Here is a 57,671-nt window from a genome sequence, read left to right as displayed (position 1 = left end):
ATCTATGCCCGATGGAATAAAGTTGGCGCTAAAGCCGCCACTTACCCCGGCGAAAGCCGCGGCAATACCCGCCAAGGGATGACGCCCCATGGCATAGAAGATCACCCCGGCAAGCGGAATTACCAGCACATACCCGGCATCTGTGGCTGTGTGCGAAACAATACCCACCAAGATCACCATGGGCGTCAGCAGCGCCTTAGGTGTGCGTTTAAGCATCAACTTAATGCCGGTATTGATATAACCGGAATGCTCGGCCACACCCACACCCAGCATGGCCACCAGTACCACGCCTAAGGGTGCAAAACTGGTAAAGGTTGTAACCATGGAAGCCAAAAAGCCCGCCAAGGCCTGGCCAGTAAGCAGATTATTCACCACTATGGGGGCTTTAGTGCGTGGGTCGATAACATCAAAGGTCACGCCCGAGAAGGCCCAGGATAAAACCCAGATAAGTAACATAGCAAAGAGGAAGATCATCGCCGGATCCGGCAGTTTATTCCCCACTCGCTCTATGGTGTTAAGGAAGCGCGCGATTGCGCCGCCTGGTGCAGCTCCTTGCTGGTCACCGTTATTATTATTCATATTGTGACTCCTAATACCAATTCACTTAACAGAATTGGTATAACCTAAAAACAGTCACTCGGGCACTGGGCCCGAGTGAATAACAACAAGCAGCCTACTTGAAAATTAACATAAAGGCTACATGCTAAAGCATTAGAACGAACTAATGCCTGTAAACTAGAAATCCTTGGCTCTTAGCTGGCCAGGGCTTTCACCTGCTCCCAGATCACCACTACATGGTCGCGATCTGTGTCGGTTAATTCGCCATTATGATAGGCCTTAACCAGGCTCTGCTCGATTTGCTCGTTTAGCTCTGCTGGGCTTAGAGCCAGGTTTTCTACTTGGGCATAGCCCACGGCCAAATCAAAGTGACCGCGCAAATAGCCGCCGGCAAAAAGCTGGTCGTCATCGGCATGCTCAACCAGGTCGTCAAAAAAACGCTGTGCCGCGTCTACATAGTTTGAATAAGGCATTACTGCTCCTCATTGTGGCCCACGGCATAGAGCACGTGGTCATTAAAACCTGTGGTTACTTGGATATAACCGGATAATTCGTCGTCCAGGGCACTGTCGCCGGTATCACAAATCAGTGGCCGACCTTCAAGGGCCTGTAGCTTGCTCTTGGTCGCCACCACGATAATATTCTCTTTGCCTATGGCGCGAATAAGCGCCGGGCTCAATTGCTGGTTGCCGCGACCAAATAGGTGACCCTGACCACCTATCAGGGTGATCACCAGCTTAGTCGGCTGGTCTTTACAGGCCTCGAGCAACTGCTGCGCCGTCATATCCCGGCCAATTAATTCCTGGTCTTTTACCAGGTCAACGCCAAGCAGGGTGTTGTCCAGGCCCATTTCTTCCATTACCGCGGCCACGGTTGAGCCAGAGCCAATAATATATTGCCAGTCTTCGTCCATTTCGCTGACCACATAGGCGGCGATATCGGCAAGCACCAGCTCGTCTACTTCTTTACCGGCGCCATTCTTCACCGCCTGCACATAACGTAACTCGCTTGGCACCCGCAGCTCGCCATAGCGCTTGGCGCGTACCGCTCCGGCCCTAAAAGCGTCTTCGTCTATATCCATCACATCGCTTTCACTAAGGGTGACCAGTTCGCCCTTGACCAGCATTTCCACCACACGGCCTGCCGCTTTGGGGGTGATGGCATAGACGCCGGAGTGAATTTTACAACCGGCGGGAATGCCCAAGGCAGGTACTCGCTCACCAATGGCATGACAAAGATTGCGCGCGGTGCCATCACCGCCGGCAAACAAAATAAGGTCAACGCCCTGCTCACAAAGCAACTGCGCCGCATGCTCTGTGTCCTGTGCCGTAGTTGGGCTAGCACTGTGGTACACCACCTCAACATTAAAGCCAAGATCGCGGGCCACCTGCTCCCCCATGCCGCCATTGACGGTATAGATGGTTAAATTCTCTTGATAAGGCACCAGTTGTTCAAGCGCCGCGCGAGCACGCAGATGCGCTTTGGGCTCGGCCCCAAGGGCCATGGCTTTGGCCGCGGTATCGGCGCCATCACTGCCCTTTAGAGCCACCGAACCGCCTAGGCCGGCTACAGGATTGATAATAAAACCCAGCTTAAACTGCATAATCTAGTTCCTTTGGAGGTTGCCATTGTAGCTGCTCTCGGCGCAGCGGATAAGCTTGACCATAATTTTGTGCCAGCGCCTTAAGCAATTGCTCAGTGCGCTCATTAAAGCCCTGCTCTATCAGGGTCTGGAGTTTATCATAGACCCGCTTTTGGAAGGAAAAGCGACAGGTCTGCTCACCGCCTAGATTATCGGCGGAGACGTTAAAGGTAAAACCGGCGGCCAAACACAGCGCCCATTCAATGGCCTGTGGGTGCACTTCGACACTTTCAAACTCATGTTGCTGCGCCTTATCCCGGCCGTCGGGGCAATACCAGTAGCCATAATCTTCCAATTGACGTCGGCGCTCTCCGGCCACCAGCCAATGGGCTATTTCATGCAGGGCACTGGCATAGAAACCGTGGGCGAAAACGATGCGATGAAAGTCGCACTCGTCATCGGCGGGCAGATAAATAGGCTCAATATCGCCTCGTACCAAGCGGGTGTTATGGCTCGCAAAAAATGTGCGCTCAAAGAGCGTGATGAGTTCGTCAACCTGATGCATAACTAAGGGGAAATCTAAAACACAGCGCGATTGTACGGGCTTTGGTCGCTAAAGTAAAAACGCAGCCTAGGGGCTGCGCTTTTTGTTAGGCTCTTTGCCCCGGGATGGGCCCATGCTCAAGTTGCACATCAGGGTTTTGCCCCCGTTGACGCAATAAGTGATCCATCAGGGTGATGGCCATCATGGCCTCGGCAATGGGAATGGCGCGAATGCCGACACAGGGGTCGTGGCGACCCTTGGTGATCATCTCCACCGCTTCATTGCTGGTGTTGATACTCTGCCCCACCACGGTAATGCTGGAGGTTGGCTTAAGGGCAATACTGGCAACAATATCCTGACCGGTGGAAATGCCCGCGAGCACGCCGCCGGCATGGTTAGAGGTAAAACCTTCGGGAGTCAGCTCATCGCGATGCTCAGAGCCCTTTTGTTCGACTACCGCAAAGCCGTCGCCGATTTCCACGCCTTTAACTGCATTGATGCTCATCAGCGAATGAGCCAGCTCCGCATCGAGCCGGTCAAACACAGGCTCACCCAAACCAACGGGAACGCCACTGGCAACCACCTTGACCTTGGCGCCGATAGAGTCGCCTTGTTTTTTCAAATCGCGCATATATTCGTCCAGAGCATCAAGCTTGCTGCTATCTGGGAAGAAAAACGCATTTTGCTCGACCTGTGCCCAGTCATACTGCTCGGCCTTAATGGGGCCAAGCTGTGACAAACAGGCTTTGACTTCTATGCCATGGAATTGCTTAAGGTATTTTTTGGCAATAGCACCGGCGGCCACACGAATCGCGGTTTCCCGTGCCGATGAGCGGCCACCACCACGATAGTCACGAATACCGTATTTGTGCCAATAGGTGTAATCACCATGACCAGGACGAAACACGTCTTTGATCTTGCTGTAGTCTTTGGAGCGCTGATCTGTGTTTTCAATCAACAAACCTATGCTGGTACCCGTGGTTTGTCCTTCAAACACGCCAGAGAGGATCTTCACTTTATCCTCTTCACGACGCGCCGTGGTGTAGCGACTTTGTCCCGGTTTACGGCGGTCTAAATCGCCCTGTAAATCCGCTTCATCAAGCTCTAAACCGGCGGGACAACCATCGACCACCCCACCCAAGGCGGGGCCGTGGCTCTCACCAAATGTGGACACCCGAAACAGCTGCCCGATACTATTACCTGCCATATTTCATCCTCATTCCAAATGGCGCGAAAAGTCAGCGAGTCTTATTGCCCAAAGTAGGCGTCAAGATCCGCTTTCGAAATCATAAATACCCCAAGGCCACCGTGTTCAAATTCTAACCAGGTAAAGGGCGCATCGGGGTAAAGCATATCCATATGTACCATAGAGTTGCCTACTTCAACAAATAACAAACCCTGCTCGGTCAAATGGGCAGAAGCCTTGGCCAGTAACTCACGGGTTACATCCAAGCCGTCTTCACCAGAGGCCAGACCCAGCTCGGGCTCGTGATGAAATTCTTCTGGCAAGTCAGCCATGTCTTCGGCGTCCACATAAGGCGGGTTAGCAACGATAAGATCGTATTTTTCATCGCCGACGCCACTAAAGACATCGGACAGAATCGGCATGACTCTATCCTCTAACTGGTAATCCTGAATATTGATATCGGCCACAGCTAAGGCATCCGGGGAGATATCCACCGCATCCACCAAGGCGTTGTCAAAGGCCTGCGCAAGGGCAATGGCGATACAACCTGAGCCGGTACACATATCCAGTACGCGGGTGATCTGCTCTGGGTGTTGAATCCAAGGAGAGAATTGCTCACTGATCAGCTCGGCAAAAGGCGAACGCGGTACCAACACTCGCTCGTCGACATAAAACGGCATGCCAGCGAAATAGCCTTGATTAGTCAAATAGGCCACTGGCGTACGCTCATTAATGCGTCTGGCGATAAGCGCACTCAAATGTGCTTTTTCGCTGCTGGTCAGGCGACTGCCAAGCAGGTTTTGCGGCGCATCCATAGGCAAGTGCAGTGAAGGTAAAATAAGTGCCACCGCTTCATCCCAGGCGTTGTCTGTACCATGGCCAAAGTAAATACCATGGGCGCTAAATTGACTGGTTGTCCAGCGTAGCCAATCACTAATGCTATGCAATTCCTGCTGAGCTTCTTGCAGTTCAGCGTCGCTAATAAGGTTTTCGTTCATATTCTGTTGCTAGTTCAGCTAATAATGTCGCCATTGTAGCGTGTTTAGCGCTAGGTTTTTACGCTTTTTTTGGCTAAAATCTCGGCCATGAAAAAACACCAATCTCCGAGTTCGGACAACGCCGAACTATCACAAGACGACATCGATTTATTTCGCCAAAGCATAGGCACGACCAAGCGGGTGAAAAACGACACAGTGCGTCTGACAAGCGGGCAAAAAAAGCACATAGGCGAGCGCCAACAGGTGCAGCGCCAAAGCAAAACCGAATTCTACTTTTCCGATGAGTACATTCCCGATATAGATACCCAGGGTACGGTCAGCTATGTCAAAGAAGGTGAAGACAGGTATCTGGCTAAACAGTTACGTCGCGGGGATTATGCACCTGAGCTTATCCTGGATTGCCACGGCATGAGCAAGGAAACGGTGAAGCTGGAACTGGCGGCGCTGATCAGTGCCTGCAAAAAGCAGCATGTGTCCTGCGCCTGTGTGGTACATGGCATTGGCGAGCGCATATTAAAGCACAAGGTACCTCAATATCTTGTGCAGCATCCGGATATTATTGCCATGCACCAGGCGCCGCTGGAATACGGTGGCAAGGGTGCCTTATTAATTTTGATTGACCTACCCGTGGATATCAGTCCACTACTGTAGTGCCCTGCCAATAGCAAAGGGCTCGTAAGAGCCCCTTGAACGCCCTTACTCGGTCGTCGCCTCGCAGCCGGAAATAACTTCTGGCAACTCGGCCACCGCCTGTTCCGACAGCGGCGGGCTAAAGTAATACCCCTGCACCACAAAGCAGTTATTGGCTTTTAAGAATTCCATCTGCTCCTTGGTTTCCACGCCTTCGGCCACCACATTGAGATTCAGCTTTTGCGCCATGGCGATAATAGCCGCGGTGATCGCCATATCGTTCGGATCATCCGGAATATCCTGGACAAAGGAGCGGTCAATCTTAAGCACATCAACAGGGAAGCGTTTTAGGTAGTTAAGCGATGAATAGCCAGTGCCAAAATCATCGATGGAAATCGACACGCCCAGGCGTTTAATATCATGCAGTTGAGAAATGGCGGTACCCACATCCCCCATCAGCATACTTTCTGTGAGCTCCAAATGCAGATTTTTGGGAGCCACCTTGGTCTGCGCAAGAATATTGGCAAGACTAGGGATCAAATTGGCATCTTGGAACTGGCGCACCGATAAGTTCACCGAAACATTTGCTTCAAGCCCAGCTTGGGCGCGGCGTGCGGAGAACCTGCAGGCTTCATGGAGCACCCATTCGCCAAGCTCAACAATCAAGCCCGTGGCCTCGGCGATAGGGATAAACTTCACCGGCGAAATGGCGCCCTGTGTCGGGTGCGTCCAACGGATCAAGGCTTCAAAACCCAGTACCTTGCCGGTGCGACTATCAACCTGAGGCTGATAATTCAGATGGAATTGGCTGTCACGAATACCTTGGCGTAGCTCGTTTTCAATATACAGGCGTTCGTTGGCGGCGGCGTTAAGCTCACTGGAATAGAAGTGATAGGTGTTTTTGCCCTTGGCCTTGGCCTCATACATGGCCAGGTCCGCATGTTTAAGGAGTTGGTCTTCCTCACTGCTGTCATCCGGCGCCATGGTAATGCCGATACTGGCACTGACGATCACCTCGTTATTGCCCAGGGTAATGGGCTGATTCAAGGTGTGCTGTATGGTGTGGGCTACGTTTCTAGCGCGCTCGTGACTTTCAATACCACTGAGCAGCACGGCGAATTCATCGCCACCAAGACGGGCTATGGTGTCTTCGGTACGCAAACGATTTTTCAAACGATTGGCCACCTCGACCAGAAGTTGATCACCGCTGTCATGGCCCAGGGTATCGTTAATGCGCTTAAACTCATCAAGGTCGAAATAAAACAATGCAAAGGCGTAGTGACCACGCTCGGCCAGGGCCATGGACTTGCGCAGCTGCATGCGGAAGAAAGTGCGGTTAGCCAGACCGGTCAGGGTATCAAAATAGGCCAGTTGTTCCATTTTACGCTGGCTTTCTTTCACAAAGGAGATATCCTGCGCCGAAACCACATAGCTGCTTACGCCCCCTTCCTCATCGCGGATAGGTGACACGCTTAGAGACACCCACAGCGCCTTGCCGTCTATTTGCTCCAACATGGTATCGCCACGCCAATAATTGCGGGTGCGCAAATCGTATTCGATGTCGTCGTTAAAGATTGCCATTTCCTTGGCTATCACGTTGAGTAATTTGCCATTGGTAAAATGCTCTTCATTAAAGCCGGTCATTTCCAGCATTTTCGGGTTTACATATTCGATTTGCAGCTGATAGTTGGTGATCAATACCCCGGTGCCAGAATGCGCCACCGCCTTGGACAAACGATTGGCGGCCCGCTCGGCAATGTCTTTTTCTTTAATACGCTGATTAAGGCCGGTGATGGTGTTGGCCAGCTCCACGCTCATGTCTTTAACAGAGCCGTTGAGTACGCCTATTTCGTCCTTGCCCTCGGGAGGAAATTCAGTGTCCATCTTGCCTTTAGCAAAACTGGAGACCGCATCTACAAGCAGATGAATACGGCGCAGCACCAGTTGATATAGAGCCTGATGTAACAACAAGGCGACCAAAATCGGGTAGAGAATAAAAAGTGCTAAGAATTTAATCTGTAACGCCTCAAGTGCTTCCAATGCACTCGATTGCTTACGATACATGCCCACATACCAGTTGAGACCCTCAAGCTTACTCATGGTGCCCAGGTACTGATCCCCTTCATATTCAAACTGCTCGTTCATGGTCGACTGCTCTGAATTCAAGGTCTTGCCGACTAACTCCGCCAGTTGGGGGGTAATAAAGTCGGACAGGCGCAGCACCCGCCCCTCACGGCCGTAACGCTGATATGTTGCCTCATCCAGGCTCGAATGGGCCAACAACTGGCCTTGGCCATCAACCACGAACACTTGCTGTTGCTTATCGTCCATGGGCAAGAAACGCAGCAAACTGCTAAGTTCGATATCGGCGCCGGTTAGGGCTAGATGTTCATTGTTCTGATAAATGGGCGTCACTATGCTGACCACCCATTTGCGACTCACAGCGTCGTAATACACAGGTGTCCATAGCGTAAGCCTATTGGGGTTTGGTTCTGGGCCAACACGATTGAAATTAATCGCATCATGGGTGCGATAATTATCCGGCCTCTCCATAGCCCAGGTTGAAGGGGCAATACGAATAAAACCATCGGCGGTTAACAAGTAAAAATTGGCAAACTCTTGCAGCAAAGTTGGCGAAATAACCCGCCAAAGTTGCTCGGAATGGGTAAATAATTGTTGATAATAAGGAGAGTAATTGGCTTTTGGCATTACCGCAGCGCTCACGCCATCACGGGTACTGCTGCGCAGGAGAGGCTCATCGCTGCTAATAAAATGCGGCGTCGATGCACTGCGCTCAAGCTCGCCAGAAAACAACTCCCTGGCCACCACCGCATTAGCTTGTTCGGCAATATTGATTTTACTATCAATTAATTGCCCAAATTGACCACTAAATCGGGCATTGTATTGGGTCAGTTGCTCATTTTCTTGGAGCATCAATTGTTTTTGCTCGGATTTGAGCATAAACACGGCAGCAAAAATACCGGCGATCAAGCATATAGCTGAGATCAATACCGATAGCTTTATGCTTAGCGAGTGTATGCCAAATCGCGATGGCGGACGCCTATAGACCACAGCCGATCCTTTTTTAAGTATCTGGTTTTTATTATTTTAGCTGGCTAGCAAATATAACAGTCACAGCGTTTATGTATAGCTCTTTTGGCGTTAATTATCAGCCAACCTTGTAACAACTAAGATAAAAGAATTAACAACAAGAATAATATAGTCTTTTGCGGAATAAACACCCAAATAAATTAATGCCTTAGTCTGCATTCTATAAGGTTTACTAGGCGATAATGACTAGGAGAGATGAACCTGCAAATAATTACCAAATAACCACCATAGGCCTATTGACTTTTAACCGCCCAAGCCAGTAGATTGAAGTCATGAACATTATCTCTTTCGTATTTTTTCGCTTCTTTATCTACCACCCTTGTTAGGGAGGCGCGAGCGAGTACGTGAGATTCACACACATGCTAAGGCCTCCCAAACGGGAGGCCTTTTTCGTTTTGGGAATGAGGAAACCTAATAATGACCAATGATACGCTCCTGGCACTGCGCCGAGACATCAATGAAATAGACTCTGAGCTGTTGATTTTATTGGCAAAACGCCGCCGAATCAGCCATTCGGTGGTGGAATATAAAATCGCCAATAACAAGCCCATTCGCGATGAAGCGCGAGAGCAGGAGTTACTGGAAAAGCTGATAAGCTATGGTAAATCGTCGGCCTGGATGCCTACTATATCAACAGCGTGTTTCAGCGGGTGCTCGAAGACTCGGTACTGCACCAGCAAGCCATGTTGCAGCAAAACCTCAACCCAGAGGTACTGGGCGAGACCAATCGGGTGGCGTACCTTGGCGGCCAAGGCTCCTACTCCCAGCTGGCGGTGCACAAATACTTCAGTCGCCGTCCCGGTAAACTGGTCGAGATGGGCTGCGCCCAATTTGATGAAATCACCGGCGCGGTGGAAAAAGGCCAAGCCGACTTCGGCGTACTGCCAATTGAAAACACCAGCTCGGGCAGCATCAACGAGGTATTCGACCTGCTCCAGCACGCCCAGGTTTCCATTGTTGGCGAAGTCACCCATTCGGTGGAGCACTGCCTCTTGGTTAAACCCGGCACCGAGCTGGGCGACATTACCAAGCTTTACGGCCACCCCCAACCCTTTGCCCAGTGCAGTCGCTTTATTCAAGGTCTAAATGAAGTACAACTGGAAAACTGTGACTCCACCACCAGCGCCATGAAGGCAGCCTTAAGTTGTGATAACAGTGCCGCCATCGGCTCTGCGGAAGCCGGCAAGCACTTAGGTCTGGAGGTCTTAAAAACCGGCATTGCCAATCAAAGTGAAAACCACAGCCGCTTTATTGTTGTAGCGCGTAAAGCCATGCAGGTTTCAACACAAATACCGACCAAGACCACATTGATTATGGCCACGGAGCAGCATGTGGGTTCGCTGGCTGATGCGCTCATGGTGTTCAAGGAGCATGGCATTAACATGGTGAAACTGGAGTCACGTCCGGTTCCGGGCAACCCCTGGGAAGAAGTGTTTTATGTGGATTTAATTGCCAACCTGGCCGAACCCAAGGTGCAACGCGCTCTTGAAGCCCTAAAAGATCATACCCAGTTTGTACGCATCCTAGGGTGCTATCAAAGCGATTCACTGCAGGCGGTGGAAGTAAACTAACACCTATAAAAAGAGCCAGAAGTTATGACTTCTGGCTCTTTTGCATTGTGGGCAGGTTAATTTGCAAGACCAATTAACTCGATTTCCGCGATTTGTACCAGGCCATCATTATTGGCATTTTTACTGATACTCACGCGATAACTGCTATAGGCAAAGCCATTGCTAAAGCTAAAGGCGCGACGTTGTAGTCTGTCATCCCAGCTCTCGCCGACCCAGGATGCCACTTCCACCCAGGTTTCGCCGCCGTCATTGGAGCCAAGCAGGCTGAAGTTTTCCGGATCCCGCTCTGGAGCATCATTGGCACTGGTAATGGCGATTTCACTGATCACCTGAGGGACACTAAAATCGGCCTGTATCCAGGAAGGGTTTTCAGCCGTTGGTGCGCCCTGCCAGTCGTTATGGTCCAGCCACTTAGTGCTTGGGTCATTATCAAAGGCCTTATCCTGATTTTCGCCATCGCCAATACTAGAGCGCGCACTATAGAGGGTGCCAGGCAGCTCAGTTAAATCCTGCAACTGATACTGGGGACCAATAAAGCCCACCTCGGCAATTTGCACCAGGCCATCATTGTTGGCATTGGCACTTACCGACAGGCGGTAATGTGAATAGGCCAAGCCATTGCTCAGGGCAAAATTACGTTGTTCTAAGCGCTCGGAGAATTCCTCCCCTGCCCAGCTCGCTAATGACAGCCAGGTTTCGCCGTCGTTCGATGCCAACAACGAAAAGCTGGCCGGGTCACGCTCGGGCGCATCGTTGGCACTGGTGATCATCAGCTCATTCACGGCTTGCGCCTCGGCCAACTGCACCTGGATCCACGCCGGGTTTTCCTCGGTGGGTGCACCCTGCCAGTCATTGTGATCTAACCACTTGGTGCTCACATCTCGGTCAAAGGCCTGCGCCGCGCTTTCTGAGTCACTGATACTAAAGCGGGCACTGTAGGTGGCGCCATCGCTCACAGAGTGATCCAAGCCCTCAAGTTCGGGACCAATCAACTCCACTTCAGCAAGCTGCAAGAGGCCATCGTTATTTTTATTTTTGCTTATTTCCAGGCGATAGCTGCTATAGGCCAGTTGATTGGCGACGGCGAAGGTGCGGCGCTCGGTGCGCTCATCAAAGGCCTCTCCGACCCAGCTTGCCAGGGTTATCCAGCTTTCACCGCCATCATTGGACGCCAGCAGCGAGAAGTTTTCCGGATCGCGCTCCGGGGCATCGTTGGCGCTGGTAATGGCCAGCTCATTCACCGCCTTTGGAGCACTAAGGTCGAGCTGAATCCAGGACGGATCCGCGTTACTGGGCGCACCTTGCCAATCATTGTGATCCAGCCATTTGGTGGTTGGGTCATTATCAAAGGCCTTATCCTGGTTTTCTGCATCGCCTATGCTGTTGCGCGCCGAGGCGATCGCTTGTGGATCATCACTGTGGTCCACGCTCATATGCACGGGGCCAACAAAATCGATTTCGGCCAGTTGCAGCAAGCCATCATTGCCCTGATTCTTGGTGATATTGATACGGTAGCTGGCGTACGCCTGAGCGTTGGCAAAAGCAAATTCCTGACGCTCAAAACGCTCATCAAAGGTGGCACCGACAACGGTAGCTAAGGTTAGCCAGCTCTGGCCACCATCGTTGGACGCCAGAATATCGAAGTTTTCCGGGTCGCGCGCCGGCGCATCGTTGGCACTGGTAATGAATACGCTGCTGATCGCCTGTGGCGTGGCAAAGTCCACCTGCACCCAGGACGGATCTTCTACACTTGGCGCACCTTGCCAATCATTATGGTCGAGCCACTTGGTTTGTACGTCTTTATCGAATGCCTTATCGGCGCTTTCCGCATCACTGATGGCATTGCGGGCACTGATGGTGGCATCCAACATGGTTTGCACCGTGCTCACTTCCTTAAGCGGCCCTGTGCTACTTGCCTCATCAAACAAGGGCAAGGTTAAATCAACAATAGACGCACCACTGAACCCTAACTCGGCGCTCAAGGGATGCCGTTCAATAGCATCGAACAGACGTTGGCGAAAACGCTCGAGCGCCTCGGCATCATCCGCCAAGGCCGCACTGATATCGGCTTGTGCAGCACTCAAATTAGCGGCGAGGGTTTCGCCGATATTCAGCTCGGCAAAGGCGGCATTGAGCAATGACAACTTAATGCTGGCTTCATCGATTAATGGAGTCTGGCACTGCTGCTCACCGGCCTCATTGGTTTCGCATTGCTCGGCCCCCTGAAAGTTTGCCAGGCTATGGGCACTGACCACGGGCGTTTCAAAAACATTGGTGTTATTAGTTTGCCAGCCCATGATACGCAGCAGTAAGGCTGACATATCCGCTTGCGCCAGCGCCATCAACTCGGCACTGGAGACATTGCGACCGTTGGCAATTTCCTGCTCCACCAAAAACGTCGCCAAGGTGGTCAGGGCGTTGACCTGCATGCTTGCATCCGCCTCACCATCGGCCTGATTGCCATAGGGCACGCTCACCTGAGCCAAGGTGCTTAGCTGCGCACCGACAAGGGTCTCACCGCTTAGCTCTTGGGCAATTTGCGCATCGCCACACATGAGCGCATCACACACCATACTCGATTGAGCCGTGGTGCTGGCTGTAACCTTCACCGTGGTATTAATACCAAATCCTGGTGCTCCCGTGACGGTGAAAAACACCTCCCCTTGGGTATCCGTCATGGCCTCGGCATCGATGCCAAGCTCGGTGCCATTTAGGCTGGCCACACTTATCTGCGCGCCACTTAAGGTCCCTTTGACCACTGAGCCTGCCAGCTCTGCGGCCGTACTTGCCGCAGTAACCGGGACGTCTTGAGGGTTAGGATCATCACTGCCGCCGCAGCCACTTAGCACAGTGCACAGTACCAAGGGCACCGATGTCACTTTGATAAAATTAGACTTTTTCATATTGCTACCTTGTTCTTTACTGATGCGCACCGCCCGAAGCTGGGCATTATTGCTCTTTATTTTTGCCAGCCAGCTGGGCCTAGATGCGCATGTCACATAATGAGTTAATTAAAAACGATACGTTAAGCCGGCATAGTAGCGACGACCGCTGTAGCTGCTGCTGCGTAACCTGGCCTTGCTGTCCTCACCATAAAAGGTTCTTGGCTCCTCCTCGGTCAAGTTGATCACCGAGGCGCTAAAGGACAGGTTATCCATCAAGCTATAGGAAGCGTTTAAGTCGACCTGTTGGTAGGGCTCCTGGTAGACGGTCAAGCCATCGGCAAGGCCAAGGGCCGTTTTACCGCGACGGTTGTAGGAAGCGCGAACACTGAAGGTATCGTTCTCAAAGTAAGCTGAGAAGTTGAACTGGTTATCGGCGCTGCCCACCAGAGCAGACTCACCGACCTTTTCACCATCGACACTGACATCCGCCTGGTTGGTGTCATTGAGGGTGTAGTTGGTGTTAATGCCGAAACCATTTTCAAAGGCGTGCTGGGCGAATATCTCAATACCGCGCGAGGTAGCATTGGTACCGTTTGCCGTGGTGGTAAAGGGAGTCACCGTGATCTCCCCTTCGGGCACGATCATCTCACCGGTATTGGGGTTGGTAAAACCGTCAAAAGGACGTACCGAGGTGATAATCAAGGGCACGATAAAGTTATCTACGTCCTTGTTAAACAGCGCGATACCAACCGCAGAGCCCTCCCCATAATAGTATTCTGCGGAGATATCCGTTTGCACCGACTCATAGGGTTTTAAATCCTTGTTACCACCTGAGCCCTGCCAGCCCGGCTCAACCGGGTTACCACGGAATTCCAGGCGATCGTCGGCCCACTCCTGAGAGATAAAGGTCAGTTGCTCCGGAGCCCCTAGATCGTTGTATGGGGCGCGCGACATGGTTTTCGCCGCAGCGGCGCGCAGCACCAGGTTGTCGGAGGCATCCCACACTAGGTTTAAACTGGGTAAGAATTGATGGTCGGTGGAGGTGCGGCCAATGGTTTCTTCCACATCGAGTAAACGGCTCTCACCAAGGATGTCTTCCTGAGTGACATCATCAATGTCGTCCAGGAAGAAATTGATCTTGTCCGAAGACATAATATCGGTTTCGGTTTTTACGTAACGGACACCGACATTGCCGCGCAGGCTTTCATAGGAAAAATCCGCCTGCACATAGGCGGCGGTGATTTTCTCTTGGATATCAAAGACAAAATCCGGCTCTTTGCGGGTGTACTTGGCGTATTCACTGGTGACTAGGTCGCGGTATTTGTCCCAGTTAATGGTGGGCATGACGTTAACATCAAAGCCGCCGGGAATGTTCTGCTCTGAACGGCTATTAAGCACATCTTCCAGGTTTGGCATACCACCGATCCACTGGTAGGAAACCTCGTCGATGGCACCTTGGCTAAATGGATCAAGTGTACCGTTAGCGATGCCCGCCGCCCCCTCTTGCGTGATAAAGAAGGTGTTATTGGTTTCGCGGTGCAAGCTGGTCTTACGGTGTTTCACCCCCACCCGCAGGGTATCAACCCAACCCGAGCTCAAATGGTAGCTAAAATCCAATTGCCCATAATCTTCTTCCAGATCACTGACGATATAACTCGAGCCGGTCGAGCCCGGATCCGGGTCGCCGGCAACACCCCCCAGCAGGTTATCCAGAAGGGCTGGATCCGTATACAAGGAGACGCGATCGCCCAAACGCCAGCCGGCAAAGGCCGCTGCATTTTCCACCCGGCCGGAATCACTGCGACCGGCGGGCTGGCCACTTTTGTACGCCGCACGCCAAGATTCAGACGGGCCTCCACTGGCCTTGGTGCGACCAAATTTACCTTTTAAGTCATAGACGTCGCCGCTGTATTCAAAGCCGAAGTCATAGGTGTCTGAGGTGTCTTCTTCAAGGGTATAACTACCTATAATCCAGGGGAATTCCATATTTCCCTCGGTGCCACCGGCGCCCGTGGTAAAGTCCATGCCCGTCACTATGGTGCCGCTCTGATCAAGCTCAACCCCAACCAGGTGATTGGGGTTGTATTTCCATTCCGGGATCCACATTTGCGAGGTGGTTCTGTCCTGGCCCAATTCAAAATGGAAGTAGTTAAAGGTCAGCTCCAGGGTATCCATGGGTAGCCACTGCAAGGTGGTTTGAATCCCTTCACGCTCACGCTTTTCTTTGGTTACCCCAACGCCGGCAACCTGAGGCGCCCAGACGCCGTCATACACATTGCCATAAGCATCTTCTAAGGCGGCGAAACGTCGGCTGCTGTCGGTAATTTCATTGCCCTGGGTATCAACCGCAGGTAGATCTGAGCTGGTAGCCCAGCGCCAGCCACCGCCGCCACTCATATCTCCGCCTAACGAGCGGTTGGTGCGGTCCTGACGAGAATAACCGACTAACACACCCAGGTTCTCCTCATCATTTTTCCATGAATACACGCCGTTGAAGTTGGGCTCGTATTTTTCGGTGACATCGGCATAGGTGTATTCGAGGTTTAGGGCTCCAGAATTGGCATCCATATCCAATGGCTTACGGCTGTGGATTATCACGGTCCCACCCACCCCACCTTCATCTAAGCGCGCCTCTGAGGACTTAAATACTTCCACGGATTGCACCATGGTCGAGGGCAGTAAGGAGTAACTAAATGAACGTGACGGTGAGCCCGGAGACGAGGCGATAAAGTTGCCATTGAGTTGGGTAAAGGTCAGATCCGATGACAAACCGCGAATACTAACGTTTTCCCCTTCACCGCCGCTGCGAGAGATAACGATACCGGGAACTCGCTGCAAAGAGTCGGCTACGTTTTTATCTGGGAACTTGCCTATGTCTTCGGCGGTAATGGCATCGACAATGGCATTGGACAGGCGTTTAATTGCCATATTTTCTGCCATTGAAGCACGTATTCCGCGCACTTCGATGGTTTCTATTTCTTTTTTATCTTCGTCTTCTTCGACGCTGGGGTCGGCATAGGCTGCATTTCCCGCCGCCATCATTGCTAAAAACAGTGCAGACTTTGTGAACCGCTGCGCATGACCCGCGCCTCGTCGGTTGTTCTTATTGTTGGCCATTTCAGTCTCCAAGTATCTTTCTTATTGTTGCTCGCCAAACAAAAGACTGACGAGAAATGTCGCCTACGTTCCTATTACTGCCTTACTTTTCACAAGTTAATAGTTTGTAAAACTTGCCCACAGAATAGAGTCATGACCAGTTGGAGCGATAATATAAATTCGGTGAGCTCTAAGACAAAATCGGCGTATAGACTAAAAAAAGATCCAATTAACTACGGCCTGATTTATAGTGCTCGCCCTATAAGAATGGCTAACCCAGAATCAAAATGGGAAAGGTAACTAAATGATTAAAAAGGATTTATAAGATTAAAAAACAAATGAGATTGAAACGGTGACAAAAAGAAAAAACACAGCAAGGGGGATCAATGAACGCCGACAATAGTAAAATTCTTGAAGTTTGTCTGAATGCGGACAATCTTCAGATGCTTAGACAGAACCTTGCTGTGGTGTGCAACAGTGGTGCTCGGCGCATTGAGTTGTGCGCCAACATGGCCCAAAACGGCACCACACCGAGTACTCAGGCCATGGCACTCGCCGGTGAGTTAGTGACGGCAAATACCGAGCTACTTGTGATGATCCGCCCCAATACCCACTCCTTTAGAGTGGATACGTCAACCTTAGCGCAGATGCTTAACAGCATAGAAGCGGCCGCCGCCCATGGCGCCACTGGGGTCGTCTTTGGCGCCCTGAGCATAGCGGGCAAAGTAGACGCTCCAGTAGTACAGGCCCTGGTGAAACAGGCTAAACAAGCTGAACTCACATGCACCTTTCATCGTGCTTTTGATGCCATCGACAATCAATTCAACGCCCTGGATACCCTGATAAACCTCGGGTTAGATCGGGTGCTCAGCAGCGGCACTCCCTGGCAAAGTGGCCTGGGCGCTGCGGCAGGGATAGAACGCCTACGGGCATTAGTAAGGCATGCCGGCGGCCGTATTGAAGTGGTCGCAGGCGGCGGGGTAACGGCGGAAAATGCCGGAGCCCTTTGGCAAACCCTAGCGCGTGAAGGCGGCCCTCTTTCACTGCACAGTTACGGCGGCGTACACAAGGCGCAAGACCAGGTATCACATTCGGCTCTCGAGGCAATACTAGATGCAACAGACTAAACAGGATACGCAAACGCCCAGCATTCCCAGGCTTTATCTCGGTATTGATGGCGGTGGCAGTAAATGCAAGGTGCGCCTTGAAGATAGCAATGGCTTATTCCTCGCCGAAGCGACATCGGGACCCGCCAACATAGCAACTTCCTTCAATCAGGCCCAAGAATCGATCACCGAGGCTGCTGTGCGTGCTTTGATGTACGCCGATTTGCCTCTTGAGAAATTAAACACCATCCATGCCTGTGCAGGCTTGGCCGGGGCTTCAGTGCCATCGGCCTTAAACAAAATGATGCAATGGCAACATCCATTTGCACGCTTGGATATCACCACGGATATGCATATCGCCTGTGCCGGCGCTCATCAAGCCGCTAAGGGCGCGGTGATCATTATCGGTACAGGATTTTGTGCCGGCGCCATAGACCAAGGCCGGATGCTTGAATTTGGCGGCCACGGGCTGCTGCTAAGCGACGGCGCCAGCGGTGCCTGGTTAGGGCTAAACCTGGTGCGCCATACACTGGAGGTACTGGATGGTCTAAAAGTTTCATGCCCCTTGAGTGACGCCCTGTTGCAATACACCCATTGCAACACCGCAGGAGAGCTTACGGCGCAAAGCATTAATGCCACGCCGGGCTATTTTGCCCAGTTTGCTCCTTTGGTGTTTAGTCATGGCCATGAAGCCTTGGGGAAAGCGCTCCTCAGCCAAGCCGCTTGTTATGTATCTCGCTATATCGACCATTTACAACATCAAGGCTTTAGCCGCATCTGTTTGATGGGCGGCGTTGCTCATGCACTCGAGCCCTGGCTCAGCGATGAACACCGCGACCTGCTCACCCCCATGCAGGCAACACCGGAAAGTGGCGCGATTGCGTTGTTGCACCATAGACTGGGGGGTTAGGGTCTGTTTGCAGAATCTAACCCTCGATAGTTTCCCGCAGCTTGGAAGGCACATCACCAAAGAGGCGCTTAAATTGTTTGCTGAAATAGCTGGGCTCGGCAAAGCCACATTGGTACGCCACCTGCGACACCGGCAGTTGCGTTTCCACCAGCAGTTTGCGGGCATTTTCAAGGCGCACTTCGTTAATGTACTGGTTGGGCGTTTTTGCCAGATGCTTTTTAAAGCGACGCTCCAGCGCACTCACCGATAGGTGCGCCAACTCGGCGAGCTCTTCGATGCCAATATGGCGATGAAAATGGCTGCGAATATACTCCACCGGCGCCTCAATGGCCTTCACATGCGACAAAGCCTTGGACGTTTTTTGCAAATGGCGCGTTACGCCATAGGTGCCGATGATCTTCCCTTGCTCATCTTTTAGCACATGCTTGGAGGTAGAAAACCAGCCGAGCTCTCCCCTGTCCGTGTAATTCAGCTCCAAGCGGTCGGTCACCACATACCCCTGCATCACCCGCTTATCGTCATTCACATACTGAAACGCCAAGTGTTTAGGGGAAAAGTCGAAGTCCGTTTTAAACAGGATCTGGTCGAGAGACCTAAACCCTTGGTGCTCGATAAAGTGTTGATTACCATGCAGGATTCTACTGTCGGTGTCCTTTACCCAAAAAAGAATATCGGGGATCAGATCAAAAGCAGCAATCAATTGATTTACGCCGACTTTATGTAGAAATTCGGTACGTTCCATGGGCTTACGCATACTCAAATTAAGGGGCTCGTGCTTTTATTGTAAACGCCGATTTTGTTGCATTGTCAACCGAATTTTTATTATCCCCCAAGCAGCCCACTTCCCTATTATCGATAACACGATGTTAACTAAACTCATAAGCACGGTGTTTTTCAACCCTGTTTTACACCCGAGCTCTAGCACCCTGCTTATAGGAAATATTAGATGAGTATCAAACGAATTCGAATGGCCATGGTCGGCGGTGGCGAAGGTGCCTTTATCGGCGCGGTACACCGTATTGCGGCTCGCCTGGACGGGCAAATAGACTTGGTCGCCGGCGCTTTTAGTTCAGATCCAAAGCGCTGCCTAAGCACGGGACAAACACTCGGCCTGGACCCGGCGCGTTGCTATGGGGATTATCAAAGCCTAATCACGGGGGAAGCCCAGCTAACGGCGGATAAACGCGCCGACTTTATCGCCATCGTCACGCCCAATCACTTGCACTTCCCGGTGGCTAAAATGGCCATCGAACACGGCTTCCATGTGCTCTCGGATAAACCTGCTACTCTCACCTTTGCTGAAGTACAACAGCTTGCTAACTTGCTTGAACAAAATACCAGCCTGTACGGTTTGACCCATACCTACACAGGTTACCCCATGGTCAAAGAGGCCAAACATCGCGTTATCTCCGGTGAGCTTGGCGCCATTCGCAAGGTGGTAGTGGAATACTCTCAGGGCTGGCTGTCGCAAGCGGCGGATGAACAAGGCAAACAGGCGAAGTGGCGCTTGGATGCCAACACGTCTGGCATTAGCTGCTGTATGGGTGACATAGGCGTTCATGCCGCCAACCTGGTGGAGTATGTCAGTGGCCTGGCCATCACCGAGCTCTGTGCCGATCTTAACCAGGTTTTGCCGGGGCGCGCCTTAGATGATGATGGCACCGTGTTACTGCGTTTCAATAATGGTGCCAAAGGCGTGCTAATGGCCAGCCAAATCGCTGTCGGCGAGGAAAATAATCTGCGCCTGCGCATTTATGGTGAACATGCCAGCCTGGAGTGGGCACAAATGGACCCCAATAGTCTCTGGCTTCGCCCCCATAATGCCCCCGCGCAATTGTTGCGTGCTGGTGTAGGCCCCCTGAGTGAGGCCGCCATGACGGCACTGCGTACTCCCGCGGGCCACCCTGAGGGTTACCTCGAAGCCTTTGCCAATATTTACCGCAACTTTGCGGCGCAGATCAGCGCGTACAAGGCGGGTCAGGTTTCGAGTAACGAGGCATTTGATGTACCCGGCATCGACCAGGCCGTTCGTGGCATGGCGTTTATTTACAATGCCGTTGCAGCGTCTAAGCAAGACAGCAAGTGGCACCCTTTCACAATGGATCACTAAAACGTATGAAACAAATTAAAGGACCAGCCATTTTTCTTGCCCAGTTTGTCGGCGATGAAGCACCGTTTAACAACCTGCCTAACATTTGTCGCTGGGCCGCAAGCTTGGGCTATAAGGGCGTGCAAATACCCAGTGGCGACAAGCGCTTATTTGACCTTGAGCAAGCCGCGCAGTCACAGGAATATTGCGACTCAATTCAAGCCATAGTCAAGGATGCCGGGCTGTGTATCACAGAGTTGTCCACCCACCTGCAGGGCCAGTTGGTTGCCGTGCATCCCGCATATGATGAGATGTTTGATAACTTTGCTCCAGATGAAGTTAAGGGCCAACCTCAGGCGCGGCAAAAATGGGCTACGGAGCAATTGCTGATGGCCGCCAAGGCGAGTCAGCGTCTGGGCTTAAAAAGCCACGCCACCTTCTCCGGCGCGCTGCTGTGGCACACCATGTACCCTTGGCCGCAGCGCCCGCAGGGACTGGTTGAGCAGGGGTTTGAGGAATTAGCAAAACGTTGGCTGCCGATTTTGGATGCCTTCGATAAGGCTGGAGTAGATGTCTGCTATGAACTGCATCCCGGTGAGGATTTACACGATGGCGCCACCTTTGAGCGCTTCTTGGCGGCGACCAATAATCATCCACGGGCGCATATCCTCTACGATCCCAGTCACTTCGTCTTACAACAGTTGGACTATCTGCAATTTATTGATATCTATCACCAACGCATTAAAGCCTTTCACGTCAAAGACGCCGAGTTCAATGCCAGCGGCCGCGCCGGTGTGTACGGCGGTTATCTGGACTGGCAAGCGCGTCCGGGACGTTTCCGCTCCCTAGGCGATGGCCAGATAAACTTTGGTGCCATTTTCAGCAAATTGACCCAGTACGGGTTCGACGGCTGGGCTGTGCTGGAGTGGGAATGCTGCATCAAGCACCCCGAGTCGGGCGCTCGCGAGGGAGCTGAGTTTATCGCCAAGCACCTGATCACGCCCACCGACAAAGCATTTGATGATTTCGCCGGGGCCAGTACCGACAGCGAACGCAACAAACGCATTTTGGGCATTAACTAATGAGGACACCCACAATGGATAATAATCATAATAACCGCCTTGTGTTTCGCCTGTGCTGTATTGCATTGGTTGTAACCTCAATGACCTTCGCTATTCGCGCCGGCATTCTCGGTCAGTTAGGCGAGCAGTTTTCGCTCAGCGATACCGAACTTGGCTGGGTAAACGCCATGGCTTTCTTAGGCTTCCCTATTGCGACTATGGTCGGTGGCGCTATCTATAACGCCATCGGTGCGAAAAAATTGGTGGCGTTGGCCTTTGTCTGCCACTTCGCTGGTTTGGTAATGACCATTTACGCCGATGGCTTTTGGGCGCTGCTGCTTTCTACATTCTTAATTGGCTTCGCCAACGGTTCGGTTGAGGCCGGCTGTAACCCGCTTATCGCCGAAATGTATCCCAATAACAAAACCACCATGCTTAACCGTTTTCATGTCTGGTTCCCGGGCGGCATTGTCATTGGTGCCCTGGCCTCAAATGCCATGACCTCAAGTGGCTTTAACTGGCAATGGCAGGTGGGTCTTATCATCATACCAACCATCATTTATGGTTTGATGATGTTCAAAGCACAATTCCCGCAGTTCGACACCCGAACACACTCAACATTGAGTAATTTGAAGAACTTATTCTCACCTGTATACCTCTTCTTAGTGGTGTGTATGACGCTAACGGCCACCACTGAGCTGGGTACACAACAATGGATTGAGCGAATTTTAGGTGCTTCTGGTGCATCCCCTATGATGATTCTTGCCTTGATAACAGGTTTGATGGCTATTGGTCGTTTTTTTGCCGGGCCCATAGTGCATAAATTTAACCCAACGGGTGTGCTCTTGGGCTCAGCGGTCTGTGCGACTGCAGGTATTTTCGTGATGAGCCAAGCCACCGGCAGCATGGTTTACGTGGCTGCTGTGCTATTTGCTATCGGTGTAACCTACTTTTGGCCAACTATGCTCGGTTGCGTGGCTGAATACACGCCAAAAACCGGTGCATTGGGCATGTCGCTTATCGGCGGTGCCGGCATGTTCGCAGTGAGTTTGTGGAATCCAGTCATTGGTAGCTGGATTGACAATGCACGTACGCAGGCACAGGCCGCAAATATTGACGCGCAACAAGCTGAATTACTTGCGGGTCAAGCAGTGCTAGGAAACATTCTACTGTTCCCAGCCATCCTTATCTTCGCCTTTTTAGGCTTTTATTTTTATATCAAGAACAATAAGGGCGCACCAACACACGCCCAAGTAGCAACAAGTAAAGACTAACAAGGGTTTCCTACTATGAAAAATTCGATTAAAGCCCTACCGTTAATGTTCGCTCTAAGCTCCACGGCCTGTGCGTGGGCGCAGGACAACCAATTGACGGAGCAAGAGCAACAAGCCGGTTGGCAATTGTTATTTGACGGCAAAGACATGTCGCAGTGGCGTAACTTCAAAAGTGATGGCCTGAATAAACAGTGGCAGATAGAAGATGGCGCCATGACCTTAACCGCCGGGGGCGGCGGCGATATCCTCACCAAGAAAAGCTATGACGACTTTGACCTGCAATTACAGTGGAAAATCGCCCCAAAAGGCAACAGTGGCATTTTCGTGCTTGTGGATGAAAAAGGCAGTGCCATCTACTCCCATGCCCCGGAAATCCAAATTCTCGATAATAAAGAGCACCCGGATAACAAGGTTGACTCGCACCTGGCAGGCTCAATTTATGATTTATTCGCAGCCCCAAGCAGTGCGCATAAAGTAGCTGGCCAGTGGAATGATGTGCGCATTCGTCTGCGTGATAACCACCTCGAGGTATGGCAAAACGGCGTCAGCACCACCAGCATAGTGATAGGCAGCACCACCTGGAATGCCTTGGTCGCCAACAGCAAGTTTGCTACCTGGCAGGGCTTTGCCCAGGGCCAAGGTGGGCACATTGGCTTGCAGGACCACGGCGACCGCGTGTGGTTTAAAAATATCAAGATTAAGGAGCTGTAGTAATGGCAAAATTTGATCATAAAGTGCTGGTTGTCGGCTCGGGCGCCGGTGGCGCCATGGCGGCCTATACCCTGGCTAAGCTGGGTCACAAGGTGCTAATGCTCGAAGCGGGACGCGACTATAACCCAAAAACCGAAAGCCCCATGTTTAAGCGCAATAGCGAAGCGCCCTTAATGGGCGCCGGCAACAAAGACAAAAACTTTGGTTTTTATGACGCCACGGTAGATGGTGGCTGGCAAGTACCCGATGAACCTTACACCGAAGCCGAAGGCACCGACTTCTACTGGTGGCGCGCGCGCATGCTAGGCGGTCGCACCAATCACTGGGGTCGCTACTCGCTGCGTTTTTCCGAACATGACTTTAAAGCGAAAAGCCGCGACGGTCATGGTGCTGATTGGCCATTTGAATACCAAGATCTTGCTCCTTGGTACGATAAAACCGAGGCCATAGTCGGGGTGTGTGGCACCAACACGGGCCTAGATGATATGCCGCCGTCTTCTGAAGGCATTTTACAGCCGCCACCCAAACCCCGTGTTCCAGAGTTACTTGTGGCTGCGGCGGCGAAAAAGCTTGGCATTCCTGCAGCACCCATGCACCGCGCTGTGCTTACCCGCCCTCTTGACGACCGTATGGCCTGTTTTTATGCCACTCCCTGTGGCAGTGGCTGCTCCATAGGTGCGGCATTCCAAACCACCACCTCCCTTATTCCCTTGGCAAAAAAGACGGGTAACTTGGAAGTGCTCACCGATGCCATGGTTAAGTCCGTGTCCGTGGACGATAACGGCAAGGTCACGGGTGTCACCTATGTGGATAAGAAAACCATTACCGAGCATGCCATCAGCGCCGATGTGGTGATCCTGGCGGCCAGCGCCTGTGAGTCTGCGCGCATTATGTTGAATTCCAAGTCCGCGGCGCACCCCAATGGTGTTGCCAATTCCAGCGGCCAAATAGGCAAAAACCTGATGGACAGCACAGGTGCCTGGTTGGGAGCACAGATCCCTGCCTTGAAAGGTCGCCCGCGTTACAACGAAGACGGCCATACCGCAAACCACCTGTTTATTCCTTGGTGGGGGCATAAGGCTCAGGCACAAGGAGAACTTGATTTTCCACGTGGTTACCACTTCGAGATCAGCAGCGGCTTCCGTCAACCTGGTTCCGGCGTATCTGGTGATAAACAAGGCTATGGCCCTGAGCTTAAGCAGCAAATTCGTGATGCATACGGCTCTTACGTTGGTTTCGCTTTGCGCGGTGAGATGCTGCCCAACAAAGATACCTATATGGAGATTGACCCAGAAGTGAAAGACAAATGGGGTATCCCTGTGTCTAAATTCCACTTCAAATGGTCAGACAGAGAACTTAAGCAAATTGAGCACGGCCTCAAAACTGCTAAACAAATCCTAGAGACCATGGGCGCAACCATCGGTGAACTGCCCTCTGCCGAACAGGCGATTTCAAAAGGTGGAGAAATCATTCACGAAGTTGGCACCACGCGCATGGGTAGCTCACCAAAAGAGTCGGTTACTAACCAATGGGGCCAAACATGGGATTGTGACAATCTATTTGTTATGGATGCCGGTGTATTTGCGTCTAACCCACATAAGAACTGCACGCTTACGATCATGACGTTAGCTATGCGCAACTCAACTTGGCTCAGCGAACAAATTGGCAAAGGAGCGTTATAATGCATCATCAAGACAGAGACAACGCCTATCAATACAAATCAGGGATGACTCGTCGCGAGTCACTCAAATGGCTAGGCTTATTAGCAGCTGGTTCAGCGGTCACTCTCACGTCAGCTTGCTCCAAAGCGCTTGATGTCACTGCAGCAAGCAGCAAAGGGCATTGGCCAGATTTAGATCTGAAACCCATTACCGCACCGGGCTATGGTACTGATCCAAACTTAGTGATCCCGCCGCAGTCGCCTTGGCCACTGACTTTAAGTGCAGCTCAGCTCACTTTAGTCGCTGTGTTAGCGGATTGGATTGTGCCACGCGAGGGCTCAATTCCTTCTGCATCGGAATTAGAAGTGCCAGCTGTCATTGATGAGTGGGTCAGTGCGCCTTATGAGGGACAACAACGCGACCGCATTACTATTTTGAATGCGCTGGCCTGGATAGACGATGAGGCTCAGCTGCGCTTTAAGGCCAGGTTTGCCGCCCTGAATCGCGCTCAGCAGCAGGCGATTATGGACGATATCGCCTATTACTCAGATAAAACCCCTGAGCAGTTTAAGCGCATTGGTAAAGCCTTTTTGCGCTTTAAAGATTTAGTGTTGGGAGCGTTTTTCTGCTCTCCGCAAGGCTGTAAAGACATTGGCTACTTAGGCAATGTGCCCATTGGCGGCGACTACCCAGGGCCCAGTGCACAAGCCAAAGCCCACCTCGATAAGGTGCTAGATGAGCTCGGACTCAGTACCTACGCCTACCAGGATTAATACATCTAGCGCACCGCAGAGCCCATTTATGGGCTCTAATTTTATGGACTCAAAATGAAATATATTTCTTTTAACCCGATTGTTTGGCTTTGTGTTTTAGCTTTGTCTCTGCCGACGGCGGCAAAACAGCCGCAGATTAAGACCCCTCCCGTCAGCGTGCAGCTTTGGTCTGTAAAAGAGGCCCTTAAAGCCGATTTTCACGGTACCCTTGAGGCACTTGCGAACATGGGCTTTGCCGGTGTTGAATTCGCCGGAGACTTTGGCCCCTATGGTGACAACCCCAGCGACCTTAAGAAAACACTGGCCAAGCTTGGTCTTCAAACCAGCAGCGCCCATATCGGCTTTGATGTCCTCACTGAACAAAAGCTAGCCCAGACCCTGCTGTTTTATAAAACACTCGGAGTTAACACCCTGTATGTTCCCTGGGATGAGCGTGCCTGGGATGCCAACCGAATAGCCCAGTTTACCGAGCAACTAAGCGCCGCTCATGCACAAGCCCGGCACTTCGATATGGAGATCGGTTTTCATAACCATGAACGTGAGTTTGAACCCTATAAAGAGGCGACGTTTTGGGACTATATTGCTACCCACACCTCGAACTCCTTGCCACTGCAACTGGATATAGGTTGGGTACATTACGCTCAACAGGACGTTCAGGCCTTAATTAAGGCCTACCCGCAGCGTACCCGCTCTGCGCACATTAAGGTGGTCGCCAAAAACAATGGCCTTAGCCCCATTTTAGGAAACAATGGTTTTCAGTGGGATGAAATCATTCAGACTTTGATTGCTGAGGGTAAAACCCAGTGGCTGGTATTAGAGCAGGAACAATATCCCGAGCAAATGACCCCACTGCAAAGTGTGGCGGCATCAAAGCAAGGACTGGATAAGGTGCTCGCGCGTCTTCAGAACTAATCTAACCCGGCCTTTTTCCCCACACAAAAAACGCCACCCCTAGGGTTGGCGTTTCATTATTTGTTTGCTACTCGCTAAATACACTGTGCGGTCATATCCCAATCATTTTTGCGATTGATATTTGCGGTGATGCTGGTGCATACCTTTTTCGCTTCCTGATCGGTTAGACCCCAAAAGATCAAGGCGCCTTTACGGGCGTCGCGATTACCGTTTAAATGAATATAGTGAGTACGCGCCGGCTGTTGCTGCAACATGGAGGCATAGCGCTTATCCAGGCTTTCTTTGCACTCAAAGGTGACATGGGAGCAAAAGTTCTCCTCTACGCACTGATCCACAAAGTCCTGAACCAGATTGGCATCACAGGCACCTTCCTTATATCTGTGCCCCACTCCGATCATCTCAATCTCACGCCCTGGTAAGTTGTAAGTGATACGAGCCTGGGCATACACCATTTCCCGCTCTGGGGTAAAAATCTCACTATTATTGTAGAAATAATAAATTGCCGCGCCGATTGCTGCCAATATTAATATATTTTTCATTTAGTTACCTCTTCGTCCATTGAAGTTTTGAGTAGCCAGTGTAGAACAGTTTTGTACCTAATCCAAATATGCTCCGAGTAAGTGCTAAGCAGACCTTTGCCGTTAAAAGCAATCACCCGCATAAGAGCTATACTCTATAGACAGATTGGAGCATGAATTATGAGCCAAAAACGAGCCTTTTATCGCGTCCACAACAAGGTGATTTATATGTCATTTAAGCGCTCTTTTGCGAATGAAAATGACGGCACGGAGTTGCAGTCGCCATCCCCTAAAAAGCTCGCTCAAGTAATTAGGCTAAAACCTAAGCATTACCGGCATTAAGACAAGCATTAGGACGATATAGCCGCGACAAATATACAAGGTTGAAAGCCTAAGGTTACGCCGTATCTCTAAAAAATGCATACTTCCTATAAACCAACCGGCTTAATTCCAGATGTAAGGGAATAAGCAAAATATAAATATAATCCGCAAGCCAGTAGCCAAAATCAATCAGCCACTGCACATATTCTGTAAATCCAAACGTGCTAAGTTGGGGAGCCAAGAAAGTGCCAATAAGCATAAACGGCAAGGCAAAAAGGAAAAATAGAAATTGCACTATGGTCGCCAGCCCTATTACAAGGGCAAAGAATAAAAAGGCGTTGGTTGCTTGCATGCGTTTAGCGTACAAGTAAGGGATGCAGGGGGAGGCCAATAAGAAGAACAGCATTATCCAACCAGCCATTATGACCTCAACTCCTTGAAGAGGCGCCCCATCAATACCAAACCCAGACATGAAAGAGAGGTCGCCAGGCCACCTACCAGCCCCAACAGAAGGGTCCCTTGTACGGGCATTTGTATCAATATGCCCAAGATAGCAAAGGTGATACATCCATATATTAAAAACCGTAACACAATCATAAATCCTCCATGATCATACCTATTTTTTCATGCTCCAGTTAGCTGGGCTGAGGCTGCCCTCGCAAGCTATCCAGCCACTGCTGCGGGTTGGCCAGAATAAACTCGTAGGCTTGTCCGTTGATTAAGGTGATTTTAATCGCCTCGCTCGATAGTGGAATTACACCCCCACCCTTTGCTGATGTGCTTTGCACAGTGGCAATACTGCTACGAGAAAAGGCATAGGGCCCAAGGCCGAATGTTTCATTGAAGGGGCTAAATTGCAGTTGAGTTTCGGTTAAAACCAGTTCGCCGTCGGCGCGTGCCACACCGCACTGAGCCGTGGCATTAGCCGACTTTAAAATAGATGCTGACATATCACACTCCTTTGCAACTAGGTTGCTATTCGTCCCAAATTGATGAGGTTTATGCTTTGATATCAAAAAGCTAGCAGCCTATTAGCGATTAAACAAACCAAAACCAGTAAAATAATTGAGTAAGTTTGCTTTTCAATCCTGCTTCTTACCCATGGGCCAAAATGGGATCACCGCAGGCACCCGATTTTTGTAATCCACATAGACATTGCCAAAACGAGACACCAGGGATTTTTCCTCAAAATACAATCCAATAAAGATATAGACAGTCATGCAAACTGAAAGCATCAACTGGGTCATGCTCATAAAGGGCGTAAACCAGACCCCCATCAAGACCCCGGTTTGAATGGGATGGCGCACCATTTTATAAAGAAAAATTTCTTTAAATTCATGACCTTCATCTGGATTCATGGATAAGCTTTGTTTTAACCCCATCAAATGAAAGTGGTCTATCTCAAAGGTGGCTAGCACCAAGATAAGCCAGCCAAAGACATGTAGCGCACGCAATATAATCACCGCCACTTGGTTATCTGTGTGCCAAACCGTTCCGGCGATGGGTTGCCAGTAGAAACAAAAAGCGAACATAAAGAGGCCGGAAATGAGCACATAGATACTGCGCTCCACCGCCGCGGGCACAATCTGAGTCAGCTTTTTCTTAAAACTGCTGCGTGCCGCCAGGCTATGGTGCAGACCAAATAACAAGATAATGAATAAATTAATGAGGATAGCCTGGGTGCCAGCGCTGCCGGCCGGCTGAGAATTGATATGCAAAGGTAAAAAGCTCCATCCCCCTAAATACAGCATAAATGCTGTGAGTCCTGCCAGCCCAACGAGATAGGCAAAAATCCCAAAGAGTGACACTAAGAGCCTGTTCATACTATTCTCCCCGACCCCGGCCGGAATCAAGCATAATTGAGCTTATAATTTACCGTTCGAGGTACAAACTAGCACCTATGCTCACCTCCTTGTTTGCGAGGGCCGATTAAAATCTAATTTAACTATAGACTTAATCTGTACTTATGGTGGCTAAAAACATAGGTGGCTGGAGGTTAATTTTCAGGGCAAAGTCACATCGACTTAGAAGCAACCGGTCGGCGCTTAGCACCGACCTAGTATGTGGGAAGCGCCGATATGATTAATCCAACACCTTGGCATCATTGGCTTTATTAAGCAGAGCCCGACTTTGACGCAAAAACTGGTCGCTGGCATCGCTAAAGAAATGTTTGGCATCGTTAAAGGCGGCGATTAAGGCATCCTTATCCTTATCGCGAAGCATGTTCAGGGTTTGCTCGTAGGTGTTTTGGTACGCCTCAAGCAGCGGCTCGACGCGGTCAAACTGGGCCAGCATAATATCGCTGTAAAGCTCCGGGCTTTGTGCAAATAACCGCCCTACCATCATCAGCTCTAACTGATAGATGGGCGATGAGCAGTCGCGAATTTCCTGCAAGCTGTGCTCCTGGCGCGCCAGAAACTGACCGTATACAAAGGTGGTTAAGTGGCGCATCACTTGAATTATTTGCATGGCCTCATCGTGTTTACGTGCGCTCATTGTCACCAGCTGGCAACCCCAAACCTTAAGCTGGGCTTGCAAGGCATCCCCAGCCTTACTCTCACGACCCGGGCACACCACTACGGTTTGCTTAACCCAATGGCTGATGTCGGGGCCAAACATGGGATGTAAGCCCAGCACAGGACCGCTGTGCTTTTGTGTCAGCGCCGCTAACGGCTTTTCCTTAACCGAGGTGATATCTACCAGTAGCGCGTCCTCATCGAGCGCAGGGAGTGATTCAACCACCTTGTCAACGGCATTGATGGGCACACTGATAATCACGCACTTCGCGCCGCGAATAATCTCTTCGGCCTTGCCTTGCTGCTGTTCATCCTTATCGAGAATACGCACCTCAACGCCACTGCGGATTAGTTGCTTGGCAAACAACTGACCCATGGCACCGCGACCACCGACTATCACTGCAGGGCTAAGCTCAGGGCAAACGCAGGCGAGTTCACTTTGTTGATTTTGATAGGCCTCGCGCATCATGCGGCGGAGAATATCTTCGACCAGGTCGGGATTCACGCCTTGTTCTGTTGCTTGCTCACGGCGCGCGGCAAGGAGAGCGGCTTCACGATCCGGGGCATGCAAAGGCGCACCATAACGCTGCTTGACCTTACCGACCTGCTCGGTGATCTGATTACGTTTTGCTAAAAGGCGGACTAATTCACTGTCGCAGGCGTCTATTTCGCTGCGTAACTGGGCTAACTGCTGCTCGGCTGACATTATGTAAACTTATAATTACATGCGGTAAATTAATAATTACACCGATACTAACACAATCAAAGAGGAATTGAAGGGTTAGCTAGCCGACTAAAGGAAACAAGATGAGGGGGAAACCAAAACGGGCCAGCTATTGCTAGCTGACCCGTTTTATCACGTTTTAGTAAAACGCGCGTATTAATTAAGTTTTTCTTTAATACGTGCAGATTTACCAGAACGCTCACGCAAGTAGTATAGCTTAGCGCGACGAACCGCACCACGGCGCTTAACTGCGATGCTGCTGATAAGAGGGCTGTGCGTTTGGAATACACGCTCAACGCCTTCACCGCTCGAGATTTTACGAACTGTGAATGCTGAGTGTAGGCCACGGTTACGCTTAGCGATTACAACACCTTCAAAGGCCTGTAGACGCTCTTTTTCACCTTCTTTTACACGTACCTGAACAATAACTGTATCACCAGCACCGAACGCAGGTACATCTTGCTTAAGCTGTTCAGCTTCAAGCTCTTTAATAATATTTTGGTTTACTTTTGCCATTTTATTTCTCACTTTCCTAGGTGTAACTGTCTTCTAGCCACAAGCTATGAGTTTTCCTGCTGATATTCAGCAAGTAAACTTGCTTGCTCCTCAGTCAGAGCTAGGTTTTGCAACAAGTCTGGACGTCGTTGCCAAGTTCTTCCGAGTGACTGCTTAAGCCGCCATTTCGCAATTTCTTGGTGGTTACCGCTCAGTAAAACTGATGGAACCGCTTTGCCATCCAATATCTCTGGCCGGGTATAGTGAGGACAATCAAGCAAGCCATCCGAAAATGAGTCTTGCTCAGCCGACTGGTTGTGGCCTAACACCCCTGGCACTAATCGCGCGACCGCGTCAATTAATGTCATGGCCGGTAGTTCACCACCGCTGAGGATAAAATCCCCAATCGACCATTCTTCATCGATATAGGATTCGATGATCCTTTCATCTATACCTTCGTAACGACCAGCTACTAAAATCAGTTTGTCGCTAAGAGCAAGCTCTTGCGCGCCTTGCTGATCTAGTTTCCGCCCTTGTGGCGACATATAAATTACCTTAGCACCCTCACCCGCTGCGGCTTTGGCATCGATTATGGCCTGCTTTAATGGTTCAACCATCATCAACATGCCCGGACCACCACCATAAGGTCGGTCATCCACTGTACGATGCTTATCCGTCGCGTAATCGCGTGGGTTCCAGCAGTGAAAGTCGATTAAACCACGTTTCACTGCGCGGCCTGTGACACCCTGCTCAGTAATAGCCGAAAACATCTCGGGGAAGAGGCTTATCACCCCCACCCATAAAGGTGCTTGCGCCATTAAAAGGCCGGATCCCAGTCCACAGTAATTTGGCGAGCTTCATGATCCACGTTCTGAATAACCGAATCGGTTAAGAACGGGATTAAACGCTCACCCTTGCCAAACGCATCTTTACTGTTTGCTTTCACAACCAGTACGTCGTTTGAGCCTGTCTCCATCAAGTCATCAACCTGACCTAGGTTGTAACCTTTATCGGTTACCACCATCATGCCGATGAGATCTCGCCAATAGAACTCACCTGCCGGTAGTTCTGGCAGTTGCGCCGCATACACAGAAATTTCCACATTGGTAAAAGCCATTGCTTGGTCTCTGTCGTTTACTTGCGCGAACTTGGCGATAAAGCCTTTGTTGTGGCGACGCCAGTCACTCACTTCAAAGGATTGCCATTTACCTTGTTGCCCTATCAACCATGGGCTGAAATCGAAGATCCCTTCGGGATCATCAGTAAATGAATGTACCTTAAGCCAACCCTTAATCCCATACGGGGCTCCGAGTTTGCCAACGACGATTGTAGAGGCTTGCTCCTGTTGACTCATGGTTACACTTACGCCTATTAAGCCGCTTTACGAGCGTCTTTAACTAGTTTTGCTACGCGATCTGAAAGAGATGCACCTTGACCTACCCAGTGATCAACACGAGATAAATCTAAACGTACTTTTTCTTCCTGACCTGCAGCAATAGGGTTAAAGAAACCTACTTTCTCGATGAAACGACCGTCACGCGAGAAACGGCTATCCGCAACCACAATTTGATAGAAAGGACGCTTCTTAGCGCCACCACGTTGCAAACGAATAGTTACCATACCGTCCTCTAAATAGATTGACTGTTTTCATTAATAAGTTTACTTCCCCATAGAGGGAAGCTGGGGAATTGTACGAATTTTTTGCCACAATGCAAGTAAGAAGTGCATTTAATGCTTTGTTTATGTCGGTTAAATGCTGATCCTAAGCCGCTGTAGCAAGAGGATTTGACCGTTATTCAAACACCTGCTGGTTAATCGTCTCAGTCTATACAAATTGACGCTAAAACGCTTCGTTTTATTACCTCCCTTTATACCCGCATAACAACGTGGGTCTACTTGTTGGCATCAAGCGAGGCATCACCTAAGGTATCACCCGAGGTATCAACCGAGGCATAACCGCTGCCGATGGCAGAAAAGGGCATTTCCAATTGCAGCTCGGGCACCTGCAAGCCTATCCAGGCGGGAAAGGTGTTGCTGTTTGGCCCGGGGAACAAGGTGTATTCATGAGCCCAAGGATAGCGCGTGGCCGCAGCTTTGATCTTAGGAATAAGTTGTTGTGCCTGATTGCCACTGATGGATAAAAACTTCTCTGGCCTGGCACCATACCAGTATCTGTCCGGAGTGCTGGTTTGATAGGTGCGCAGTGCCGGGCGTCCCTGGTCTACGCCCCAACCCACCACTTCGTACACCGTATATTCATCGGCACCCTGCTCTTTAATGGCGAACCAGGTATGCACCGCAAACCAGCCGCGCCAGCCAAAGGCATCGGCGGCATAAAACTCTATAACCGCTTGTGGCTGCGAAACGGGCATAGCAATACCAGCGGGTTCACGACTGGCGGTGCGCCAATCTGAGCTGGCACAGCCGCTCACGCCAGTGAATAATAAAACTAAGAGCAAAACTCGCAACATGATCTCTACCGTTTTTGGCAAGGAGCTTAGGCTTTCACTATTTCATGTGCTCTTGGGCTTTGCAAACACATAAAAAAAGCGCGACTCGTGTCACGCTTTTTCTATCTCGTTTGTTAGAGCGATTAAAGGCTTAAAACTTAGGACCGCCAGGGCCACCCATCATACCCGGAGGTAGCATGCCCTTCATACCGCGCATCATTTTCATCATGCCGCCTTTGCCTTTCATCTTCTTCATCATCTTCTGCATTTGCGTAAATTGCTTCAACAGTTTATTGATTTCCTGCACCTGAGTGCCCGAACCCGCAGCAATACGCTTTTTACGCGAGCCCTTGATGATTTCCGGACGAGCACGCTCTTTAGGCGTCATAGAATTGATAATGGCTTCCATTTGCACAAAGGTTTTGTCGCTCATTTGGCCTTTTACCGTATCCGGCAAGTTGCTCATGCCCGGTAACTTATCAAGCATGGACATCATACCGCCCATGTTTTTCATTTGACGCAGCTGCTCGGCAAAATCTTCTAAGGTAAAGCCATCACCTTTAAATACCTTGTCGGCAACCTTGGCGGCTTTATCCTTATCAATCTTCATCTCCACTTCTTCGATAAGCGACAGTACGTCGCCCATGCCAAGAATACGTGAAGCTACCCGGTCTGGATGGAAAGGCTCTAAGGCGTCGGTACGCTCACCCACACCGATAAATTTAATCGGCTTGCCGGTGATATGACGAATTGACAGCGCCGCACCACCACGGGCATCACCGTCTGTTTTAGTCAGGATCACACCGGAAAGCGGCAGCGCTTCATCGAAGGCTTTAGCTGTATTGGCGGCATCCTGACCCGTCATTGAGTCAACAACGAATAGCGTTTCAATAGGATTGATGGCTGCGTGTAGCTCTTTGATTTCATCCATCATGTCGCTGTCGACATGCAAACGACCGGCGGTATCCACCAGCACCACATCGATAAACTTTTTCTTCGCGTGGCTAATGGCGCCAGTGGCAATATCAACCGGCTTTTGGCTGATGTCACTGGGGAAGAATTCAACATCGACTTCGTTGGCCAGGGTTTCCAGCTGTTTAATCGCCGCCGGACGATATACGTCGGCACTGACCACAAGCACGGATTTTTTCTTGCGTTCTTTTAAGAACTTAGCCAGTTTACCCACACTGGTTGTTTTACCGGCACCTTGAAGACCTGCCATCATGACTACAGCCGGAGGCTGGGCATTCAGGTTAAGCTCTTCGTTGGCCTCACCCATGGCTTTTTCAAGTTCTTCGCGGACGATTTTAATGAAAACCTGACCCGGGCTTAGGCTTTTTGTTACTTCCGTGCCAACCGCACGCTCTTTAACCTGCTTCACAAATTCACGTACTACAGGCAGGGCAACATCGGCCTCAAGTAGCGCCATACGTACTTCGCGCAGCGTTTCTTTAATATTGTCTTCGGTAAGACGGCCGCGGCCACTAATATTTTTTAGGGTCTTTCCTAATCGTTCCTGAAGGTTTTCAAACATCGCTAACGAGTCCGTTGCTACTAACTTGGCGGCGATTATAACTGAAAGCGAGGGGCAAATCCCAGAGGCAAGTGCAATGGATTCACATAATTAGATCTAGGCAAGCGTGTGTGCATTACATACAATGTCCTTTTAAAGCATTCATTTAATTCCTTATAAAGGTCATTATGCTGATCACGGTTTTGACATTATTGAGTTGTGTTTTTTACGCTGCGGCAACGGTGCACGTTTTATCACGCTTATTTCACGCCCAAGGACCTTCACAAAAAGCCACGGTCATTTTGAGTACCCTGGCAATACTGACGCACATGGTGCTGTTGGTGAATTCGGTCTTTACCAATCAGGGCCAAGATGTCAGCTTTATTAATGTCTCTTTATTAACCTGCTGGGTTATTGTGCTCTCGGTCACTGCGGTGTCGTTAAAGTTCCCGGCTACCCTGTTGTTGCCTGTGGTCTATGGCTTTGCCGCTATTTTGCTGTTTGCCAGCCTGTTTATGCCGCACCATCTGATAGTGCAAGACATTCACCTTGAAGCAGGTCTGGTTACCCATATCACGCTGTCATTACTGGCCTACTGTATTTTAATTATCGCGACCCTGTACGCGGTACAATTTTATTTTATCGATAAGCGCCTCAAGCGCAAAGACCTGGCCATTGTTTACAGCCACTTGCCGCCACTTATGGTGGTTGAGCGCCAGCTGTACCAATTGGTTACCGTGGGCACGGCGCTGTTGACTATGGCGCTGTTGTCGGGCTTTATCTTTGTCGATACCATGATCAGCAAAGAATATGCCCATAAAACCATCTTATCTCTGCTCGCTTGGGCAATATTTGCCACCGTGGTTTTAGGACGTCACCTTAAAGGCTGGCGTGGCAAGTCCTCGGTTATCACCATTATGGTCGGTGCCGCTTTCTTAACGCTTGCCTACTTCGGTAGTCGCTTTGTTCAAGAAGTGATTTTGCATCGTTTTTAACCAACCACGAATAGACCCGCATAAGCGGGCTTGACTCTGGGCTTTGAGTACCGCTTAATATACCCTGACTAACTACAAAAGGATCCTTCTTTGGACGACATATCGACGAGTACCCTGTTTATAATCTTGGGCATACTCATATTGATTTCGGGCTACTTTTCCGGCTCTGAAACCGGCATCATGTCTATAAACCGGATACGTCTTAGGCACCTAGAAAAAGAAAATCACCCTGCCGCCAAGCGTGTCAGCAAGCTACTGAACCGCCCGGACAGACTGATCGGTTTAATTCTTATCGGTAACAACCTAGTTAATATCGCCGCTGCCCAGGTGGCCACCATTATCGGTTTGCGTTTGTATGGCGACATGGGTATTGCCATCGCCACCTTTGCACTGACCCTGGTCGTGCTTATTTTTGCCGAGGTTACGCCAAAAACTCTGGCGGCTCTGTACCCAGAAAAAGTGGCCTTCCCCAGCTCGGTGATCCTCAAATTCCTGTTAAAAGTACTTTATCCTTTGGTTGTCGTGGTCAATGCCATGACCAATGGCATGCTACGCCTGTTCGGTGTATCGACTCAGGAAATTGAAGAGCACAGCCTGAGTAAAGAAGAATTAAAAACCGTGGTAAGTGAGTCCGGTGCCCTGTTACCGGCCAAACACAAAAGCATGCTGACCTCAATTTTAGACCTCGAGCAGGTCACGGTTGAAGACATCATGATCCCACGTCACGAAATTAACGCCATTGATATCAATGACGATTGGAAGGTGATCAGCAAACAGCTGACTCATGCTCAGCACACCCGCGTGCTTCTGTATCGTGACCAAATCGACGATGCGGTAGGCTTTATCCACGCCCGTGATGCCCTGCGTCTGCTGACCAAGGAGCAGTTTAACAAAAACTCCCTGCTACGTGCAGTACGTGAGATTTACTTTATTCCGGAAGGAACCTCGCTCAACACCCAGTTGCACAAGTTCCAGCAGGTCAAAGAGCGTATCGGTCTTGTCGTTGACGAATACGGTGATATTCAAGGCCTGGTAACGCTTGAGGACATTCTCGAGGAAGTGGTCGGTGACTTTACCACTACCCAAACTCGCGCTCCGAGCGAGGAAGTCAATATTCAGGCCGATGGCTCAGTCCTGGTCGAAGGCAGCGCCAATATTCGCGACCTCAACAAGGAAATGGGCTGGAAACTGCCTATCGACGGTCCTAAAACCCTAAGCGGCTTAATCGTTGAGTATCTTGAAGATATTCCCGATGCCAACCTGGGCTTAAAAATCGCCGGCTACCCTATCGAGGTACTGGAAGTAAAAGAAAACATGATTAAGCTAGTGCGCGTTATCCCACCGAAAAAGCGTAAGAAAAACTAGAAAAATCAATACACCACTGTCATCTGTGCTTTAATAAAACTTTGTCGTTAACAAAGGAAAGCACAGATGACAGACATCTCCTTGGAAAATATCTACAACACAGCCATAGAAATGCTGATGCAATATGGCCCTAAATTCGTTCTCGCCATTGTTGTTCTTATCGTTGGTTGGTGGCTTATCGGCCGTGTTGCCACTATGTGTGAACGCTCCATGCACAAGGTTAAAGTGGAGGCTGGCCTAACACACTTTTTAGTCTCCTTTATCGGCGTGGTGCTTAAGGTACTGCTGCTTATCTCTGTGGCTTCTATGATAGGGGTAGAAACCACTTCCTTTATCGCCATGCTTGGTGCCGCAGGCCTGGCCGTGGGAATGGCGCTACAAGGCAGCCTGGCCAACTTTGCCGGTGGTGTGCTTATCCTCTTCTTTAAGCCTTTTAAGGTAGGTGATGTAATTGAAGCACAAGGTCATATGGGTAAGGTGGTAGAGATACAAATCTTTGTGACCGTACTGCTGACCTATGATAACCAAAGGATCATTATCCCTAATGGTGCGCTCTCTAACGGCACGGTGAAAAACCTGTTTGTTGAAGAAAACCGCCGTGTCGATATCGAGTTTGGCATCAGCTATGGCGACGACGTGCACAAGGCTCGTGAGGTATTGATGTCGGTGCTTAAAGACTATGACATGGTGCTGACAGATCCTGAGCCCCTGGTGCATGTGAGCCAGCACGGTGATAGCCATATTGGTATGCTGGTATGGGCCTGGGTCAAATCAGAAAATTATTGGCCGGTATATTTTGGCCTATACGAACGGGTGAAAATTGCCTTTGATGCCGCCGATATCACCATCCCCTTCCCGCAACGCGATGTGTATATCCACACCTTTCCAAAACAAACCCAGTAACTTGGTCAGCACATAAAAAACGGCGCCTTAGCGCCGTTTTTTAAACTCAAGAGAACAAACGCTCCAGCCAACTCTTGTCTAAATCGGCCTCGCAGCGCTTTAACTGAGCGCCGTAACGTCCGGCCCGCTGCTTCACCTTGTTGGCCACACTTAGTAACCACTTTTTGTTATTGTGAGTGCCGCGCTTAAAGCCGCCCCAGCCTTCATGATAATTAAGGTATTGGGCATAGGCATCCCACTTAGATATGCCATTAACCTGATGGGTTTTCCACACAAACCAGGCCATAAAGTCGATGGCATCGTCAAAGTCATCTCTGTCGGCACCGCCATTATCGGTTTCACGGGTATAGTCTTCCCAGGTCAGAGTTTTCGCCTGAGAATAACCATAGGCATCACTGGCACGGCCTATGGGAATAAAACCAAGGAAGTATTCCATCGGTGGTGCGGCATCGTGTTTAAAGGAGCTTTCCTGATACATCATGGCCATCAGCACATGTTTCGGCGATCCCCACTTTTCCTGGGCATCCTTGGCATCAAAATACCAATCTTCCTTTTCTTCAAAAATCTTACAGATATCATCAGGTTGCTTTGGCGGTGCGGTGGCACAACCGGACAAATACAGAGTCAGCAGCAATAAAATCGAAATTTTTTTCATTTTTTTTGAACTAACTCCTTAGGGCCCAGTCTGAGTATATGAATGCAGCAGTTTAGCATTGTTTCATCCCTGTAGAATATTTTGCGCGGCTACCTTAGCCGCGCTTTTTTATTCCTGAAACTATTCCTTAAAATAGTCATCCAAAAAGGCTTCAAAGCTCAAGGTATCCGCCGCTTCGATGTCTTTTTGCGCCACCACCGACTGCTCGGCCTGTTGCTGCAAATAGGCCTTATCGAAGCTGTGATACTGCCACTTCTGATGTTGCTCAAGGTATTCCTTCGCAAGCTCCAGGGCAAATACGCCATTGTCCGTATTAGCGGCCAATAACTGTGCCATATAACGACCTGAGGTGGTTTTTTCAGGAGCATCTACCCAGGTTGCAAGCTCATTGACCGTTTCACGGTAATGACTCACACCATGGGCCGTATCCATATAATCGGCCACCTTAGCAAGCTCAGCAAAAATATCGCCGGCCCACTGGGTTAACGAGACCTCTTGAGCATTGCGAACTAGTACAAGCTCAGGGTTGCGGCCCTGATTGACTACCTGATCGAGGTTTTCCTGTGTTTGCGTTTGCTCTTCCCAGCTCATCTGTGGCGAGGCCTTAAGCAGGCAGTAGGTTAGAAATACATCGAGGAAATAAATTTGCTGTAAGTCGATACCGGTATCGGCAAAGGGATTCACATCCAAGGCACGGATCTCGATATATTCAATGCCACCACGTAACAGCGCTTCTGTTGGTTTTTCACCGGAGCGGGCATTACGTTTAGGGCGAATAGGCGAGTAAAACTCGTTTTCTATTTGTAAAATATTCTTGTTGAGCTGCTGCGGCACGGCTCCGTGATAATCTTCCAAGTCCTGATATAAATTTGAAGGCAGGCTGATCGCCTTTTTCAGGCCATCGACGTATTCCTCAAGGGAGTTATACATGACCTTTAAACTGGACTGGGCACTATTGGTATAACCGAGATCGCCTAAACGCAGCGCCGTACCATGCTCAAGATATAAAGAGCCCTTACCGAGCGATTTAAAGGGCAAGTCGGTTTTGCGCCCTTCCAAGAAAGAGCTACACAGGGCTGGCGAAGCGCCGAACAAATAACTGATCAGCCATAATTCGCGCTTAAAGTTACGAATAAGACCAAGGTAACCGTCGGAAATAAAAGACTGCAACTCACCGCTATCGCCGCTTTGGCTTTGCAGGCTGCGCCAGAAGCTCAGTGGAAATGAGATATTGAAGTGCACACCAGCAATGGCCTGCATCATACTGCCATAACGATTTTTTAGGCCTTCGCGATACAGGGTTTTCATTCGCCCTATGTTGGAGCTGCCAAATTGCGCTAGGGGAATTTCATCCTGATTCTGAATATAACAAGGCATACTCACGGGCCACAGCAACTCACCGTCGAGTTGTTCAAGGGTGAACTTTTGCAAGTCCCTTAGCTGCGCCAGTGTTTCTTTTGGGTCATCACTCACCGGGGTAATAAATTCTAATAAGGCTTCGGAGAAGTCGGTGGTGATCATTGAATTGGTCAGTGCGCAGCCTATGGCAACGGGATGCGGACGCGTCGACAAACCGCCCTGCTTATTCGTGCGCAATGCCTCGCGCTCGATACCACGTTGTATGCCTACTATCGCCGCCAATTCCGATGGCGCCGATAAAGCGCTAAGTCGCTGCTGTAATTGTGTACAAGTCAAAAAGTTCTACCTCTGGAGCATCAGCTCAATTGTGTTGTTATGGGGGGCATCGCTCATTACTCAAGACCAGGGCAATAAAATTACTTTCTCTTTGCTGCTATTTTGCTCAATTTGCTGATGCGCCACCCCTGCAGCACTTAAAGGCATACACCTGTGTGCTAACTTTAGCTTACCCTGGCAATACCAAGAATAAAGTCGCTGTAATTGCGAGGCATTTTTTACCACCAGCACACCCTTACCCTGTACCCTTTGATCCCGAGCCGCAGCGATAATTTGCGCCTGCGATAAGGTCGGCACAGTCACCATCACACTTTGTGCAGACAAGCCCTGTAAGCAGTGCATGCCCACTTCCATGCCCACCACATCAAGCAAATAACGCTTGGCCGGTGATTTAACAAAGTCATCATAACCGATTTGCTCAAAGCGCTCCGCTAACTCTTGGGGTAATGCACTGCGGGTGACAGCTATAACTCGATAACCCATATTGGCGGCTATTTGCAGCGCCAGCGAGCCGACGCTGCCATTGGCGCCATTAATATACAAGGGCTGGCTTTTCGGACACTCAAGCTTATTGATAGCTTGAAATGCGGTCAATCCAGCAAGACAGAGACCGGCCAACACGGGATCGGCATTCTCTTTATCGACTTTGATCAACTCGTTGTCGCGGGCTTTGGCATATTGTGCATAGGTGCCTGGGTGAGCGGCAAATCCAACCATGCCCATAACCAGATCACCGCCTTGCAGGCCTGAAACCTGCTCGCCACACTCGACCACCTCACCGTAGAGGTCATAACCCAGAGCCAGGGGCAAATTATGTTTGTTTTGCTCTGCGGCAAAACCGATACCGGCACGGGTTTTTACATCGATAGGATTAATGGCTGCACTGAGTACCTTAACCAAGACCTCATCGGCTGCAACTGTGGGATAGGCCACCGAAATGGGTTTAAGTACACCGGGCTCACCAAAGGCCTGAATAGCCATGGCTTGATAGTCGCGTGTCATAAGCAACTCTGTTTGTTCGAATTATTGGCTCTATATTGACATTACCGTCGCGCTGAGACAATAAAAAAGGCGGCCAAAAAGAGGCCGCCTTGTTATGTCTTAGAAGATTAAATTTATTTACCGATAAAGGTAAAGCCATTCTCATCGGCATCGATGCAAATGGTATTCCCGTTGTTAACTCACCAGAGAGTAGCTTCTGCGCCAGCGGGTTTTCAATGGCATGCTGAATGGCACGCTTCAACGGGCGAGCGCCATACACAGGATCAAAACCGCTTTGCGCCAGTTTAGCCAGAGCTTCATCGGTAACCTCTAGGCTAAAGCCCTTCTCAGCAAGACGTTCATACAGTTTCGCCAACTGAATATCGGCAATCTGTTTAATATGTTCGCTCGCCAATGGATGGAAGACCACGGTTTCATCAATACGGTTGATGAACTCGGGGCGGAACTGCTGCGCCAGCACCATCATCACCTTCTCTTTCATGGTGGCGTAGTCGTTTTTACTCGCTTCCTCTTGGATCACGTCCGAACCCAGGTTCGAAGTCATAATGATCACAGTGTTTTTAAAGTCCACGGTACGCCCCTGACCATCGGTTAAACGGCCATCATCGAGCACTTGAAGCAAAATATTGAACACATCCGGGTGTGCTTTTTCCACCTCATCAAGCAAGATCACCGAGTACGGACGACGACGTACGGCTTCCGTAAGGTAACCCCCTTCCTCGTAGCCGACATAACCAGGAGGCGCACCCACCAAACGAGCGACGGAGTGTTTTTCCATAAACTCGGACATATCGATACGTACCATGGCATCTTCGGTGTCAAACATAAGCTGAGCCAAGGCCTTGGTCAACTCGGTTTTACCCACACCCGTTGGCCCCAGGAATAAGAAGGAACCGATGGGACGATTAGGATCGGCCAGCCCGGCACGAGAACGACGAATGGCATTGGCCACCGCAGTCACCGCCTCATCCTGACCTATCACCCTTTGATGCAGCTCCTGCTCCATTTGCAAGAGCTTCTCGCGCTCGCCCTGGAGCATTTTCGCTACCGGGATACCGGTCCAGCGTGACAGAATCTCGGCGATTTCATCCTCGCCCACCTTATTACGCAACAGGCTCATATCCTGCATTTCGGCTTGCGATGCCAGCTCCAGCTTGCGCTCAAGCTCAGGAATACGGCCATATTGGAGCTCAGACATGCGTTGCAGATCGCTGGCACGGCGCGCTACATCCAAATCCAAACGAGCCTGCTCTAGCTCCGCCTTGATCACTTGGGTGCCCTGCAATGAGGCCTTTTCTGCACTCCAAACTTCGTCAAGCTCGGCATATTCGCCTTCGAGTTCCTTAATAAGCCCCTGCATTTCTTCGCGGCGCTTTTGTGAGGCCTCGTCTTTTTCCTTCGCCAGTGCATTATCTTCCAGCTTCAGCTGAATAATACGGCGTTCAAGACGGTCAAGCGGCTCAGGCTTAGAGTCGATTTGTAAACGAATGGACGAGCCTGCCTCATCGATAAGATCAATGGCCTTATCCGGTAACTGGCGGTCGCTAATGTAACGATGCGACAAATGCGCCGCCGCAACAATAGCCGGGTCGGTGATCTCCACCGAATGGTGCAGCTCGTAACGCTCTTTTAGGCCACGTAAAATGGCAATGGTGTCTTCAACGCTGGGCTCATCCACCAACACTTTTTGGAAGCGACGCTCAAGGGCGGCATCCTTTTCAATATATTGGCGGTACTCATCCAAGGTCGTAGCCCCAACACAGTGCAGCTCACCACGGGCCAAGGCCGGCTTAAGCATATTTCCCGCATCCATGGCGCCATCGGCTTTACCGGCACCGACCATGGTGTGTATCTCATCGATAAAGAGGATCACCTGCCCTTCTTCCTTGGCCAGCTCATTAAGCACCGACTTTAAGCGCTCTTCAAACTCACCACGGTATTTGGCACCGGCTACCAGGGCGCCCATGTCCAGCGACAAGACTCGCTTGTTTTTAAGGCCCTCGGGCACCTCGCCATTAATAATACGCTGGGCCAAGCCCTCAACAATCGCGGTTTTACCCACGCCCGGCTCACCAATAAGCACAGGGTTATTCTTGGTACGACGTTGCAATACCTGCACGGTGCGGCGAATTTCTTCATCACGGCCAATCACAGGGTCGAGCTTGCCTTGCTCGGCGCGCTCGGTCAGATCTATGGTGAATTTTTCCAAGGCCTGACGGGTTTCCTCGGCATTAGGATCATCCACTTTCTGTCCGCCGCGCAGCGCTTCTATGGCGGTTTCTACCTTGCTGCTGTTAATGTTCAGCGCCTTGAAAATATCGCCTAGGGGGCCTTTATCGTCGCAGGCGGCAAGAACAAAAATTTCGCTGGAGATGTATTTGTCTTTGCGCTTTTGCGCGTATTTGTCGCACAGATTAAGCAAGGTCACCATGTTGTTCGACAACTGCACATCGCCACCCACACCTTCGACCTTAACAAGTTTTTCAATCGCTTGAGAGAGCTTGGTATTGAGTTCATCGGCACTAACGCCGGCTTGGGCAAGTAAGGCACGCACGCTTGAGCCGCTTTGCTGCAGCAGCGCATACATAAGGTGGACGGGTTCAATAAATTGGTGGTCGCGCCCCAGTGCCAAAGATTGAGCATCGGAAAGCGCTTGTTGGAATTTACTCGTAAATTTGTCTAAACGCATGTATCTGTTTCCACTAAATAGTTTGATTAGCTAATTAATGGGTGCGAGTTAGACAATGTTCAAGATGAACGAGCAAAAAATGGACGATTATTTGCGCCAGATCACACTTGCCATACGCCCTGTTTGACCATCGCGACGATAGGAGAAGTATTGCTCGGCCAATGAATAAGTGCATTGCTGCGCATCGGCAATAGCGGTCACACCAAGGCCTTTCAGCTTTTGTGTTGCCAGCAGGGGTAAATTGGCAAGAAACTTATCGCCATGTGGCTTAAAGGCAAGCTCATGGGCACTATCAAGGGCAAGGAATTGTGCTTTGACCTCGGCGCCGACCTCAAATGCCAAGGGGCCAATTGCCGGTCCTAGCCACGCGGATATCTTAGCGGCTGGTGCATTAAATAAGGGTATGGCCTTTTCAATAATTCCCCCTTGCAAAGAGCGCCAACCGCAGTGCAAGGCGGCAATTTCTTCACCATCATCACTGGCAAGTAAAACGGGCAGGCAATCTGCTGTCATAATAGCAAGCGGCGTTTGTGCGCAGCGGGTGAATAAGCCGTCTGCTTCGATATGGCTGGTATCGCTTTGATCACTAAGAATGTGTATATGTGTGCCGTGAACCTGCTGCACATAGTGCGCCGGTGCAGGCAGGCTAGCATTCAGCAAAGCGCGATTTTGGGCAACCAAGGCGTCATCATCACCGACATGGTAGCCGAGATTAAAACCTTGATATACCCCTTGGCTGACACCGCCCTGGCGAGTGGTTTGCAAAGCTCCCACCTGTGCGGCTGCTAGAGCGGCCGCAGGCCAGGTTGGGGTAAAAATGCTGGAATTAATAGTCTTCGTGACCATTTAGCTGGGTATCGAGACGCAAGGCTTCGGTCAGGGCAACCATATCCTCGGGCACTGGCACCTGCCAACGCATTTGCTCACCTGTGATCGGGTGTGCAAGCTGCAACTTAATGGCATGCAGAGCCTGGCGCTTAAAGCCACGCAATACGCTGATAAATTCCTCACTGGCATTTTTCGGCGGACGCGGTCGACCACCATAGAAGGGGTCACCTACCAAGGGGTGGCTAATATGTGCCATATGCACACGAATTTGGTGCGTACGTCCAGATTCCAAACGCAGACGCAGGCGCGTATGAGCACGGAACTTCTCGGCAACACGGTAATGAGTTACCGCCGGCTTACCAAACTCGGTTACCGCCATATGGGTACGCTTAGTCGCGTGACGACCAATAGGTGCATCCACCATGCCACCCGCCGTCATGGTGCCATAACAAATGGCCTCATATTCACGAGTAAAGTTATCACGCTTTTGCAGCGCCGCAACCAGATGCGTTTGTGCCGGTATGGTTTTGGCTATTACCATTAGACCCGTGGTATCTTTATCCAGTCGGTGCACAATGCCGGCACGCGGCACATTTTCGATTTCTGGGCAGTGGTGCAACAAGGCATTAAGCACTGTGCCATCTGGGTTACCTGCACCTGGATGCACAACCAGACCCGCAGGCTTGTTGATCACTAAAATATCATCGTCTTCATAAACGATATTCAAATCGATATCTTGTGCTTCATACTCGCGCGGTGCTTCCAGCTGGGCTTCGATGTTAACCTGTTCTCCCCCCAACAATTTTTCACGTGGGGTGTTTACCACCAGGCCGTTAACATGCACCATGTCATCGAGAATCCAAGTTTTAATGCGCGAGCGAGAATAATCCGGGAACAATTGCGCTAAAATCTGGTCTAGACGTTTACCGCCCAGCTCTACGGGAACCTCTGCACTGAGGGAAATTTGTTCTGCCATAAGCAAGTTTTACCTAATTTACCAGTGCAAGGTCTGCTTGACTGGGTTAGAATCGCATAATTCGCATAGTTTACTCGGTTTTACCTACTTGGCCTAGCCAAAGACAACGAAGGTACCTAATTAATGATAAATAAAATAAGTAAACGGGCATTAGCAGTCGTATTCACGGCCTCCTTACTTAGCGCATGTTCATCGGCACCAGAGCAAGAAGAAATAGAACGCGTGCCTAATAAATCGGCGCAGGCGCTCTATGAAGACGCACGCCAAACGCTAGATTCGGGCCTTTACGCCCGTGCGATAGAATTACTTTCCGCTATTGATGCTCGCTATCCTTTCGGTCCATTTTCTAAACAAGTACAGATGGACTTGGTCTACGCTCACTATCAAACTGGCAATACCGAGCAGGCCCTGGCTACCATCGACCGTTTTATTCGCTTAAACCCCAACCATAAAGACTTGGACTACATGTATTACATGCGGGGCTTGGTGAATATCAAGGCGGATGAAAATGCATTTCAGGAATACTTTGGTGTTGACCGCGCCGACCGCGATGCCCAGCGCACTCGCGTCGCCTTTAGTGATTTCTCAACTCTGATCAATAATTACCCTGAGAGTAAATATGCTCCCGAGGCCAAACGTCGCTTGGTATGGCTGCTAAATAAAATGGCTCGTAATGAGTTAAAGGTAGCGAATTATTACTATGAGCGTGAGGCTTATTTGGCGGCCGCCAACCGTGGTAAATATGTGGTAGAGCATTTCTCGCAAAGCAGCTATTTAATCCCGGCGCTGGAAATGATGGTGAAGAGCTATGAAAAGCTTGGCCTTGATGACGTGGCTGCGCACACCAGACAAACGCTGGAATTAAACAAGGATAAACGTTAAGTCGTTATACAGCTTAACCAAGATACTAAAAATCCGATGCTCAACACATCGGATTTTTTTATAGCTTGAATATCAATTTTACTAGTGTAATTGATATTAGATGGCTTGTTCGTCTTCTTCTTGTGTACGGATACGTACTACACGCTCGACATCGGTCACAAAAATTTTACCGTCACCAATTTTGCCCGTTTGTGCCGTGCTTACTATGACTTCAATGGCACGATCGACATCTTCATCGGCAAGGACAATATCAAGCTTCACTTTAGGCAGAAAGTCGACCATATACTCGGCGCCACGATAAAGCTCAGTATGTCCCTTTTGGCGGCCAAAGCCTTTCACTTCGCATACCGTCATACCCGTGATACCCACCTCAGATAAGGCTTCTCGTACGTCGTCCAATTTAAATGGCTTGATGATGGCTTCTACTTTTTTCATATTTTCGTTCTTGCGCTGGCAGATGAGCCGATTTTAGTCAATTGTTGACGGCGACGCAAACATCAAAGGGGGTGACTAATGCGTTAATAGTGTTAAAATTAATATAATTACGCCAACAGGACGATGTAATGAAAAATCATCACTTTACAAAGCAACGCGGTTTTACCCTAATTGAACTGATGGTCACAATCGCCATTGGTGCCATCTTATTGGGCATGGCTTTATTCAGCACTACACAAATGACGAATAAAGAAAAAGCCAATAATTTTGCCATGGAATTTAAGCGTCAGGTTAAGTTCGCCCGCGCTAAAGCCATGACGACCGGCGACCCAGTGATCATGTGCGCCATGGCCAATCCGGGAGAAAATGGCTCTTGTGCGACAGACTGGACAACGGGCACCATCATCATGTTTTCTGATATAGACAACAGCGGCAGTTTTGAAAAAGACAATGATATTTTACTGCGCTCATTGTCTTCTCTTGTTTCTAATAGCAAGTTAAAAGCTTCTTCTACAACAATTAGGTTTAATGAAAAAGGTCAAGTGAGTGCAACACAAAGCTTTATTTATTGCCCAACCAGCGACAATAAATACAATGTTGAGCTTCAAGTAATGCCTGCTGGCACCATTCGCGACCTAGGCAAAACCACCAGTACTTGCGATTCCTAACAAGGCAGCTAACCTTATAGCTAAAGGATTAGATATGGGCTTCAAGGATGAAAGCACAATCTCTGGTTTATTCACATCATGCTGCCTTAGGTATGACGCTGGTAGAATTAATGGTTGCTATCTCAATAGCCGCTATTCTTATCAGCATCGCTCTGTTTAGCTTCGGTGACCTACAACTTACTAATCGCCGCACTAACTATATGCAAACCCTACACCGCAATGTAATGTCGGCCCGCGCCTACGCCATCTACCATAATCAGTTTGTAAGAATCTGCCCGCAAATAGCACAGCAATGCACAGATTCTTGGCAAAACGACATAATGATTTTTGTTGACGAAAATCAAGACCGCCAGCGCAATGCTAATGAACAGATCCTGCGTGTTATCTCCCCTCCTCGTTCAGGCGACCGAATCAGCTATTCGCGAACCGGTGTCAGTTTTAAACCCACAGGAATGTTACTGGGATTTAATAACGGCAGCTTTATCTATTGCTCGGCAGAGCCCAAATTAAATCAACCCGCACTGCGTATTACTGTGAGTCTAGTCGGCCGAATTCGCTTACTTGAGGATAGCGACAAATGTAATTAGGAACGCTGCAAGGGTATGATTTGGTTACCGCCCGACTCACGTGTTTTTTTGGAGGTTCACCTCGAACAACAGGCACCTTGTAAACGCCGTGCTGCATCGCTACGTTCACGTGTACGGGCTCACTTATATTGGGAAGGCTCTCTATATCAATCTCGGCTCTATTGGTACTTAAACGAAGCGATAGAGTAAAGCCAAAGCACATATAACTCCCAAAACGACGTTATAAGCCAAATAAAAATGCCAGCAAAGCTGGCATTTTCTAAAGCGTGAAACTAGGTTCGTTGATACTAACGCAACTTCAGCTTATCCAATTTACGTGCGTTAGTATCAGAAAACTCTTCACTGCGTAAAACGCACTGCTGAATTTCTGCTACCCGTTGTAGCTTCTTGCCTGGGTATTTATGCCCTTCTGCAATAGCCGCATTAGCCGCCTGCGCCTTACTTTTTTGCTTTATCTCCACATCGATAACGGCAAAGGTATTGTCTTCTAACAAGGCATAGCACTTATAACCATTAAGCGATTTAGCGTAAACGCTTGATGACAAGGCAACCAAGGCACCCGCTAACATTAATTTTGATAAAATTTTCATATAGCTTACCTCTTCCAACAAATGTCGGTATTGGCGCTTGGAGTTGCGCCTTTAACGCCAACCTCGTTTATGGTGAATGTTGTACAATTGGTGTCTTTTAACGCCACTCCTCCCGCTGGGGTGGCTGTTATTACGAAACTTTGCCCATCTACGGTGGCTGAAAGTGCGTACAAACCCGACTCTGTAGTAGTACTTAAACCCAAGTTACTTATGGTCGTTGTATATTGACGATTATCAGCAAAATACTGTTCTTGCTTGCTTGCCGCATCAAGTACCGCACTCATGGCCTCTGAGCGGGCACTACTAATAACAAAGCTCTGATAATTCGGATAGGCAATAGCCGCTAAAATTCCGACTACTGCCACCGTAATCATCAATTCTATTAGTGTAAATCCGTTACTTCTTTCCATTAGTTATTATCCTCTAGGCGATAAATATAGTTCTGTATGGTTCTAAAGCCTGGCTTGGTTGGATTAGGACCATCAACGCCAATTAAGGGCGGTAGTCCACCTGTTTCACCAGGAGAAGGGTCTGGATTCCAAATAGTAGCGGTTCCACAGTTTAGACAATAGAAGCCATCAGGAGGACCTACAACCCATGTCATAGGTGGTGGGATCTTATTACCTAAGTCCAAAGAGATGCTGTTATACACACTGGAACCATAATTCAGGTTAAATGCATACAATAAGCCTTGACCACCATCGAGCACGCATTGCGCTATATTGTTGTTCTCACTCGGCGTAAACGAAGTGAAATAAGCAACACCAAATAGCACTGATGGCTTAGCAAGTGATTTTTCGGTCGCTTTTAATTTATACATCCAGCCATCGTAATTGCCCAATTCCTCCTCGAGCGCTATAAAAGCGTCACTAGTCGGATCAACTCCGTCAAAAGGCAAATTTGAAACATCTTTTAAATCACCCATGGTTAAAGGGTCTGGCTTGTTGGTGACATCAAATGTCTTAGTCTGTGTATTCATATCACGCAACATATAAAGGTAGTTACTTTCTTTGGTTTCGAGCGGGTGTGACCGATTACCACTACCCACTAACACGGCTTCAAACGGAAGCTCTTGCCTTGATACCACTGTGGTTGACTGTCCGTCTACAGTTACCTCCTCAGTTTCTACCTTAGTAAAGTAGGTACGGGTAACAGAAGGACCGTAATAGAAGCGGCGCTGTTCCGACTCAACCGCCGCGTTACTAAATTGAGCAAACTTAAACACCGACCAAGAACTCTTATCGCTACTGGGCATATCGAATCGCCACACATTACCACCTGTATCGCTGGCATACATGCGGTCGGTATAACCGTCATAGTTACCGTCTAGCATGGCTACTTCACCAACAATTCCGTGCTGACCTTCAAAAAATTTACCATCACCTATCAGGGCTAAAGGTTCGTTGGTAAATTTGCCAACTAGGCTGCCATCACGGGCTTTAATCATGTAAACGCCACGACCAACCGAATCGGCCTCGAAGCTGGAATCTTTGCCTATGTCATAACCGCCTCCAAAAACCAAGATCGGCTCATCATTGCCGTCAGCATCACGATATCCTTGGAGGTAAGTAATAACGGGTTGTGACCAGGTTTGTCCTAGTTGCCCCATACCCGGAGTAGTAGAATCCAAAGACCACATTAGCTCTGGTGCATTACTATTAGACATGTCTATTGCATAATATGAATTACCACCACGTCGCATTCCGATAAAGACCCACACCGTATCCACGCCATCATCTACAATGCCATCGTTATTTTTGTCGTTAAAATACACGGTGGCGGTGCCATCCATACCATAAACTTTCTCCCCACTTTCATTACTGCGCAGGACCGCTAAATTATCGAGTAACTCGTGAGGAATAAAACTCCATTGTTCAGTTAAGGTATCATTTCTATCCGAGAACAAGTGTACAAAACCGGCGTTAGTTCCAATAATAATTTTTATTTCACCGTCAGGGTAACTCAGAGCCACCGGGCGCGAATGCAAGGGATCACCCATAATATCCTGGCGTGTATCATTGGTTTGTTCATCATTATCATCATCATCGACATCGAAGCCACGTGCCCAATTAATCAAGTCAGTGATCTCAGTAGCTGGAACCCCAAGCTTCCCAGCAGCCACCTCTTCACTGCCATGGAAACTATTCACATTTGATGCAGTTAGGCTAGTCAGAGCACCACCTTCATCTGCAAGATTAGAATATACGTTGCGGTTACCTGCACTTAGCTGTGATAACACATAGTTAGCACCACCGGCACGCACGTCACCACCATCGGGCGCGGCACTCCAGAATGTAGTAGCAATGCCATTTCCGGATTTTATATTACCATTCGTATCAAGCGCTGGAGCACCATTTTTATCCACTACATTACCCTGGGATACTTTTAACTTTTTCAAGTTACCGGCCCAACGGGCACCTTCGGTGGGTAAAAACATAGCGTAATAGACGGAATCCGATGTCTGTGTGCGGTCAAAGTTATTACTGGCTACCGAAGGAGCAGTAAAAGAGGTAGATGTAGCCAAAATAGTATTCAAGGTTTCTTGAATCGCATCTTCTAGCGACTCACCATCGTCAGCAAAATAATAACGACCACCACCGGCTTGCGCCGCCTTCTCCAAAATAGCTTCTGGCGCACCATCACCAAAGCCTACCGTATAAAGTGTCGCACTTTGGATACCGCCCACATTGGTATTAATATCATTTTTATGCATCCAATGCGCCAGGGCTGGAAGATAACTCTCATCAACAACCAAGTCACCAAACTCGTCCGACGTCAAGGTCATACCATCGAGTCTTGCGATAGCTTCATTGGCTGCTTCATCTCGTACTGGAAGGCCATCGGTAATATAAATAATACTAATATTAGAGGGGCAATCACCACGGTAGGTGAAAGGGGTAATGTAAGTCTGGGTACCATCAACATCCGTAACAATCGAGCTGTCGTAGGATGGACTATTACCTGTGTAACCAAGATATTCACATTCATCATTAGCATTAGAACTATTGCGATCAGTCTCACTATTACAATCGGTGTCATCATCGCCAAATAATACCGGATTACCCGCAAAGTAATTGTAGGCTTCGAATAAGGTTTCGCAAAGAGGGGTAGCCGTTTGCGCTTCAATAGATCTAACTATATCAACGATGTTTTCATCACCGCCACCAAAACCAGCCACTATCCGGCCACCATCCCGGTTGTTTTCTGCCGGATAGTTTAGGTTATACAACATAAGTGCAAAATCGGCTTCTTGTGTTGCCCCTAGTGTCGAGCGAATCGTTTCCCGGGCGACTTCAATTTTCTGCTCTTCGGTTGTATTGACTGACTTATTAATATGCCAACGCACATAATTGGGTGTATATAGCGTTACAATCCTGGCTTGCTCAAATTCAGCTTCCATTTGCTCGCGAGAGTAGTCGCTGGGACTTGACCCACTATAGCCGAGGAATGGGTTATGACCGCTGACATTGGCATTGCTTGGAAAGCCTTCTAACTCATCATCAATTTGTGAGCTATAGACTTGGCCAGATTTAACTTGTAGGTACTGAGGTAAACTGGCGGTTGGGTTTTCAAACTCATTGTCGCTATCGTTATTACGAAAGTCATCCAAACAATCAACGGCGCTGTTCATATTACCACCGTTATCGTTCTTTAAGTTTTCCCAACTTCCCCCGTTACCAGCCTTTGAAAACTCAAGCATCTTGCCGGTATAAAAACCGTATTCGGCCAGTGCTTCTTTCGCAGCATCACAACCATTTAGCAGCATTTCAAAACGCTTAGCATCGGCTCTGGTTTCGAGATCGGTAAGGGGTATATCGTCTAATGGTATGCCTACCGAATAGAAAATATACCCTTCATCAAAGGCGTTACTTGAACCTATGCCTTCGTATGTTTCCGCAGGGTTATAAGGAATGGCTGCTGTAACAGTCTCATTCATACTACCTGAGTTATCAAGAATAAAGAGTACCTTAGGCTTGGCGCCCACAGCCGCAGAATTACCAACATAGACTTCTATGTCCTCGGCATGAATTGCTGCAGGCACCGACAGTGCACACAACAAAGCTAACTTTTTAAAAACTTTCATCTTGTTCACCTATTATTTAATGCCGCACAGGCTATAGAGATTCTTGCTCTATACCGGCAACCACGCTGACCGTATGGCGATTGTTTTTTCCATAAGCAACTGAGCTAACAACCCTTAAGTCACGGCTGCATTTAATTTGCGTACTAGTGTCATGAGCTGATCGTTTACGCGAGCAGTTGGTAGGACTGGGTACCCCCGGCGCCTTAAGTAAGGACAAGGACGCCTTAGCGCCTGCCGCGGTTAAATCCACTTTTTCATCATCCGGTTTACTGCCGTCGGTTGGAGATGGCGCTAAATTGGGCTTGGTAAAATTAGTGGCACCATTTACCTTAATCTCTTCATAAATAGCACGGCTTGCATCTGCATAGACCGAAGTTAAGGCTTCGTCATATTCTTGCGCCGCATTGATCACTTTCATGTCAACGCTACTGCTGCTCATTAGCGTTACGGCTACGCCACTCACGACTAGCACCATAACAAGGGCGGCGATTAATACTACGCCCTGCTGGCGAGCACGTCCTAAATTGCTATTAACCATTGGTTGCCTCCGGCATTGTTAATTTTAAAGGTTGAAACAAACACCATGCGACGATAATTTCCTGGCACATCCGCACCTGTTAATATTCGTTGTGTGGCGGCGGCATCCCCACCTAATGTATAGGTTTTGTTTTTTAACTGGATGTTATTATCTTCCTTTGCTGCACGCACTAATACAGATACTTGCACGGTTTTAATACTTGTCGTGCCCGACTGCTCCCAATCAGTTTCTGTCATTTGGTTTGCGTCTCGATATACATCCACATCGCCATTGCCATCGTTGTCGAGACCGTAAAGGAAGCGAATATTTTCCACACCTTCAAGTACTGGCTCAGTTTGCATTGCGCCATTGATTAAGCGTTTACGCATAAGCACAGGCACGGTAATATCTTTACCGCCCGAGGTATAAGTATCCTCGGCTACGTAATACACTAGGTGCTCGTAGGGCCAGACCCCTTTACCTAATTCAAAAGGAATAGGAGCACCATCTCCTTTGCTAAAACGCGCATCAGCTAAGGTGGTTTGCACATAATACTGGCCAGCCTGTGTGGCTTGCCCAGACACTTCCTCGCCTGTGGCTCGTTTAATTTGGATAACATCACTTCCGGTCTTAGCATTGGCAATACAACCAAGCACACTTGCCGTCTTAGCTTCTACTCCATATATAACTCGAAAGTTTGTTGCTGCGCCAGGATCTGGAAAGCTGCCGTTATTTAGCCCTGCGGAACAATCAGTGGCCGGAGCCGTCGTGGCAACCACAGAGGTAGCCAAGGAGTCAGGATTTAAGCGACCAAAAAAGCCTGCCATTCTCAGATCTTTTCCTAAGATATCCAGTGCAATACGGCCGGTTTCTTGCAACTCTCCCATCTCCACCGTGTCCGATGTGGTTACCTTCATGCTCAGGTAGGTAAACATCACGCCACCAATTAGAAATAAGCCAACGACCATGGCGATCATTAGCTCTAATAGGGTGTAACCGGCGCTACGATTAAACCTGTTGTGCTTTATATCCATTGTCGCTCCCTACACAAATAGAAATGAATTAAGTGCTAACACACGGCGGCGGTCATCATTGGTACCGCAATCTGCTTTTATGGCCCCCGCATCTGCATTACTGGTCAACTCTTGGCGTGAATCCCAAGATACCACAACATTAATGGCTAGGTTATTGGCGCCACCATTGGTAGTAATGCAAATCATGGCATCGGATAATGACCCCGTATTATCGACCGCACGAATCGACTTACGCCAATGTTCAATATCAAAACCCGCGATTTGAGCCGCACTACAGTCGCTGTTTATACAGCTAACATAGCCGCCATCCTGCGTATCACTACTGGCAATATTACCATTGTAGTTACCGGCCAGCGCCCCTTCGGTATTGGCTTTCATACGCTCAATCACATCATTGGCAACGCCTAGCGCTGCCGCGCGCTGCATGGCGTCATAGGTAGCCTGTTTCGCCTTAGCTTGTAAGGCAATGGCACCGAGGAGGCCAAAGACTAAAACAATAAACGCGATAAGCGTTTCTAGGAGGGTAAAACCTTGTTGATTACGCATAATGATCCATGGAGTTGCAGTAATTCTTAACAGTTTAGTAACTCTAATGCCAGACTCAACGTAAGAAGGAATAAACGGTATCTTTTCAGGATTAAGCGGTTAGCTAATCCTGGTGGTTTAGGTGGGGGTATTATTAACTAAGAATTTTTCCTTAAAAATCATCTATAACTCAGCCTTGCCCAAGGAATGTGTGAATATTCTAAAATCTGAGGTTAGAAGCTTAAAATTATGACAACAAGACCAAGGTGAAGAACAAAGTTAACAGCAGGTTATTCCGTCAAAGCTTCCTTTACCCGGGTTACTTCACGGCGGCTAACGCTTAATAAATCCTCGCACGACTTTAGCCGCACCTGATATTGCTTGTCCTGTTGTACCACGGACTGCAGCTGTTCTTTATTCACCAAGGTATTACGGTGAATGCGTAAAAACACTCTTGGATACTGCTGCTCCAACTCCTTTAGACTGGTATCAAGCAAGACCTGCGTATCATGGCAAATGGCTTGCGTATACTTACCATCGCTGCAGCAGTAAATAATGTCAGACAAGTTTAGCTTTTTGGTTTGATGTCCTACCTTATAGCTAATGCTTTGCTGTTGCTGCCCTTTCACCTGCGCCTTATTAAGTTGGCTCAGTTTATTCACCACGATATCCAGCTCTTGGCGCTCCAAGGGTTTTAACAGATATGCAGCAGGCATCACCTTAAAGGCATCGAGGGCATGCTGAGGGTGAGCGGTTACAAACACAATAGCAGGCGGAATGGCCTGCTCGTTAATTTCTTGTGCCGCACTTAAGCCGTTCTTCCCCGGCATTTCAACGTCAATAAAGATCACATCGGGCTGCAATTGTGCCGCTAACTCAACAGCCTCCACACCATTATTCGCATACCCGATCACATCTATATGGGCGTGCTCGGCCAACAAGCGATTAAGGCGCTTTTGCGCCATGGGCTCATCATCAACGATCAAAACCTGCACTATATAAACTCCATTTTAGGCACCACCAACTTAACGCGATAACTATTCGCCAAACGGCGCGACCGCATGCTGGCCTGGCCGGCATAAATGATGCTCAGACGCTTTTGAATATTATCCAAGGCGATACCGTTGTGCGCTCGTGTTGTTGGTGTTGGCTGCGCACTCAAACTGTTACTAACAATAACAGTAGCACTTTGCTTACTAATATGTACCTCAACATCAATAACCCCACCCTTATCACTGCTCTCAATACCGTGAACCACGGCGTTTTCCAACAAGGGCTGTAGCGTTAAGCAGGGTAAAACCACCTCGGGGATTTCCTTGGGCAGATACCAGTTTACCTTTAGACGCTCGCCAAAACGCCACTGCTCCAGGGCAATATAGCGCTTGGCCAGAGCAAGCTCTTGCGCCAAAGTGCTTTGCTGACCCACCTGCATCGCCGCCCGGGATAAAGACGCCAGCGCCAATGCCGATTCCTCGGCGGCGTCGCTGTCTTCATGGGCCAACTCGGCTAGAGTGTTGAGGCTATTGAACAAAAAGTGTGGGCGAATACGGGCTTGTAACGCATCTAGCTGGGCTCGCGCATAGGCCGAATGCGCCTTGGCATGCTCGTTATAGATGGCCATAAACTGCACAAATAACGCCGCTACCAATAGGCTGATAGCACTGCTTTTAAACACAAACCAGTGAGAAAGCCGAGCATCGAGCAGTTCGAGATAGCTGATATACAAGGTGATAGCCAGGGTGCTCAGCACCAACACAGCAACCACGGCAAGCGCTTGCACAGAATTGTTTAGGTCAGGCTTAACTCGACTCAGAACATAAAGCGCAGCAATGCTGATGGAGGTAATAAATTGAATGAGCAGACTGCTCTGGCCAAGCACCAACCAGAAATTATCCGGTTGATACTCGCTGAAACTGATGATCAGGGCCAGCACCTGTGCCACGATCAAAGCGCTAAGTATACCGCGCGTTTGACACAAGGTGGTCAGTAAAGAATAAGAATTAGCTTGGGCTGATAACGACTGACTCATTAATCACCCCAAGTGCT

General features: G+C 49.5%; 52 protein-coding genes and 2 pseudogenes (2 of these 54 running past the window's edge). 17 read left to right on the top strand and 37 right to left on the bottom strand.

The genetic code is table 11. The features are described 5' to 3' along the window. The 6 genes from C2M34_RS12405 to prmB form a co-directional block, all read right to left on the bottom strand. On the bottom strand, positions 1 to 579 hold the start of the coding sequence (locus C2M34_RS12405; RefSeq protein ID WP_105201022.1) for an AbgT family transporter. The gene continues 978 nt to the left of window position 1, outside the view; the window shows 579 of its 1,557 coding nt (coding positions 1-579); its start codon is at positions 577 to 579; its stop codon lies beyond the left edge, outside the window. A 173-nt stretch (positions 580 to 752) separates the two neighbouring features. Then, the gene (locus C2M34_RS12400) at positions 753 to 1,031 is read right to left on the bottom strand and encodes a YfcL family protein (protein ID WP_105258967.1); all 279 of its coding nucleotides are present in this window, start codon (positions 1,029 to 1,031) and stop codon (positions 753 to 755) included. Beyond that, positions 1,031 to 2,161, bottom strand: a complete 1,131-nt coding sequence (locus C2M34_RS12395) for an ATP-NAD kinase family protein (protein ID WP_105258966.1) — start codon at positions 2,159 to 2,161, stop codon at positions 1,031 to 1,033. Before C2M34_RS12395 ends, C2M34_RS12400 begins: the two co-directional genes overlap by 1 nt. Further along, positions 2,151 to 2,705, bottom strand: a complete 555-nt coding sequence (locus tag C2M34_RS12390; RefSeq protein ID WP_105258965.1) for an elongation factor P hydroxylase — start codon at positions 2,703 to 2,705, stop codon at positions 2,151 to 2,153. Before C2M34_RS12390 ends, C2M34_RS12395 begins: the two co-directional genes overlap by 11 nt. An 85-nt stretch (positions 2,706 to 2,790) precedes the next feature. Further along, positions 2,791 to 3,891, bottom strand: a complete 1,101-nt coding sequence (gene aroC / locus C2M34_RS12385) for a chorismate synthase (RefSeq protein ID WP_105201018.1) — start codon at positions 3,889 to 3,891, stop codon at positions 2,791 to 2,793. A gap of 41 nt (positions 3,892 to 3,932) precedes the next feature. Continuing rightward, entirely contained in the window at positions 3,933 to 4,868 is a 936-nt protein-coding gene (gene prmB / locus C2M34_RS12380; RefSeq protein ID WP_105213033.1) for a 50S ribosomal protein L3 N(5)-glutamine methyltransferase, read from the bottom strand. Between the two features lie 87 nt (positions 4,869 to 4,955). Between prmB and smrB the strand changes: the two genes are divergently transcribed. Then, complete coding sequence (gene smrB, locus C2M34_RS12375) at positions 4,956 to 5,519, top strand: endonuclease SmrB (RefSeq protein WP_105201016.1); 564 nt, start codon at positions 4,956 to 4,958, stop codon at positions 5,517 to 5,519. Between the two features lie 45 nt (positions 5,520 to 5,564). On the opposite strand, the gene C2M34_RS12370 is transcribed toward smrB, so the two are convergent. Then, positions 5,565 to 8,570, bottom strand: a complete 3,006-nt coding sequence (locus tag C2M34_RS12370) for a bifunctional diguanylate cyclase/phosphodiesterase (RefSeq protein WP_105258964.1) — start codon at positions 8,568 to 8,570, stop codon at positions 5,565 to 5,567. 456 nt (positions 8,571 to 9,026) lie between these two features. Here C2M34_RS12370 and C2M34_RS12365 point away from each other — a divergent pair. Then, positions 9,027 to 10,180 (top strand): annotated as a pseudogene (locus C2M34_RS12365) (chorismate mutase). Between the two features lie 56 nt (positions 10,181 to 10,236). Here C2M34_RS12365 and C2M34_RS12360 read toward each other — a convergent pair. Further along, positions 10,237 to 13,083 carry a discoidin domain-containing protein gene (locus tag C2M34_RS12360; RefSeq protein ID WP_105258963.1) on the bottom strand — a complete coding sequence of 949 codons (2,847 nt, stop codon included), beginning with the start codon at positions 13,081 to 13,083 and terminating at the stop codon, positions 10,237 to 10,239. 108 nt (positions 13,084 to 13,191) lie between these two features. Further along, complete coding sequence (locus tag C2M34_RS12355; protein ID WP_105258962.1) at positions 13,192 to 16,182, bottom strand: TonB-dependent receptor; 2,991 nt, start codon at positions 16,180 to 16,182, stop codon at positions 13,192 to 13,194. A 365-nt stretch (positions 16,183 to 16,547) separates the two neighbouring features. On the opposite strand from C2M34_RS12355, the gene C2M34_RS12350 reads away from it, so the two are divergent. Together C2M34_RS12350 and C2M34_RS12345 are read left to right on the top strand one after the other, a co-directional pair. Further along, positions 16,548 to 17,288, top strand: a complete 741-nt coding sequence (locus C2M34_RS12350; protein ID WP_105258961.1) for a copper homeostasis protein CutC — start codon at positions 16,548 to 16,550, stop codon at positions 17,286 to 17,288. Beyond that, a complete protein-coding gene (locus C2M34_RS12345) occupies positions 17,275 to 18,177 on the top strand; it encodes a BadF/BadG/BcrA/BcrD ATPase family protein (protein ID WP_105258960.1) in 903 nt (300 codons plus the stop codon). The genes C2M34_RS12350 and C2M34_RS12345 overlap by 14 nt, the downstream gene beginning before the upstream one ends. 16 nt (positions 18,178 to 18,193) lie before the next feature. On the opposite strand, the gene C2M34_RS12340 is transcribed toward C2M34_RS12345, so the two are convergent. Next, complete coding sequence (locus tag C2M34_RS12340; protein WP_105259290.1) at positions 18,194 to 18,919, bottom strand: helix-turn-helix transcriptional regulator; 726 nt, start codon at positions 18,917 to 18,919, stop codon at positions 18,194 to 18,196. A 204-nt stretch (positions 18,920 to 19,123) separates the two neighbouring features. On the opposite strand from C2M34_RS12340, the gene C2M34_RS12335 reads away from it, so the two are divergent. Genes C2M34_RS12335 through C2M34_RS12305 form a run of 7 tightly spaced genes read left to right on the top strand, consistent with a single transcriptional unit; the run spans position 19,124 to position 26,658 of the window. After that, the gene (locus C2M34_RS12335; protein ID WP_105258959.1) at positions 19,124 to 20,287 is read left to right on the top strand and encodes a Gfo/Idh/MocA family protein; all 1,164 of its coding nucleotides are present in this window, start codon (positions 19,124 to 19,126) and stop codon (positions 20,285 to 20,287) included. A gap of 5 nt (positions 20,288 to 20,292) precedes the next feature. Next, positions 20,293 to 21,348, top strand: a complete 1,056-nt coding sequence (locus C2M34_RS12330) for a sugar phosphate isomerase/epimerase family protein (RefSeq protein ID WP_105258958.1) — start codon at positions 20,293 to 20,295, stop codon at positions 21,346 to 21,348. A gap of 14 nt (positions 21,349 to 21,362) precedes the next feature. Then, positions 21,363 to 22,601: an MFS transporter gene (locus C2M34_RS12325; RefSeq protein ID WP_105258957.1), complete on the top strand. Its 1,239-nt coding sequence runs from the start codon at positions 21,363 to 21,365 to the stop codon at positions 22,599 to 22,601. Positions 22,602 to 22,616: 15 nt separating this feature from the next. After that, positions 22,617 to 23,312: a 3-keto-disaccharide hydrolase gene (locus C2M34_RS12320; protein ID WP_105258956.1), complete on the top strand. Its 696-nt coding sequence runs from the start codon at positions 22,617 to 22,619 to the stop codon at positions 23,310 to 23,312. 2 nt (positions 23,313 to 23,314) lie between these two features. Continuing rightward, positions 23,315 to 24,994, top strand: coding sequence for a GMC family oxidoreductase (locus tag C2M34_RS12315; RefSeq protein WP_105258955.1), 1,680 nt, complete (start codon positions 23,315 to 23,317; stop codon positions 24,992 to 24,994). Then, positions 24,994 to 25,746, top strand: a complete 753-nt coding sequence (locus tag C2M34_RS12310) for a gluconate 2-dehydrogenase subunit 3 family protein (protein ID WP_105258954.1) — start codon at positions 24,994 to 24,996, stop codon at positions 25,744 to 25,746. The genes C2M34_RS12315 and C2M34_RS12310 overlap by 1 nt, the downstream gene beginning before the upstream one ends. 54 nt (positions 25,747 to 25,800) lie before the next feature. Continuing rightward, complete coding sequence (locus C2M34_RS12305) at positions 25,801 to 26,658, top strand: sugar phosphate isomerase/epimerase family protein (protein ID WP_105258953.1); 858 nt, start codon at positions 25,801 to 25,803, stop codon at positions 26,656 to 26,658. A 74-nt stretch (positions 26,659 to 26,732) separates the two neighbouring features. Here C2M34_RS12305 and C2M34_RS12300 read toward each other — a convergent pair whose 3' ends face one another. The 11 genes from C2M34_RS12300 to ffh all read right to left on the bottom strand — a co-directional run bounded on the left by C2M34_RS12300 (position 26,733) and on the right by ffh (position 35,216). Beyond that, a complete protein-coding gene (locus C2M34_RS12300) occupies positions 26,733 to 27,197 on the bottom strand; it encodes a hypothetical protein (protein WP_105201003.1) in 465 nt (154 codons plus the stop codon). Positions 27,198 to 27,573: 376 nt separating this feature from the next. After that, positions 27,574 to 27,918, bottom strand: a complete 345-nt coding sequence (locus tag C2M34_RS12295; protein WP_158677968.1) for a hypothetical protein — start codon at positions 27,916 to 27,918, stop codon at positions 27,574 to 27,576. Between the two features lie 214 nt (positions 27,919 to 28,132). Then, positions 28,133 to 28,447, bottom strand: a complete 315-nt coding sequence (locus tag C2M34_RS12290; protein ID WP_105258951.1) for a hypothetical protein — start codon at positions 28,445 to 28,447, stop codon at positions 28,133 to 28,135. A gap of 132 nt (positions 28,448 to 28,579) precedes the next feature. After that, a complete protein-coding gene (locus C2M34_RS12285) occupies positions 28,580 to 29,320 on the bottom strand; it encodes a methyltransferase family protein (RefSeq protein ID WP_105201000.1) in 741 nt (246 codons plus the stop codon). Positions 29,321 to 29,579: 259 nt separating this feature from the next. Beyond that, positions 29,580 to 30,719 (bottom strand): bifunctional chorismate mutase/prephenate dehydrogenase, encoded by a 1,140-nt coding sequence (gene tyrA, locus C2M34_RS12280; protein ID WP_105200999.1) that lies wholly within the window; start codon positions 30,717 to 30,719, stop codon positions 29,580 to 29,582. A gap of 174 nt (positions 30,720 to 30,893) precedes the next feature. Next, positions 30,894 to 31,253: a 50S ribosomal protein L19 gene (rplS, locus tag C2M34_RS12275; protein WP_105200998.1), complete on the bottom strand. Its 360-nt coding sequence runs from the start codon at positions 31,251 to 31,253 to the stop codon at positions 30,894 to 30,896. A 44-nt stretch (positions 31,254 to 31,297) separates the two neighbouring features. Continuing rightward, a complete protein-coding gene (trmD, locus tag C2M34_RS12270) occupies positions 31,298 to 32,050 on the bottom strand; it encodes a tRNA (guanosine(37)-N1)-methyltransferase TrmD (protein ID WP_105200997.1) in 753 nt (250 codons plus the stop codon). Beyond that, the gene (gene rimM / locus C2M34_RS12265) at positions 32,050 to 32,586 is read right to left on the bottom strand and encodes a ribosome maturation factor RimM (RefSeq protein WP_105200996.1); all 537 of its coding nucleotides are present in this window, start codon (positions 32,584 to 32,586) and stop codon (positions 32,050 to 32,052) included. Before rimM ends, trmD begins: the two co-directional genes overlap by 1 nt. A gap of 17 nt (positions 32,587 to 32,603) precedes the next feature. Further along, positions 32,604 to 32,852, bottom strand: coding sequence for a 30S ribosomal protein S16 (gene rpsP, locus C2M34_RS12260; protein ID WP_017216164.1), 249 nt, complete (start codon positions 32,850 to 32,852; stop codon positions 32,604 to 32,606). 272 nt (positions 32,853 to 33,124) lie between these two features. Next, positions 33,125 to 33,703 (bottom strand): DUF3750 domain-containing protein, encoded by a 579-nt coding sequence (locus C2M34_RS12255; RefSeq protein ID WP_199878796.1) that lies wholly within the window; start codon positions 33,701 to 33,703, stop codon positions 33,125 to 33,127. A gap of 130 nt (positions 33,704 to 33,833) precedes the next feature. Further along, entirely contained in the window at positions 33,834 to 35,216 is a 1,383-nt protein-coding gene (ffh, locus tag C2M34_RS12250) for a signal recognition particle protein (RefSeq protein WP_105200995.1), read from the bottom strand. Between the two features lie 167 nt (positions 35,217 to 35,383). Here ffh and C2M34_RS12245 point away from each other — a divergent pair, with 167 nt between their 5' ends. The 3 genes from C2M34_RS12245 (at position 35,384) to C2M34_RS12235 (ending at position 38,458) form a co-directional block, all read left to right on the top strand. Further along, on the top strand, positions 35,384 to 36,190 hold the full coding sequence (locus C2M34_RS12245; protein ID WP_105213050.1) for a cytochrome C assembly family protein: 807 nt from the start codon (positions 35,384 to 35,386) through the stop codon (positions 36,188 to 36,190). A 90-nt stretch (positions 36,191 to 36,280) separates the two neighbouring features. After that, on the top strand, positions 36,281 to 37,555 hold the full coding sequence (locus tag C2M34_RS12240) for an HlyC/CorC family transporter (protein ID WP_105258950.1): 1,275 nt from the start codon (positions 36,281 to 36,283) through the stop codon (positions 37,553 to 37,555). A 66-nt stretch (positions 37,556 to 37,621) separates the two neighbouring features. Beyond that, complete coding sequence (locus C2M34_RS12235; RefSeq protein WP_105213052.1) at positions 37,622 to 38,458, top strand: mechanosensitive ion channel family protein; 837 nt, start codon at positions 37,622 to 37,624, stop codon at positions 38,456 to 38,458. A 46-nt stretch (positions 38,459 to 38,504) separates the two neighbouring features. Here C2M34_RS12235 and C2M34_RS12230 read toward each other — a convergent pair whose 3' ends face one another. The 6 genes and pseudogenes from C2M34_RS12230 to rluD all read right to left on the bottom strand — a co-directional run bounded on the left by C2M34_RS12230 (position 38,505) and on the right by rluD (position 46,303). Further along, positions 38,505 to 39,113: a transglycosylase SLT domain-containing protein gene (locus tag C2M34_RS12230; RefSeq protein WP_105200991.1), complete on the bottom strand. Its 609-nt coding sequence runs from the start codon at positions 39,111 to 39,113 to the stop codon at positions 38,505 to 38,507. A gap of 120 nt (positions 39,114 to 39,233) precedes the next feature. Next, entirely contained in the window at positions 39,234 to 40,808 is a 1,575-nt protein-coding gene (gshA, locus tag C2M34_RS12225) for a glutamate--cysteine ligase (RefSeq protein WP_105258949.1), read from the bottom strand. Positions 40,809 to 40,868: 60 nt separating this feature from the next. Further along, positions 40,869 to 41,810 (bottom strand): NADP-dependent oxidoreductase, encoded by a 942-nt coding sequence (locus tag C2M34_RS12220; RefSeq protein WP_105258948.1) that lies wholly within the window; start codon positions 41,808 to 41,810, stop codon positions 40,869 to 40,871. Positions 41,811 to 41,923: 113 nt separating this feature from the next. Further along, positions 41,924 to 44,499 (bottom strand): annotated as a pseudogene (gene clpB, locus C2M34_RS12215) (ATP-dependent chaperone ClpB). An 87-nt stretch (positions 44,500 to 44,586) separates the two neighbouring features. Then, a complete protein-coding gene (pgeF, locus tag C2M34_RS12210; protein WP_325042616.1) occupies positions 44,587 to 45,273 on the bottom strand; it encodes a peptidoglycan editing factor PgeF in 687 nt (228 codons plus the stop codon). A gap of 52 nt (positions 45,274 to 45,325) precedes the next feature. After that, a complete protein-coding gene (gene rluD, locus C2M34_RS12205) occupies positions 45,326 to 46,303 on the bottom strand; it encodes a 23S rRNA pseudouridine(1911/1915/1917) synthase RluD (RefSeq protein ID WP_105200987.1) in 978 nt (325 codons plus the stop codon). 123 nt (positions 46,304 to 46,426) lie between these two features. Between rluD and C2M34_RS12200 the strand changes: the two genes are divergently transcribed. Then, positions 46,427 to 47,185, top strand: coding sequence for an outer membrane protein assembly factor BamD (locus C2M34_RS12200; protein ID WP_105200986.1), 759 nt, complete (start codon positions 46,427 to 46,429; stop codon positions 47,183 to 47,185). A gap of 96 nt (positions 47,186 to 47,281) precedes the next feature. Here C2M34_RS12200 and glnB read toward each other — a convergent pair whose 3' ends face one another. Next, positions 47,282 to 47,620, bottom strand: coding sequence for a nitrogen regulatory protein P-II (glnB, locus tag C2M34_RS12195; protein WP_105190133.1), 339 nt, complete (start codon positions 47,618 to 47,620; stop codon positions 47,282 to 47,284). A gap of 128 nt (positions 47,621 to 47,748) precedes the next feature. Between glnB and C2M34_RS12190 the strand changes: the two genes are divergently transcribed. Together C2M34_RS12190 and C2M34_RS12185 are read left to right on the top strand one after the other, a co-directional pair. Continuing rightward, positions 47,749 to 48,288 (top strand): GspH/FimT family pseudopilin, encoded by a 540-nt coding sequence (locus tag C2M34_RS12190; RefSeq protein WP_105258946.1) that lies wholly within the window; start codon positions 47,749 to 47,751, stop codon positions 48,286 to 48,288. 47 nt (positions 48,289 to 48,335) lie between these two features. Then, positions 48,336 to 48,875, top strand: a complete 540-nt coding sequence (locus C2M34_RS12185; RefSeq protein ID WP_105258945.1) for a GspH/FimT family protein — start codon at positions 48,336 to 48,338, stop codon at positions 48,873 to 48,875. 287 nt (positions 48,876 to 49,162) lie between these two features. On the opposite strand, the gene C2M34_RS12180 is transcribed toward C2M34_RS12185, so the two are convergent. The 9 genes from C2M34_RS12180 to ispH all read right to left on the bottom strand — a co-directional run. Beyond that, complete coding sequence (locus C2M34_RS12180; protein ID WP_105213057.1) at positions 49,163 to 49,465, bottom strand: hypothetical protein; 303 nt, start codon at positions 49,463 to 49,465, stop codon at positions 49,163 to 49,165. Between the two features lie 5 nt (positions 49,466 to 49,470). After that, positions 49,471 to 49,875 (bottom strand): type IV pilin protein, encoded by a 405-nt coding sequence (locus C2M34_RS12175; RefSeq protein ID WP_105258944.1) that lies wholly within the window; start codon positions 49,873 to 49,875, stop codon positions 49,471 to 49,473. Continuing rightward, on the bottom strand, positions 49,875 to 53,549 hold the full coding sequence (locus C2M34_RS12170; RefSeq protein WP_105258943.1) for a pilus assembly protein: 3,675 nt from the start codon (positions 53,547 to 53,549) through the stop codon (positions 49,875 to 49,877). Before C2M34_RS12170 ends, C2M34_RS12175 begins: the two co-directional genes overlap by 1 nt. Before the next feature lie 31 nt (positions 53,550 to 53,580). Continuing rightward, a complete protein-coding gene (locus C2M34_RS12165) occupies positions 53,581 to 54,087 on the bottom strand; it encodes a pilus assembly PilX family protein (RefSeq protein ID WP_158681443.1) in 507 nt (168 codons plus the stop codon). After that, on the bottom strand, positions 54,069 to 55,100 hold the full coding sequence (locus tag C2M34_RS12160) for a PilW family protein (protein ID WP_105259288.1): 1,032 nt from the start codon (positions 55,098 to 55,100) through the stop codon (positions 54,069 to 54,071). Before C2M34_RS12160 ends, C2M34_RS12165 begins: the two co-directional genes overlap by 19 nt. A gap of 9 nt (positions 55,101 to 55,109) precedes the next feature. Next, positions 55,110 to 55,646 carry a type IV pilus modification protein PilV gene (gene pilV, locus C2M34_RS12155; RefSeq protein ID WP_105258941.1) on the bottom strand — a complete coding sequence of 179 codons (537 nt, stop codon included), beginning with the start codon at positions 55,644 to 55,646 and terminating at the stop codon, positions 55,110 to 55,112. Between the two features lie 269 nt (positions 55,647 to 55,915). Then, positions 55,916 to 56,620, bottom strand: coding sequence for a LytR/AlgR family response regulator transcription factor (locus tag C2M34_RS12150; protein ID WP_105258940.1), 705 nt, complete (start codon positions 56,618 to 56,620; stop codon positions 55,916 to 55,918). After that, positions 56,620 to 57,654 (bottom strand): sensor histidine kinase, encoded by a 1,035-nt coding sequence (locus tag C2M34_RS12145; protein WP_105258939.1) that lies wholly within the window; start codon positions 57,652 to 57,654, stop codon positions 56,620 to 56,622. The genes C2M34_RS12150 and C2M34_RS12145 overlap by 1 nt, the downstream gene beginning before the upstream one ends. Before the next feature lie 16 nt (positions 57,655 to 57,670). After that, position 57,671 carries a 1-nt sliver of a 4-hydroxy-3-methylbut-2-enyl diphosphate reductase gene (gene ispH / locus C2M34_RS12140; protein ID WP_105200975.1) on the bottom strand. It continues 929 nt past the right edge of the window, so only 1 of the gene's 930 nt is visible here; the start codon falls outside the window, past its right edge — the gene reads right to left on this strand; the stop codon is cut by the window's right edge — 1 of its three bases falls inside, at position 57,671.

It is taken from the genome of Pseudoalteromonas sp. T1lg88 (assembly GCF_002964765.1).
GTDB lineage: Bacteria > Pseudomonadota > Gammaproteobacteria > Enterobacterales > Alteromonadaceae > Pseudoalteromonas.
Note: the sequence above shows the minus strand (reverse complement) of the source record. Positions and strands in the feature narration are given on the sequence as shown.

What these genes read in the sequence shown, in the direction of transcription:
- C2M34_RS12335 (WP_105258959.1), top strand. Translation starts at nt 19,124, where the DNA reads ATGAGTATCAAACGAATTCGAATGGCCATGGTCGGCGGTGGCGAAGGT.
- C2M34_RS12285 (WP_105201000.1), bottom strand. Translation starts at nt 29,320, where the DNA reads ATGAACAGGCTCTTAGTGTCACTCTTTGGGATTTTTGCCTATCTCGTT.
- C2M34_RS12160 (WP_105259288.1), bottom strand. Translation starts at nt 55,100, where the DNA reads ATGGATATAAAGCACAACAGGTTTAATCGTAGCGCCGGTTACACCCTA.
- C2M34_RS12185 (WP_105258945.1), top strand. Translation starts at nt 48,336, where the DNA reads ATGAAAGCACAATCTCTGGTTTATTCACATCATGCTGCCTTAGGTATG.
- C2M34_RS12310 (WP_105258954.1), top strand. Translation starts at nt 24,994, where the DNA reads ATGCATCATCAAGACAGAGACAACGCCTATCAATACAAATCAGGGATG.
- prmB (WP_105213033.1), bottom strand. Translation starts at nt 4,868, where the DNA reads ATGAACGAAAACCTTATTAGCGACGCTGAACTGCAAGAAGCTCAGCAG.
- C2M34_RS12145 (WP_105258939.1), bottom strand. Translation starts at nt 57,654, where the DNA reads ATGAGTCAGTCGTTATCAGCCCAAGCTAATTCTTATTCTTTACTGACC.
- tyrA (WP_105200999.1), bottom strand. Translation starts at nt 30,719, where the DNA reads ATGTCAGCCGAGCAGCAGTTAGCCCAGTTACGCAGCGAAATAGACGCC.
- C2M34_RS12170 (WP_105258943.1), bottom strand. Translation starts at nt 53,549, where the DNA reads ATGAAAGTTTTTAAAAAGTTAGCTTTGTTGTGTGCACTGTCGGTGCCT.
- rpsP (WP_017216164.1), bottom strand. Translation starts at nt 32,852, where the DNA reads ATGGTAACTATTCGTTTGCAACGTGGTGGCGCTAAGAAGCGTCCTTTC.
- C2M34_RS12350 (WP_105258961.1), top strand. Translation starts at nt 16,548, where the DNA reads ATGAACGCCGACAATAGTAAAATTCTTGAAGTTTGTCTGAATGCGGAC.
- C2M34_RS12290 (WP_105258951.1), bottom strand. Translation starts at nt 28,447, where the DNA reads ATGTCAGCATCTATTTTAAAGTCGGCTAATGCCACGGCTCAGTGCGGT.
- C2M34_RS12175 (WP_105258944.1), bottom strand. Translation starts at nt 49,875, where the DNA reads ATGGAAAGAAGTAACGGATTTACACTAATAGAATTGATGATTACGGTG.
- C2M34_RS12390 (WP_105258965.1), bottom strand. Translation starts at nt 2,705, where the DNA reads ATGCATCAGGTTGACGAACTCATCACGCTCTTTGAGCGCACATTTTTT.
- C2M34_RS12355 (WP_105258962.1), bottom strand. Translation starts at nt 16,182, where the DNA reads ATGGCCAACAATAAGAACAACCGACGAGGCGCGGGTCATGCGCAGCGG.
- C2M34_RS12295 (WP_158677968.1), bottom strand. Translation starts at nt 27,918, where the DNA reads ATGGCTGGTTGGATAATGCTGTTCTTCTTATTGGCCTCCCCCTGCATC.
- C2M34_RS12330 (WP_105258958.1), top strand. Translation starts at nt 20,293, where the DNA reads ATGAAACAAATTAAAGGACCAGCCATTTTTCTTGCCCAGTTTGTCGGC.
- trmD (WP_105200997.1), bottom strand. Translation starts at nt 32,050, where the DNA reads ATGGCGCAAGCACCTTTATGGGTGGGGGTGATAAGCCTCTTCCCCGAG.
- C2M34_RS12190 (WP_105258946.1), top strand. Translation starts at nt 47,749, where the DNA reads ATGAAAAATCATCACTTTACAAAGCAACGCGGTTTTACCCTAATTGAA.
- C2M34_RS12165 (WP_158681443.1), bottom strand. Translation starts at nt 54,087, where the DNA reads ATGGTTAATAGCAATTTAGGACGTGCTCGCCAGCAGGGCGTAGTATTA.
- C2M34_RS12400 (WP_105258967.1), bottom strand. Translation starts at nt 1,031, where the DNA reads ATGCCTTATTCAAACTATGTAGACGCGGCACAGCGTTTTTTTGACGAC.
- rimM (WP_105200996.1), bottom strand. Translation starts at nt 32,586, where the DNA reads ATGAGTCAACAGGAGCAAGCCTCTACAATCGTCGTTGGCAAACTCGGA.
- rplS (WP_105200998.1), bottom strand. Translation starts at nt 31,253, where the DNA reads ATGGCAAAAGTAAACCAAAATATTATTAAAGAGCTTGAAGCTGAACAG.
- C2M34_RS12200 (WP_105200986.1), top strand. Translation starts at nt 46,427, where the DNA reads ATGATAAATAAAATAAGTAAACGGGCATTAGCAGTCGTATTCACGGCC.
- C2M34_RS12320 (WP_105258956.1), top strand. Translation starts at nt 22,617, where the DNA reads ATGAAAAATTCGATTAAAGCCCTACCGTTAATGTTCGCTCTAAGCTCC.
- C2M34_RS12360 (WP_105258963.1), bottom strand. Translation starts at nt 13,083, where the DNA reads ATGAAAAAGTCTAATTTTATCAAAGTGACATCGGTGCCCTTGGTACTG.
- pilV (WP_105258941.1), bottom strand. Translation starts at nt 55,646, where the DNA reads ATGCGTAATCAACAAGGTTTTACCCTCCTAGAAACGCTTATCGCGTTT.
- C2M34_RS12395 (WP_105258966.1), bottom strand. Translation starts at nt 2,161, where the DNA reads ATGCAGTTTAAGCTGGGTTTTATTATCAATCCTGTAGCCGGCCTAGGC.
- C2M34_RS12220 (WP_105258948.1), bottom strand. Translation starts at nt 41,810, where the DNA reads ATGACACGCGACTATCAAGCCATGGCTATTCAGGCCTTTGGTGAGCCC.
- ffh (WP_105200995.1), bottom strand. Translation starts at nt 35,216, where the DNA reads ATGTTTGAAAACCTTCAGGAACGATTAGGAAAGACCCTAAAAAATATT.
- C2M34_RS12235 (WP_105213052.1), top strand. Translation starts at nt 37,622, where the DNA reads ATGACAGACATCTCCTTGGAAAATATCTACAACACAGCCATAGAAATG.
- C2M34_RS12325 (WP_105258957.1), top strand. Translation starts at nt 21,363, where the DNA reads ATGGATAATAATCATAATAACCGCCTTGTGTTTCGCCTGTGCTGTATT.
- rluD (WP_105200987.1), bottom strand. Translation starts at nt 46,303, where the DNA reads ATGGCAGAACAAATTTCCCTCAGTGCAGAGGTTCCCGTAGAGCTGGGC.
- C2M34_RS12255 (WP_199878796.1), bottom strand. Translation starts at nt 33,703, where the DNA reads ATGTTGCGAGTTTTGCTCTTAGTTTTATTATTCACTGGCGTGAGCGGC.
- C2M34_RS12180 (WP_105213057.1), bottom strand. Translation starts at nt 49,465, where the DNA reads ATGAAAATTTTATCAAAATTAATGTTAGCGGGTGCCTTGGTTGCCTTG.
- C2M34_RS12340 (WP_105259290.1), bottom strand. Translation starts at nt 18,919, where the DNA reads ATGGAACGTACCGAATTTCTACATAAAGTCGGCGTAAATCAATTGATT.
- C2M34_RS12300 (WP_105201003.1), bottom strand. Translation starts at nt 27,197, where the DNA reads ATGAAAAATATATTAATATTGGCAGCAATCGGCGCGGCAATTTATTAT.
- C2M34_RS12230 (WP_105200991.1), bottom strand. Translation starts at nt 39,113, where the DNA reads ATGAAAAAAATTTCGATTTTATTGCTGCTGACTCTGTATTTGTCCGGT.
- glnB (WP_105190133.1), bottom strand. Translation starts at nt 47,620, where the DNA reads ATGAAAAAAGTAGAAGCCATCATCAAGCCATTTAAATTGGACGACGTA.
- C2M34_RS12315 (WP_105258955.1), top strand. Translation starts at nt 23,315, where the DNA reads ATGGCAAAATTTGATCATAAAGTGCTGGTTGTCGGCTCGGGCGCCGGT.
- C2M34_RS12345 (WP_105258960.1), top strand. Translation starts at nt 17,275, where the DNA reads ATGCAACAGACTAAACAGGATACGCAAACGCCCAGCATTCCCAGGCTT.
- smrB (WP_105201016.1), top strand. Translation starts at nt 4,956, where the DNA reads ATGAAAAAACACCAATCTCCGAGTTCGGACAACGCCGAACTATCACAA.
- aroC (WP_105201018.1), bottom strand. Translation starts at nt 3,891, where the DNA reads ATGGCAGGTAATAGTATCGGGCAGCTGTTTCGGGTGTCCACATTTGGT.
- C2M34_RS12245 (WP_105213050.1), top strand. Translation starts at nt 35,384, where the DNA reads ATGCTGATCACGGTTTTGACATTATTGAGTTGTGTTTTTTACGCTGCG.
- C2M34_RS12305 (WP_105258953.1), top strand. Translation starts at nt 25,801, where the DNA reads ATGAAATATATTTCTTTTAACCCGATTGTTTGGCTTTGTGTTTTAGCT.